The following is a 57,671-nucleotide window of genomic DNA, read 5'->3' as shown; positions in this document are numbered from 1 at the left end:
AAATCCTCTTTCATGATTCCGGTAATCCATAGAAGCAGAGTTTTTCGTTATTATTTTTCGCATTATTCCATTTTGCACATCCTTTAATAACCCCATTTTCTTGCTGAAATTTAAATTGTACTTCCTTATTTTCATCAATTGTTTGTATGAACTCTTTAGGAAGCAGTGTATTTGTATTCCAAATAAATTGCTGTAATTCATCGTGCAGCGCATATGCTAATTTACGACGCTCACTTAATACTTTCTGCTCTGTATGAAGTGTGGAAATAATTGGCGAAAATGTAGCAATGACGGTGAAAACAATACCGGATGCAATTAAAACTTCTATTAATGTAAATCCATTATGGTTTTGCAATATAAAACCTTCCTTTCCCAAACTGAAAGACGATCCGATATTCGCTATATGTTGTTGTTATATGAATCGTTCTTGGGTATAGAAACGTACCTTTCCCATTAAACCGAATATCACTATTAAGTCTGTAATCCACATTCCATCCATCAGGATACACCCGCTCTGTTATTATATTGCTGCCTTGAATGATTTTATAATTATCCTGATAAAAACGAATAAATACATTCTCACCCGTAGTTAAGTAGGTCATATTTTGAACATATAAGACATCGATTTCCAACGTTTCTAAAAACTGTTTGTCCTTTTGCTTTTCAATAATTTCCGATTGGAAAGGCGGGAAAATTACACTGATAATGGAAAAAATAACAAGTACAAAGAGAACTTCCAGCAATGTAAAGCCTTGATTATTATTAAGGTGCCGATACATTTCCATCTGCTGATAAGTTTAAATCCTCTCCATTAGGACAGGTGAGCTGATCTTCAGTTAGATAATCAGAAACTAATGCATCTAAACTGTTCGGATACGAGTTATTTTCCATATAATAAACATCTACTTGACCTTGAACGATGGTTACAAGTGCCTCACAGCCTTTGCTGTGAACCTCATTGCTCCGATCACCCAGGTTGGGAACAATAAGGATGATTAAGACAGATATGATTAACAAAACAATTAGCATTTCAATTAACGTAAAACCACGGTTGTTATTAAACATCGTAATAGCACTCCTTTTAGATTGTTTTAATTAACTGGAACATTGGCCACATTAACGTTATATAGATAAAAATGATGAATCCAGCCAAAACTGCAAAAAATACTGGTTGGATTAATGTGATGACTTTAATAATTTTTCTTTGAATTTCCTCCATTAACAGCTCTCCGTAGATACTTAAGTCTTTTTCCAATGATTGTGCGTCCGCATTCTTACTGAATATATTCGTCAATTGTCCTTCCAGGAAATAAAAAACGGTTAGTAAACTGGAAATATGAACACCTCTTGATAATTCTGAAGTCATTTGCCGTGTGTAGTAAGAGATAATAGGCAATTTATTTTGCTGTGTCATGTGGTCGAGTATTTCTTTAAAAGACATTCCTGTTTTAAGCAGGGAACTGAAGTGCGTAGCAAAGTAAAAGGACGTTTGCAGCCTTAAGAAGCTGCGATAAAGAGGGATTGTCCGGTAAATCTTCAATTGCTTTTCAATTGGAAGGTTATCCTTCGTCAGAAACCATACAAGAAGTAAAATTGTGAATACAATGAATAAAACAGTAGTGATGGTGGTAAGCATTTCAATTAATATAATGGAAAGCTGGACGGTTGATGAAGCGGTCGGGCTTGCTTGGAAAATATCTTGAAAAGAAGGAAGAACACTTTGTTTTATAAAGGATAGGAGCAAAGCGAAGATAAACAATAAAATAAGTGGGTATCTGGCTGCTTGTTTAAACTTATTTGTATTTTTTATTCGATATTCGTACATAGCTGCACACTTTTTGATGCTCCCTTCAAGATCTCCATTTCTTTTTGCAAAATGAAGGTATGACGTAATCATTGGATGAAATTTAGCTTTTTCAAATGCTTCCTCAATAGACAAACCATCTTCAAGAGAATTTAAAATACTGGCCGCGGGCTTTACCAATTCTCTATTCCACTTGATTGTTTCAATCGCTTCCCACAACGGATAACCATTTGTTAATAAACGGTGCAATAGTTGCAGGAATCGAAGCTGCAGAGAACTGTTCAGCATTTTTTTACGAATGATAAACTGTTTCAGATATGAAACCATAAGCGTAAGCCTTCTTTCTTAAATACTCAAATGAATGAAATGTATGAAGCTCAGTTGATTCGTTTCCTTCAATGATATTTTCTAATAATGCCCCTTCGAGTAATTCAAGAATCGCTGCCCTCCTTGTAATATCGTTACCCATCTGCAGTGGAAGTAATTGCAATGCGGCAACCGCTATAAGTGATTGTTTCATATCACTTCTCTTGATACCCATATCGACTAAACGATGAATTGTCCCTATGGCATTTTTTGCATGTAATGTGCTTAAAACAAGGTGTCCTGTCAGGGAAGCTTCAAATGCAAATTCGGCTGTATGCTTGTCACGGATTTCACCTACCATAATAATATCCGGGTCATGCCTTAACGCAGCTTTTAAACCTGTTTGATACGTAATGCCAGCTTTTTCATTTACTTGCACTTGTAAGATATTATCCATGTTTTTTTCAATAGGATCCTCCAATGTAATGGTTTGGTACGACTTTTCCTTTAAGATGGATTCCAGCAAAGCATATAACGCTGTCGTCTTACCACTCCCGGTTGGACCAGTCAGCAGGATAATACCGGCACGATTCGACATCCATTCCTTTATTTTATTTAGTTGGCTTTTAAAAAGAAAAAGTTGATCCAGTGTAAGTTTTGTTTCTTGCGGGAGGATTCTGATTGCCAAACTTTCTGTTTGATGGAGAGGAAGCGTTGATAAACGTAAGGAAAATAAATTCGTTGCAGTTTTATGCTGGATAGTTCCATTTTGAGGTTTTCTTGATTCACCAATATCCATTCCGGCAATGAATTTGTAGTAGGTGAGCAGCTGTTCATATTGTTTTAGCTGAATGAGGTTATGCTTGACTCTTTTTCCTTGGATACGGAAGTAAATATTCGTATTATTGTTAAATGGATAAAAGTGAATGTCTGAAGCGTTCTCTTTAATTGCAGCATTGAGCAGATTATTCGAAAAAGTTGCAGTGGGATTCAATTCAGTTCACCTCCTTTTACTTCGCAACAAATTACTATATTCGACGCAATTTGATAAAACCCTTCTTTTTTTTAAAAAAATATTGTATATATTTTTTTGATCTGCAAAAAATAAGTGTAAGACCTAGAATAGAGGTGGTTGGTAGCAATGTCAGGAAATGATTATCTGAAATTTATGACTGAACAAGTCGTTTCGTATTTAGACTTACCATCCGAGGAAAGAAGGAAAAGAAAAGAAGCACATAAACAGCAGCATTCCTTTTACACGACAAGATGGTTTGGTATGCTTCCATTTACTTTAAAAATAATGTTCCATAAGGAGAATAGCAGATAACTTAACCTGCTATTCTTTATTTTATAGCGCTTGCTGTTGCAAATACACGATGCCTCCATTAATTATGTTCATTGTTATTTTCGGCTGATAACGTTTCATTAATTCATCCTGTTCCTTTTTCATTTGCTCATTGTCTGTGTTGTCTTGATAAAAATGTTTTAGTGTTTGAATTTCTTCTTGCAACCGTTCTGCTGATTTCTCAGCCCACGTATGTTCCTGTTCTTCAATATAGTTTGACAAAACTGCCTCTAAACGCAGATAACCACTTTTAATTTTGATTATGGGAGAGAGGGTAAAGCAATAATCGGAAATCGTTGTTTGCAGTGAAAACTTCGACAACAGATTCATCATATCTAACTTCATCATCCCGTTAACCAAATGCAAACCAATTGAAATGATTTCATCCTTTTTATGCTGGCCTTGATAGCTGATTTTAAAATTAACGACTAACCACGGATGTAAAGGTGTTTTTTCTGTCACATCCATAGATTGAAAAAGCTTCGTAAATTTTTCTTTTTCCTTTAAATGATTCATAATTTGCTGCAGCCGAGGACTGCCAAAGTGAATCCATTCTCCTTGTGTATCACGTTTTTTCGGATTAGTTATCAACGTAAGCTGCATAGGATCTCCAGTACGGCCTATTTTTTTAATATAGTGCCAGTAAAATGGACGATTCATTAGCTCGCGATCCATTTGTTCATTTAACTGGACTTGTAATACGCCATCTTGATTTGAGATAATGTCGCAATCTTTTGCGGAAAAGTAATCTGTTAAAAATTCATTTAAATTAGTAATTGCCATAAAGTCTCTCCTCCGTTTCTGCTGTTGATTTTGATCCCTGAATAACGGACGAAAGGTTATTCAATTTTATTCGTACCTCACCGGCTGAGGTGGACTCATTATAGATGGATTCCACTTCTGATTCGATACTTGAGATGTTCAGTTCAGCTAAAATATCATCCAGATTTCCGATTACTTTTTCAAATAGGTTAATTTTCTCGTATAATAATGTCAGAATGTGTTCTTCAATCGTGTTTCGAATAACAAGATTATAGATATGCACATCCTTTTCTTGTCCAAAACGGTGTATTCGTCCAATTCGTTGTTCAAGTCGCATTGGATTCCATGGAAGATCGTAATTAATCAGATGGCTGCAAAACTGAAGGTTAATACCTTCTCCACCTGCCTCAGTAGCTATCAAAACCTGGGCATGGTCCTTAAATAGTTGTTTCATCCAGTCTTTTTTTCCGCGTTTAAATCCGCCGCGGAAAGGTACGGAAGAAATGCCATGCTGCTGTAAATACCATTGTAAATAAAATTGAGTTGCTCGATATTCGGTAAAAATAATGACTTTTTCATCACCTATTGATTTAATTAGCTCTACAACTTTTTCGGCTTTTACGTGGTGTGGAAGCTCCTCGATTTTGTTAAGCAGTGGTTTTAAGATGGCAGCATTATTTTCCTTTTCACTAATTTTTGATAATGACATATAACATGCTTCTCTTGATGAGCATATTTCACGCAAGTACGTAATTTTCGAAAACGTTGAAAATGCAATTGGTGTATTGACAAGATCATCATAAAGTTCACGAGCTTTTTCTGGAAAGTCAATCCATAATGTTTCAATCTTACGTTTTGATTCGGTAAGCTTCGTTGCTTTTCTCGTATTTCGAATCATTACTTTTTGGATCAACTGCTTTAAATAAGGATCCTGTTCTAACTTGCTTCGATCTTTACCATATCTTTCGATGAAGGAATCATAATTTCCTAGATGACCAGGACGAAGAATGGTAATAAGATTAAAAATCTCAATTAACCGATTCTGTACTGGCGTAGCTGTTAAAAGCAGGCAATATTTCTTCTTGATTGCTCGTACAAATTGATAGTTTTTCGTTTTATGATTTTTAAGCTTATGAGCCTCATCAACAAGAATAAAGTCATACTCCGTATTAATTATCTCTTCCTGGTTTGCAGAACGCTTTGCTGTATCAAGTGAGGAAATAATTATCGGATTGTCTTTCCAACTATAATTCTTCCGATGGGCAACAGCTGGAATATAAAATTTTTCATTCAATTCCCTGACCCATTGGTTAACGAGAGATGCGGGAACAAGAATAAGTGCATTTTTTACCAAGCCTCGAATCATATATTCTTTTAAAATGAGTCCAGCCTCAATGGTTTTTCCTAAACCAACTTCATCTGCTAAGATTGCTCGACCATGCATCTCTTCTACCGCTTGTTCAGCAACAGCGATTTGATGATCTAAAAAGTCAACATGCGGAAGATATTCAAGCGCACGTAACCCGCTGAAGGAAGGGGAGCTTGTTGTTAACTCAGCTTGAAATGCCATCGAAAAGAGTTCCCAACTAGAGAATGGGCCATCCTTATTGATTATTGTTTCTAAATCATTAATAAAGGCTGAATCTTTTTGTAGTTCAATAGAATCCATATGTTAATCACACATCCTGTTATTAAAATTTGGATTTCACTATAATTTTGCTTTTTGATATGTTATAATTCAAAGTGAAATAGAATTCCTTGCAGTGCAACCTCTTAGATACTGATACATAGTATAACCAAATATAAATTTTTCATTAGCGGATGATTACAAGGGGAGAGCTTACAGTATGTAACGCCGAAGGAGCAAGTTAAGAGCGAATCTCTCAGGCAAAAAGACTCTTGTAGGACGCAACTCTGGAGAGTGTTTACTGAGCTTAGTAAACCACCCACGAAGCAAATATTTATACAACCTTTTAAGTGTTTGTATAAGTATGCAACTTTCTGGTTTAAGGACAGAGATTTCTTCGGTTAGGAAGGAATCTCTATTTTTGTGCACTTTTTCAACAACTATTAGGAGGAGTGGATGGTATGAGCGAGTTGAAAAGAACACCTGTTTTTTCAGAATATGAAAAATACGGGGCGAAAACAATTGATTTTGGAGGCTGGGATTTACCAGTCCAATTTACCGGTATTAAACAGGAACATGAAGCAACTAGAACAAAAGCAGGTTTATTTGATGTGTCTCATATGGGGGAAATAGCTGTAAAAGGCCCAAAGAGCTTGGAATTTCTGCAATATGTTATGACAAATGATGTATCCAAACTAGTTCCAAACCGGGCGCAATATACGATTATGTGTTATGAAAACGGTGGAACAGTCGATGATTTAATTATTTATATGCTAGCAGAAAACGACTATTTATTGGTAGTGAATGCGGCGAATACAGAAAAAGATTACGAATGGCTGATTGAGCATAATACATATTCTGATGAGGAGTTAACGATTAATAATACCTCTGATGAATATGTGCAGTTTGCATTACAGGGCCCGTATTCAGAGGAAATATTACAACAGCTTACAGATACGAATCTATCGGAAATTAAATTTTTCAGATTTAATGCGAATGTATCGCTTGAAAGTTCAGAACATACTGCAATTGTTTCGCGTACAGGCTATACTGGTGAAGATGGATTTGAAATCTATATCCATAAATCTGAAGGTCCTGCTCTGTGGAATCGACTGCTTGAGTCAGGTAAAGACAAAGGGATTGAGCCAATTGGACTTGGCGCCCGTGACACACTTCGTTTTGAAGCTGGACTTCCATTATATGGACAGGAATTATCAAAGGATATCAGCCCAATTGAAGCAGGGCTTTCATTTGCTGTAAAAGTAGGTAAAGAAGCAGATTTTATAGGGAAGCCTGTACTGAAAGAGCAAGCAGAAAATGGAACGACAAGAAAGTTAGTAGGAATTGAAATGGTCGATAAAGGCATTCCGCGCCATGGATATACGATATTGAAGGATGAAGAAGCTGTTGGGTTTGTAACATCTGGTACACAATCCCCAACATTAAACAAAAATATCGGTATGGCACTTATCGATTCCAAACTTGCAATTGAAGGTACAGAGTTAGAAATCCAAGTTCGAAAGCGCAAACTAAAAGCAATTATTGTAAAGACACCATTTTATAAACGAGAAAAATAGGGGGCAGCATAATGGAATTTCGTTATTTACCTATGACCGAAACCGATAAAAAAGAAATGTTAGATAAAATCGGTGTATCATCCACAGAAGAACTATTTTCTGATATTCCGAAAGAAGTTAGATTGGACAAGGAATTAAACCTTAAAAAGCCAGTAAGTGAATATGAGTTGAAAAAAGAGCTAACAGAAATGGCAAGCAAAAATGCAAATTTAACAGAATATCGTTCATTTTTAGGAGCTGGCGTTTATGATCACTTTATTCCATCGGTAGTTGATCATGTCATTTCCAGACAAGAATTTTATACAGCCTACACTCCTTATCAACCGGAAATCTCCCAAGGTGAATTACAAGCTATTTTTGAATTCCAGTCCATGGTTTCTGAATTAACTGGAATGCCTGTAGTAAATTCTTCTTTATATGATGGTGCAACTGCAGTGGTAGAATCTGTAAACTTAAGTGTAGAACATACAAAGAAGAAGAAGGTTCTTATTTCAGCTGCTGTTCATCCGGAGTACCGTCAACTTGTTGAGACGGCTGCAAACGGGAAAAAACTTGAAATCGTTGAGATACATTATAAAAATGGTCTTACTGATTTAGATCAATTAGAAAAAGAGCTTGATGAAGATACTGCTGCGGTTCTTGTTCAATATCCTAACTTTTTTGGTCAAATCGAGCCTCTTGAAAAAATTAATGAGCTAATTAAACAACAAAAGAAAACAATGTTTATTGTTTCAAGTAACCCACTTTCACTTGGATTTTTGACTCCTCCAGGGGAATTCGGGGCAGATATTGTTGTCGGAGATACACAAGTCTTTGGAATCCCTGCACAATTTGGTGGACCGCACTGTGGTTACTTTGCAACTACGAAGAAATTAATGCGTAAAGTACCTGGACGTTTAGTTGGTGAAACAACAGACAAAGATGGTAAACGCGGTTACGTTCTAACGCTGCAAACGAGAGAACAGCATATTAGACGTGAAAAAGCGACATCAAACATCACTTCAAACCAAGCATTAAACGCAGTAGCAAGCTCGGTTGCGATGAGTTCTCTTGGTAAACACGGTGTTAAAGAGATGGCTAAATTAAATATGCAAAAGGCAAGATATACAAAGCAAAAGTTAGAAGAGGCTAACCTGCCAGCCGTATTTAATGGGTCATTTTTCAATGAGTTTGTAATTAAACTTTCCAAACCAGTATCTGATGTAAATGATGATTTATTTGAAAAAGGATTTATCGGCGGGTTTGATCTTGGCAAAGCATATCCAGAGTTAGAAAATCACATGCTGATTGCAACAACTGAAATCCGCACAAAAGAAGAAATTGATGCTTTTGTAAAAGAAATGGGGGATATCAATGGCTAATGAAAACTTTCCTTTAATTTTTGAACGCAGTAAAGAAGGCAGATCAAGCTATAACCTGCCAGCACTTGATGTTCCGGAAGTTAAACTAGAAGAAGAGTTAGATGATATATATATTCGTAAGACGGATGCAGAACTTCCTGAAGTGGACGAATTAGAACTAATGCGTCATTATAACGGTTTATCTGAACGTAACTTCGGTGTTCAAACTGGGTTTTATCCATTAGGGTCCTGTACAATGAAATATAACCCAGTAATTAACGAAGATGTTATCAGACTTCCCGGATTTAGTCATATCCACCCATACCAAGATACGAAAACAGTTCAAGGTGCATTGGAATTGATGTTTGATTTACAGGTTCATCTGGAAGAAATCACAGGAATGCATGAAATTACATTGCAGCCTGCTGCTGGTTCCCAAGGTGAATGGACTGCTATCATGATGATTAAAGCATTCCACGAAGCAAATGGTGATTATCACCGCGATGAGATAATTGTCCCTGACTCAGCACATGGCACAAATCCTGCATCTGCGGCAGTAGCAGGATTTAAAACGGTTGAAGTTAAATCAAACGAAAAAGGATTAGTAGATGTTGAGGACTTAAAACGGCTTGTTAATGAAAACACTGCGGCTCTTATGTTAACAAACCCAAATACATTAGGATTATTTGAGACAGAAATTCTTGAAATGTCAGAAATAGTTCACAGCGTGGGTGGAAAAATGTACTATGACGGTGCAAACTTGAACGCTATTATGGGTTACACTCGACCAGGAGATATGGGCTTTGACGCGGTTCACTTGAACCTGCATAAAACATTTACTGGCCCACACGGTGGTGGAGGCCCAGGATCAGGTCCAATTGGAGTATCAGAGGAACTTGCTCCATACTTACCAAAACCCGTTGTTCGCAAAAACGATGGTGTATATGAACTTGACTATGATCGTCCACAATCCATTGGTATGGTGAAAGGTTACTATGGGAACTTTGGAATTAACGTGCGTGCATACACGTATATACGTACAATGGGTGCAGAAGGATTGAAGAAAGTTAGTGAATATGCAGTCCTTAATGCAAACTACATGATGCGCAGTCTTGAAAAAGAATATGAACTCCCATTTACACAACATTGCAAACATGAATTTGTGTTATCTGGAAGCAAACAGAAGAAACTTGGCGTGAGAACAATGGACATTGCAAAGCGTCTATTAGACTTAAAGTTCCATCCGCCAACTGTTTACTTCCCATTAATTGTGGAAGAAGCATTGATGATCGAGCCAACGGAAACAGAATCTAAAGAAACATTAGACACATTTATCGATGCAATGCTTCAAATTGCTGATGAAGCGAAAACTAATCCAGAAATTGTTCAGGAAGCACCGCATAATACAGCAGTAAACCGTTTAGACGAAGCTGGAGCAGCTCGTAAGCCAATATTACGTTATCAAAAAGAAGGCTAATTGAACGAATTTAAATTAGAATAATAAAAATAAAGAGTGATAATCTTACCAAACAGCTGGTAGATTCCACTTTTTATTTTCTGGAAAGACATATTATTTAGCGAGTATATGTAATTTATCTAAGTGTCGTATGCTAGGATGCATTTATGTTAATCAATTAAAAAATCGTTCCCATCATCAGGATAGATGCTTGGGAACGATTTTGCTTTGTTCGTCTTGATAACTTAATTTTTCATTTTAATTTTACCGGTCCATTTCTTGAAACCGCCTTTTAAATGATAAATATCCTGATAACCTTTTTTGTGAAGTAATTGAGCTGCTCTTGCAGAACGAGTACCACTTTGACAATAAAGATATACTGGTTTATCTTTACGCATCTCGACTAAACGTTGACGCATTTGACTTACAGGAATATTTCTTGCTCCAAGAATATGACCTCTCTCAAATTCTTGAGGCTCTCGCACATCTATTAATTGAGCTTTCCGATAACCTTCCCGGAATTGATCCTCTGTCAATACCTTCAAGTAATTACGTTGTCTATAATAGCGGAATATGCCAACTGCAAGCAAGACAACTACGGCAATAATTAAAAACTCCATTTTACTTCCCCCGTCTGTCCAAAAAATGTTCACTATCTATTTTATTATATGGGTAGACGCGGTATATTTCAAAGTTTTTCTCTTTCCTATAAGAAAAGTTCACAATTTGCTGTTTTCACGATTAAATAGTTCTTAAAAATGTCATAAATTGCATATAGCGAGGATTATTGCCGGATTTCCATTTTAAACTATTAAATTCCTGCTTGACAAAATGAGCTGAATATGTCTAAAACTCCATATATAGTATATATATTAATTTATTAACACTATATATCGTTTAATTTATACCTGTTTTGTGGTATTGTAGTAATGTTGGATTTTGTAAAGATAGGTTTAAAGGAGAGATTAAATGTCGATTAAGGCAAAGGAAACAAATGGGATTGATGTGGAAACACTAAACAAAGATATAGATCTTTTTCCTCCCGTACACCCGATTACATCAGAAATGAAATTGACCCATAAGGGTGTTTCTCGATTGGTTATGCTTGATCGGTATGCGTTTAAGGATACAGAAAAGAAAACATTGAAAACCGGAGATTTTGTCGTTTTAACAGTGAAAGCTGATCCGAAATTTCCGGCAAGGGGTCTTGGATTTGTTAAAGCAATTAATTGGCAGGAGAATAAAGCGAGTGTTCAAGTAGATGCAGAATTTATCTCTGTGCTTGATGACAAAGAAGAAGCAGCTACAGGTATTATTGAACGATCTCTTGATGTAATCGAAAAACCACTAGAAGTATATTACGAACAAATTGCAAAACGGAATGCAACTGGATTAGCGAATGTAGAAAAAACTGAAGAAGAGCAGCAGTATTGGTTTGAAACATTCAATCAAGAGCTGGCAGATTTAAATTTTATTCCTGCAGGACGTGTTTTATACGGAGCAGGGGCAGATACGGATGTAACTTACTTCAATTGTTATGTGATGCCATATGTAAAAGACTCACGTGAAGGAATTTCCGATCATAGAAAACAGGTAATGGAAATTATGTCTCGCGGGGGTGGAGTGGGAACGAACGGTTCAACCTTACGTCCAAGAAACGCATTAGCAAGAGGTGTAAATGGGAAATCTTCTGGCTCTGTATCGTGGCTTGATGATATTGCAAAGTTAACACATCTTGTGGAACAAGGTGGATCTCGCAGAGGCGCTCAAATGATCATGTTAGTTGATTCTCACCCGGATATTATCGAATTTATTATTTCAAAGATGCAAAATCCGAGGATACTTCGCTACCTGATTGAAAATACCGACGATGAACAAATCAAACGGCTGGCAGAAGAAAAACTGAAATTTACACCTTTAACAGAAACAGAATTTGATCTTTATCAGAGTGTCGTAAATTATAAGACAATGCCTGGTCTTGGTGGCTTCACTGAGGCTGCATTACGTGAAGCAGATGATAAACTCAGAATAGGCGGAACATACTCGGTACACAACCCTGAATTTCTGACAGGTGCAAATATCTCCGTATGTATTACAAAAGAATTTATGGAAGCCGTTGAAAATGACGATATATATGATCTGCGCTTTCCTGATGTAGAAAATTATACGAAAGAGGAAATGGCCTTTTATAATGAAAAGTGGCATGAAGTTGGCGATGTACGAAAATGGGAAGAGATGGGGTTTGGTGTACGTACCTATCGCAAGATAAAAGCAAAAGAATTATGGAACTTGATCAATGTGTGTGCAACATATTCCGCAGAACCCGGAATATTTTTCATCGATAATGCAAATGACATGACCAATGCCAAAGCATATGGTGATCAAGTAGTAGCAACGAACCCGTGTGGCGAGCAGCCTCTTGCACCTTATAGTGTGTGTAACCTGGCAGCCGTTAACCTCGCTGAAATGGTAAATAAAGAGACTAAAACAGTTGACTACGAAAAATTAAAGCAAACAGTAAGAACTGGAGTAAGAATCCAGGACAATGTTATTGATGCGACTCCGTACTTCTTGGAAGAAAATAAAAAGCAGGCACTCGGTGAACGTCGTGTAGGTCTTGGTGTAATGGGAATGCATGATTTATTAATTTATTGTGAAACAGCCTACGGTTCAGATGAAGGTAATGAGTTAGTAGATAAAGTGTTCGAAACAATTGCAACGACCGCATACCGTACCTCGATTGAAATTGCAAAAGAAAAGGGAAGTTTTCCATTTTTAGTTGGGGAAACAGATGAAGAAACGATGGAGCTAAGAAAAGCATTTATAAACACAGGTTATATGAAAAAAATGCCTGCATCAATTCGAGAGGATATCCTAACATATGGTATTAGGAATTCGCACTTATTAACAGTTGCTCCTACTGGAAGCACCGGAACGATGGTTGGGGTTTCTACAGGATTAGAGCCATACTTCTCCTTCTCTTATTTCAGAAGCGGAAGACTCGGAAAGTTTATAGAAGTAAAAGCAGATATCGTACAAGAGTATTTAGACAGTAATCCAAATGCAGATCCAGATAATCTGCCACAATGGTTTGTGACTGCAATGGATCTTTCACCAGAGGCGCATGCAGATACACAGTGTGTCATACAGCGTTGGGTGGATAGCTCGATATCAAAAACAGTAAATGCACCAAAAGGGTACACGGTTGATCAAGTAGAAAGTGTCTATCAAAGACTATATAATGGTGGAGCAAAAGGTGGAACGGTATATGTTGACGGAAGCCGTGATTCTCAAGTTCTTACATTGAAAGCAGAAGAAAACACGGTTGGTGAGCAAACAGAGCTGTTCACAGATACTGAAAAGCCTAAAGTTGTGTTAATGGATACAATCCAAGAGCTAGAACGAACGAATGTTACGATTGGTTCCGAAATTGGGGATACCTGTCCAGTTTGTCGAAAGGGTAGTGTAGAAGAAATAGGCGGTTGTAACACTTGTACAAGCTGTGGAGCACAATTAAAATGTGGTCTGTAACTTTTAGGAGAAGAGCCAATATTGGCTTTTCTCCTTTATTTTTCCTTCTAAAATAATATAACTTGTGTTAATTTGTCTTTTCCTGTATCCTCATAATAGAGAAACAGTTTTGCCCTAACTAAAAAATATTCTTGAAACGAGGAGATCTAACATGCCTACTCCAAGTATGGAAGATTATATCGAGCAAATATATAACTTAATTGAAACGAAAGGGTATGCCCGTGTATCTGATATTGCAGAAGCATTGGAGGTCCATCCTTCTTCCGTTACTAAAATGGTACAAAAATTGGATAAAGATGAATATTTAAACTATGAAAAATATCGAGGATTCGTTCTGACGGCAAAAGGAAAAAAAATCGGCGAGCGTTTAGTGTTTAGACATGAGCTTCTGGAAGAGTTTTTGGAAATCATTGGTGTGGAGAAAGATAATATTTACAATGATGTGGAAGGGATTGAACACCATCTAAGCTGGAATTCCATCGATCGAATTGGAGATCTTGTTCATTACTTTAAACATGACTCCACAAGACAGGAAGAATTAAAAAAAGTGCAAGCGGATAGTGTAAAAGAATAAACATCTAACCATACAGTTCATTTATTTAACTGTATGGTTTTTTATTAAAGCAAAAAAGTTTGCTAAATGTTATTCTCATAGGCCGATTTTAATTTACATCACTCCTGCTCATGACATTGTTCTAATCTTGACGTTTTCGCTTATATATATAAGGAGTTTACCCTTTCGTTTCAGCTTAGTGAAAATGACTTCATGAAAAAATAAACGTGGGGAGAGAGCGGATGAAGATTGATGCAGTGTTTTCTGGTGGCGGAGTAAAAGCGTTTGCATATGTCGGAGTGCTGGAAAGTCTTAAAGAGCATCAACTCCAATTAGTGCGAGTAGCGGGAACTTCTGCAGGGGCAATTGTCGGTTCATTGGTAGCTGCTGGATATGAAATAAACGAAATTGAAAAGCTTATACATGAACTTGATTTGACTGAATTTATTGATCCACCACTTTTAACAAGATTGCTGCCATTTACGAAGTGGTTTTTTATGTACAGTCAGCTCGGAATTAATAAAGGGAATAAGCTGGAAAGCTGGCTTGAAGAACTTTTGGCAAGGAAAAATATACGTACCTTTCATGATATAAAAGAAGGATACTTCAAAGTTGTTGTCAGCGACCTTTCTTTAGGAAGGCTTATTGTCATACCTGATGATTTAGAAAGTGTGTATGGAATTGAAGCTAATTATTTCCCAGTTGCAAAGGCTGTTCGAATGAGTGCAGGATTTCCTTTTTTCTTTATGCCCAAAAAAATGCCAGGATTGTATAAAAAGAAAAGCGTGATTGTTGATGGTGGACTTTTAAGCAACTTTCCATTATGGATATTTGACAATGGAGATAAAACCAAGAAAAGGCCAATTTTAGGTATTAAATTGACAGACGCAACTGAAAAGGGGATAGGTCCAAGAGATATTAAAAATGCTTTGGATATGTATCAAGCATTATTCTCTACGATGAAGCAAGCCCATGATGCCAGATATATTTCAAAAAATGAAAAGAGGAATATTCTATTTGTTCCTGTTGCGAATACTGGAGCAGTTAATTTTCATATTTCACAAGAAGTAAAAAAAGAATTAATTCGAAGCGGGAAAGAAAATGCCGATGATTTTTTAAAACGATGGTCTACATAACGAGAACCATACAATTCTCAAAAATTCTTTACTATGTTTAAAATGTAAATGCTCAAATAAAAAAGACCGGCTATAGAGAAGCTCGGTCTTTTCGTTTTGCTTTATTGCCTTCAATTACTTTAAGATGACTAGGTCGTTTAGTTCGTTTTTTCTTTTGTGCCGCAACTGGTTTTGTCTGTTTAGGGGCGGCATAGGACGAAGGCTGCTTGTATTTTGATTTTGATTGCTTTACTGCCTTCTTGTATTTTTTCATATCATCGGAGTTAGAAGGGGTTCTTTTGTTTAATACAAAGTAATAGAGCAGAGCAAATACAGCCACCCCAATACCAAGCATGATTAAAATGTTTGTTAAAAAGTTAATTGTATTTCCAAAAAGCTGTGAAATTAAACCGATAACCGCTAACCCAATAATCAGGTAAACAACAATTGAAAATTTACTACGGCTCATTAAAATTCCTCCTTCCACAGTCTTGTAATATAATAATAGTCTTTTACTATTGTATATACCACTAAAGTGCAAGTTTATATCCTTTTTTTACAAATTAAATGAATATACGTTTCCTGTTAGAAATTGTTTCCTAATTCGCACAAAAATATTCAATACATAATTTGTTTGCTTTAATTCTATTTTACTTGAAAAAACGGTTTACCACTAGCCCAATATTTCAAATGGTACCCATTTGCTGTGATTTGTTTACAGGTGATTGGTAATAATAGAATTTGGAGGTGTAAAACAATGAAGTCAGGGAAAGAATCACAGACAACTAATTCAGAAGAGCAGTTTTCACTATTGTCTAAGTCCCTTTTTACCGGATTTGTAGGAGGTATCGCTTTAGGGTGTGCGTGGTGCATCTTATATTACTTTAATTTTAGTGAAATATCACCTAAATCTTATATATTAAAATCATGGACGAATGCCAATTGGACGGAAACATGGCTTGGGACACTTCTTACGATTCTTGCAGTTGGCATACTGTCTATTGTAACGGCTTGGATTTATTACGCTGTATTTAAAAAAATTTATTCCATGTGGATGGGTGTTGTATACGGAATAATTTTATGGGGGATTATTTTTATCCTTATACAGCCGATTTTTACAAATGTACCGAGTATAACCGATGTTACTCTGAATACCATCATATCGACGGTAAGTTTATTTATTCTATACGGAACATTTGTTGGTTACTCCATTTCGTATGAATATTTTGATATGAAAGTGCAACTAAGCAAAAGGTCAAAAGAGTAGCTGTGTTCAAATAGAAGTAACAATACTCAAATGAAACGATTTATGTTAGACTTAATTGTACAAAAATAATAAAATGTAACCGTTAAATGATTGAGAGGGAGAAACTGATGGAAAAACTGAATAAGCTGCGAGAAGCATTAGAAAAAAATAAGCTTGATGCCATTCTAATTACGAGTCCAATCAACAGAAGGTATGTGACCGGATTTACTGGTACAGCAGGCATTGCATTGGTATCTCTTGATGATGCCCGATTGATAACGGATTTTCGTTATACGGAACAGGCAAATGAACAGGCAAACGGTTTTAACGTAATTGAGCATAAACAATTAATTGAAGGTGAAATTACAGATCAGTTAAAACATATGCAAGTAAAACGTCTTGGTTTTGAAAAAGATTATGTTACATTTACACAATATGAAAACTACAAAAAGAGCTTTAATGTGGAACTGGTTCCTGTTAGCGGGATAGTTGAAGAGCTACGATTAATTAAAACAAATGATGAGCTAAACACGATGAAAAAGGCAGCTAAAATTGCAGACGATGCGTTTGTTCATATCCAAAAGTTTATTAAACCTGGTGTAAAAGAAATCGATATTTCAAATGAACTCGAATTTTATATGCGCAAACAAGGTGCGGCTTCATCAAGCTTTGATACAATTGTTGCGTCTGGGTATCGTTCAGCGCTGCCACATGGTGTTGCATCTAATAAAGAAATACAATCAGGTGAATTAGTTACATTAGATTATGGTGCATTATATGAAGGTTATTGCTCGGATATCACGAGAACTGTTGCCGTTGGAAAAATTTCAAGCGAATTACGGGAAATATATGATATAGTATTAGAGGCGAATCTTCGTGGAGTAAATGGGATTAAACCGGGTATAACAGGTAAGGAAGCGGATGCCTTAACACGGAGCTTTATTACAGACAGAGGCTATGGTGACAATTTTGGACACTCTACAGGGCATGGCTTAGGTCTGGAAGTTCATGAGGGTCCAGGATTATCATATCGATCGGATAAAGTTTTGAAAAAAGGCATGGTAGTTACAGTTGAACCTGGAATTTATGTGGCTGGTATTGGAGGCTGCAGAATTGAAGACGATATTGTACTAACAGAATCCGGAAACGAGAGACTAACCTTTGCTTCAAAAGAATTGATACAACTGTAGAGATACATAAAGGAGGAAATGACTTGATTTCAGTAAATGATTTTAAAACAGGTTTGACAATTGAAGTAGACAACGGTATTTGGCAGGTATTAGAATTTCAACACGTTAAGCCAGGTAAGGGTGCTGCATTTGTGCGTTCAAAACTGCGCAATTTAAGAAACGGCAATATCCAGGAAAAAACATTCCGTGGTGGAGAAAAAGTTGGCAAGGCGCATATCGAAAATAAAAAAATGCAATATTTATATGCATCTGGTGATTCTCATGCATTTATGGATACGAACACATATGAACAAATTGAACTTCAGACAAGTCAAATTGAAGATCAACTAAAATTTATGAAAGAAAACATGGAAGTAAACGTAATCAGCTATGAAGGCGAAGTTCTTGGTGTCGATCTTCCAAACAACGTAGAACTGGAAGTTGTTGAAACAGAACCAGGAATTAAAGGAGATACTGCAAGCGGTGGCTCAAAACCAGCTAAGCTGGAAACAGGTCATTCGGTTCAAGTACCATTCTTTGTAAACCAGGGTGATGTTCTAGTCATCAATACATCTGATGGAAAATATGTATCAAGAGCTTAGTTATATCGTTGTATGAGAAAAAAAGCTGTCTTACGGAGGATATCAATCCTCTGTAAGACAGCTTTTTTTGTTGTGTTGGGAACTATTAAACTTGAAAGCTGTGGATAACGTAAGTACCTATACAGACATGTCCATAAAGCTTCAATCGGCTGATGAGACTCCCCTTATCTTATGTCATGCCGTCTGTCCAGAATTTCTCCAGCGTAAGAATGTTTGGTAAAACGGACACTCAAAAGTTCGGGGCACTGTCCGTAAGTGCAAAGACGCACAGTATGTGCAAGACAGGGGGGCAATCATCTATCTTCCGGAGGAGCGAGTAATCACATACCCGAGCATTGTGTTTTTGCTTTTATTCTTGTTGTCTCATTTTTTATTTGAACATAGCAGCAAGGTCATAAATTATCTAATCCGACATACATTTACTATAAAGCAGCTTCAAAACAAAGTGGGGAATTATAATGGACGAGATTATGCGTTTATTTCCAAATGATATGAGACAAGCTATTCAACTTGTAGTAAATAACAAATGGCATATGCTGCAGGAAATTCGGGTTCGTTTAAATCGCCCAATTGAGTTAATTTTTGATGACACGACAGAATGGGTTAAACCCATTATCCCTCAAGTGAAAGAGGCTACATTTTTAATTAATCAGCTTAGCCAATTTTCGTTATACCGCTTGGAGGACGAGCTCAGAGAGGGCTATATCACAATTGAAGGTGGACACCGGGTAGGCATCGCCGGGAAAGTAACGACGTCAGGAAGTAATGTAAAAGCAATACAAAATATTACTTTCTTTAATATTCGTATTGCTAAAGAGAAACCTGGTGTAGCTTCACCAATTATCCCCTATATATATAACGGGGACTATTTAAATACATTAATCATCGGACCACCGCAGACAGGAAAAACGACCTTGATTCGAGATGTAACCCGGTTGATTTCCAATGGCTCAAAAAAGATAAAATCTAAAAAAGTAGGAGTTGTTGACGAGCGATCGGAAATTGGTGCATCAATTAAAGGAGTTCCGCAGCATAATTTAGGATTACGAACAGATGTAATGGATGCATGTCCTAAAGCTGAAGGAATGATGATGCTCGTTCGTTCAATGTCACCAGATGTGATGGTAGTGGATGAAATCGGCAATAAACAAGATGTCGATGCGCTGATGGAAGCAGTTAACACAGGTGTTACTGTAATCTGCACCATACATGGTAAAAGTATCGATGAGTTGAAAAGACGTCCCTCCTTAAAACCGATTTTCAATCAACATATCTTTGAACGCTATATTGTATTAAAAAATGATACAAGTCCTGGTCGAATTAGCCACGTGCTAGATCATCACGAAAATAATTTGCTGCAAAAAACAAGGGGTGTGACAAATGAAGTGGATTGGAGCCCTGCTTTTAATCGGAACAGCCACCTTGGCAGGATTTGAATGGAGCAATAGGCTGACGAAGCGACCTAAGCATATTCGCCAATTAAAAAGTGCATTACAAATTCTTGAGGCAGAAATTATATATAGCCAAGCAGCATTGTTCGATGCATTCCTATCCGTTTCTAAAAAAATACCGAATCCATTACGGGGTTTTTTCGCTTCTTTGGGAAAGGAAATGCAAGGAGAAACAGTTGATTTTTTTACAGTTTGGGAGGCACAGGTAGAAACATTATTAAAAAAATCAAGTATGCATGAAACGGAAAAAGAAATATTAAAGCAATTCGGCAGAACTCTTGGTCAGCATGATATCACCCAACAGCAAAAACATATACAGTTAACCATTGTTAACTTGGACAGAGTGCTGGAAGAAGCGATTGATCATGACCGTAAATACGGAAAATTAGCAAAAAGTTTAGGCGTTTTAAGTGGGGTATTTGTTGTGTTGCTACTCATTTGACATTTTAGGAAGGAGCATTTTTATGTTTACAGATGCATCCATTCTTTTCCAGATAGCTGGGATAGGGATAATCGTAGCATTAATTCATACGATTTTAAAGCAAATGGGTAAAGAAGAAATTGCTCAATTTGCCACACTGCTTGGATTTATTATTGTACTTGTCATTGTAATCAATGGACTTTCTGATTTGTTTCAGCAAATTAAATCTGTATTTTTGTTTTAGGAGCTAAATGATATGGATATCCTGCAGATTGCTATATTAGGCGTTGTGGCTAGTATTTTATATATCATTTTAAAAGATCTGAATAAGTCCTTTGCCTTTTTCCTTATTTTGATTACAGGAATTATTATTTTTCTTGCAATCATACATCAAATCAGTGTTATTTTCCAGACCATTCAGACACTCGGTGAGAAGGCAAGTGTTGAGGGCCTTTACTTGGAAACAATTTTAAAAATTATTGGCATTGCGTATATTGCAGAGCTGGGTGCTAACTTAACAAAGGACGCGGGCCTTGGTTCTGTAGCGCACTATATAGAGCTTTCAGGGAAAATATTTATCTTGTTACTTGCAGTACCAATCATAACAGCAGTTATTGAAGCGATTATTAGCTTTTTACCGTCTGTATAATTATTCAGTACTGGTTGAAGGGAGCAAACGGGGTGGGTGAATGAAATTATATAAAAAAATAATCCTATTTCTGCTTGGAAGTGCCTGTTTCTTGTGTGGACAGGTTACTGTTTCTGCCGCTGCAGATAATGACATTCATTTTGACGAAAGCATCCTGCAAGAAATCTCCCTTGATGGTGTAGGCAGCTATTGGGATCAACTGGTCGAGGAGTATGGAGGCTATTTGCCTGAGATTGAAAAGACGAGCATCTATGAATTCGTTAAAAACCAGGATTCTTTCTCACTAAAAAATACAATCATTGCATTTTTCGAGTACTTGTTCCATGAACTTATTGCCAATGGCAAGTTATTAGGAACTTTATTAATGCTCACGCTGTTCTCTGTAATTTTACAAACGATGCACAGTGCATTCGAGCGAAACGCAGTCAGTAAAATTGCTTATTTTGTCATCTATCTGGTTCTCATTTTTATTGCCCTGAACAGTTTCTATGTCGCTGTATCTTACACACAAGATGCAATTGAAATGATGAAAGGATTCATGATTGCCTTACTCCCTCTTGTGCTAGGAATGATGGCCAGTTTTGGAAATGTGATAGCCGTTTCATTCTTTCACCCGATCATCATTTTTCTGATTAATTTCAGTGGAATTTTAGTTTCAGCGTTTATCCTACCGTTACTGTTTCTTTCAGCCATGCTTTTAATAGTCAGCAGTTTAAGTGAAAATTACAAAGTGACCCATCTGGCAAACTTATTTAAAACTGTTGGACTTGGTGCACTAGGCATATTCTTGACTATATTTTTAGGAGTCATATCTGTTCAAGGTACAGCATCTGCAATTCAGGATGGCTTAGCAATGAAAACAGCTAAATTTGTTACTGGCAACTTTATTCCTGTTGTAGGCAGAACATTTACAGATGCAGCAGATACCATATTAAGTGCATCTTTGGTATTGAAAAACGCTGTCGGTATGGCTGGGCTGCTGATCATTTTATTAATTGTCCTCTTTCCAGCATTAAAAATAGCAGCGGTTGCTTTGATTTATAAAATAGCTGCTGCAGCACTGCAGCCAATTGGAGGCGGCCCGGTTATTACAGCTTTAAATACAATTAGCAATTACATTTTATACATTCTTGCCTGCTTACTAGCGGTATCCTTAATGTTCTTATTGGCGATTGTTATTATCGTTTCCGCTAGTAATATTACTATTCTGCTGAGATAAGGTGATGTTCGATGGAGGTAATCATACAATGGGTAACCCAAATAATATTATTTATCATTCTTGCCGCAATTATTGATTTGCTGATTCCAGTAGATTCGATGAAAAAATATGTCAAGCTGGCAGTCGGACTTATCTTAATTCTTATCCTCTTAAAGCCTGTATTTTATCTGTTTAATACAGATATTGAACAAGCTGTAGAAACGTCTATTAATGAGCTGGATCAAGCCTATAGTCAGGATGGAAATATAGAAAATCAAATAGAATTTCAAAAAAAAGAGATACAAAACAGTCAACATGCATATATTTTAGAACAAATGACTGTCCAACTGAAAAATATAGCTGAGGACCCCTTGAAGGAAGAATTCCAAATGGAGATTACGAGCATCGACTTTACATTTGAAGAAACGGAAAACCTTTCCTTTGAGGATTTAGCAGAAGTCATTGTTTATATAAAGGGATTAGAGAACGAGGAGGGAGCGGTGGATACAGTTGAAGAAATAGTCATTGATTCTCAGCATAAGGATGAAGGAAGCGTCGAGGGAAATGAAGAAACTGAAGCAGAAATCGCAGCATTGCTAATGGAGGTATGGGAGTTAACAGATAAGAAAGTATCTATTTATTGGGAGGGAGGGACATCATGAAAAATTTCTTTCGACCAAAGAAATCGGAGGGGGACAGCCCTCCATCAAAGAAAATCGGCTACCTTATAATCTTAGGACTGACTGGGGTATTTCTAATTATTGTTAGCAATATTTTTTCATCAGAGGACGAGCCTGAACTTGACATGCAGCCTCAAGGAGAAACTCAAAATACAACCAAAGCTGATGATGCAGCAGAAATGTCTTCTTCAGATATGAGTCATGTAGAAGAACGTTTAGGACAAGATTTAGCTGCAATGCTTAATAAAATCCAAAGTGTAACAGATGCGGAGGTTATGGTTAATTTGAATGCAACTAGTGAACATATTTATGAAAAGAACACCACCAAAGGTCAGCAGATAACCGATGAATCTGATCGTAATGGTGGTACAAGAAAGATTGAAGATAATACAGAAGATAGCCAAGTGGTAACAATACGAAAAGGCGATCAGGAAATGCCATTATTGGTTCAAACAAAGCAACCAGAGGTCAGGGGGGTGTTTGTAGTAGCAAAAGGAGCTGATCAGCCCTCGGTAAAAAATCAAATTGTAGAAGCAGTATCACGTGTTCTTGATGTTCCATCTCATAAAATTTCTGTGATGCCAAAAAATTAGGAGGTAATAGTATGTTAAAAAAACAAACGGTATGGCTATTGACTATGTTAAGTTTAATGATTGTGCTTAGTGTGTATTATATGCTTTCTCCAAATGGTGATGATTTAGCGTATATCAATGATGGACAACCAGATAGCGAAAAAGCTGCAACAACAGCAGCAACAGAAGTTGGGGATGTTGAGAATACCGAAGATGCAGAGGTTGATGAGATTACAAACCTTGGTCAGGATGAGTTATTTGCAACAATTCGCATGGAAATACAGGACGATCGCAGCAAGGAAATCAGCCGTCTTACAGACGTAGTTGCATCCGCTAACGCAAATGCAGAAGAAAAAGAGGAAGCACTTAATGAAATCGATGTATTAGAAAATTTAGATGCTAAAGAAGCAATACTTGAAGAACAAATTGTTGGCGCAACAGGCTATGAGGATGTTCTTGTCCGCTCAGATGCAGAAAAGGTGCATGTTCATGTAAAGGTTGAGGAATTAACAGAGACAGAAGTTGTAAACATCATGCAAATGGTACGTGATGAATTTGGTGACGGAGTTAAAACAGAAGTAAATTTTCAACCAACAGGTAAATAAATATAACGATCACTTTATAGAGTTAGGTAATTCAATCAATATTTCATAGCTTGTAAATCCAGACGTTATTCTAAGTCTGGATTTCTTATTTAGTTTGGACACTTTATAGTGGTAAGTATTTATCAAGTTACTATAAAGATTTGACGACTGTAAGGCTTATCCATAAATATATCTTTCAATTCGCATTGCACCAGCAATACTGCTATAATTAAACGCAGAGGTATTTTTAAAATGGACTTAAATATATCCAAGGCTTGATGTTTTACAATGTTTTATCGTAAAATGTTAGGAGGAATTATTAGTACCTAATATTAAAAGCTTGATATTGTACAAATAATTAATAAACGATCTTGAAAATAAGAGGAGTGCAAGACATGTTAAAAGTACAAGAATTACGTGAGATTATAGAACTAATCGATCAATCTTCCATTACGGAATTTACTTATGAGGCAGAAGGTGCGACTGTATCATTGAAAAAAGCAGGCAATGAAAACATAGCTGTTGTTTCAGAGGCCACTGTTCAGGCTAAACCTGTGCAAGCAAAACCTCAGGTTCAGGTAGCAGAAGAACAGCCTGTGAGTCCTGAAGTACAACCAGCTGCTGCAAAAACTGCAGATTATGATCATGAAATTGTATCTCCAATGGTTGGAACATTTTACGCTGCTTCTTCACCAGAAAGTGACCCATTTGTTTCAAAAGGAAGTTCTGTAGAAGCAAATACGGTCGTATGTATTGTTGAAGCAATGAAATTATTTAATGAGATTGAAGCGGAAGTCTCTGGTGAAATCGTAGAAGTACTTGTTGAAAATGGTGAACTAGTTGAGTACGGTCAACCATTATTCAGAGTTAAGAAGTAAGGAGATGTCGCAATTGATTAAAAAGGTTTTAATTGCTAACAGAGGAGAGATTGCAGTTCGTATTATTCGAGCTTGTAAAGAACTTGATATTGAAACGGTTGCGATATACTCTGAAGCAGATAAAGAATCATTACATGTTCAACTAGCTGACGAGGCATATTGTGTTGGTCCCAAACTAAGTAAAGACAGCTATTTGAATTTCACAAATATTATTAGCGTTGCAACCATGACGAATGTAGATGCGATTCACCCTGGCTATGGATTTTTAGCTGAGAATGCTGATTTTGCTGAAATTTGCAGGGAATGCAATATTACTTTTGTTGGACCTTCACCAGAAGCGATTCAGAAAATGGGGATAAAAGATGTTGCAAGAGAAACAATGAAACAAGCCGATGTGCCAATCGTTCCAGGTTCTGACGGAATTGTTGAAGATGAAGCACAAGCAAAAGAAGTTGCTGCAGAAATCGGATATCCAGTTATTATTAAGGCTACTGCAGGCGGAGGCGGTAAAGGAATCCGTGTTGCACGTTCAGAAGAAGAACTTGTCAAAGGTATTCAAGTAACACAGAAGGAAGCAGAAACAGCTTTCGGTAATCCTGGTGTATATATTGAGAAATTTATTGAAGATTTCCGTCACGTTGAAATTCAAGTTTTAGCAGACACATATGGCAACACAGTTCATCTAGGTGAAAGAGATTGTTCAATCCAAAGAAGGCTCCAGAAACTGGTTGAAGAGACTCCATCTCCTGCATTAACTCCAGAAATCCGTAAGCAAATGGGAGAAGCTTCTGTAAATGCAGCTAAAGCTGTTAATTATGTTGGTGCTGGTACGATTGAATTTATTTTTGATCGCAAGAGTCAGCAATTTTACTTTATGGAAATGAATACCCGTATCCAGGTAGAGCATCCCGTTACAGAGATGGTAACTGGTATTGATTTAATTAAAGAGCAAATTCGAATTGCGAACGGGGAGAAGCTATCCTTCGAGCAAGCAGATATCGAGTTTGATGGCTGGTCGATTGAATGTCGTATAAATGCAGAAAACCCATTTAAAAATTTCATGCCTTCAGCAGGTGAGATTGATATGTATTTACCTCCAGGCGGGCTCGGGGTTCGAATTGACTCTGCAGCTTATTCCGGTTATAAAATACCACCATACTATGATTCCATGATTGCTAAGCTGATCACATATGCGCCTACGAGAGAGGAAGCAATTAAGCGAATGAAACGTGCATTGGATGAGTTTGTTATCGAAGGTGTGCATACAACAATTCCATTCCATCGTTTAATTATGAGTAATGATGTATTTATTAATGGTGATTTCAATACGAACTTCCTGGAAGAACATCCAATACTTGAAGACAAAGCGTAATTATTTCCAAATAATAGGAGTGATAGCATGAGTGAACAACCATTGTTAAATGTAAGTGACAATACTGCTTTAGGGAAAGTAGAGATTGCTCCTGAGGTTATAGAAGTGATTGCAGGAATTGCTGCCACCGAAGTAGAAGGTGTCCATGCAATGCGAGGCAATTTTGCAACTGGAGTGGCCGAACGTTTTGGCAAAAAAGCGCATAATAAAGGTATTAAAGTAGAGCTTCTAGATGATGGGGTTTCCATTGACGTGTATGTTATATTAAACTTTGGAGTTTCTATTCCACAAGTAGCCCAGAAACTTCAAACAAATATTAGACAAACATTAACAAATATGACTGCACTAGAGTTAAAAGAAATTAATGTTCATGTAGTCGGTGTACAAATGAGTGGCAGAGAAGACGCAGAAGCACAGGAATAAATATTAGCATGCACAGGCCGAGGCTACCGAGGCCTGTGCTTTATTTATTCTCCATACATTCTAGCATTGACTAATCAATCATGTTATTATTTGAAGGAGATACAATAAATTGCGGCTGCATATAAAGGAGCTATAAATAATGAAACGACATACCGCCAGAGAAAAAGCATTTCAAATACTGTTTCAATTAGATATAAATGATAATGAACCTCAAGAGTTAATCCGTGATTTTTTAGAAAACGAAGAGCCTGATGCTTTTTTAAAAGGGTTAGTAGAAGGGGTTACCGCACATAAATTTGACATTGACTCAATTATTTCTGAAAACCTTGAAAATTGGACATTAAATCGTGTTGCTTCAGTTGAGCGTACGATCTTACGTATCGCTACATATGAATTACGTTATATGGAAGATATACCTAATAATGTATCAATTAATGAAGCTGTAGAATTAGGTAATACATATGGTGACGATAAATCAGGTAAGTTTATTAATGGTGTTTTATCCAAAATTGTAGACTAAGAAAGGGTAGGGGAGTATGACAGCAGAAATTATCAACGGGAAAGAATTATCTACAGAATTAAAGCTAGAAATGAAAGAGGAAGTGGAAAAGCTTAAAGAGCTTGGGCTTACACCGCATTTAACAGTAGTTCTTGTAGGAGAGAATCCTGCCTCTAAATCGTATGTAAAGGGAAAAGAAAAGGCTGCTGCAGAAACAGGGATTTCATCATCATTAATCGAATTGTCTGCATCGACTTCAGAAGCAGAATTACTGCAATTGATACAGGAGCTGAATGAAGATAAGACTGTCCATGGTATACTTGTACAACTTCCGCTTCCAGAGCAAATCAGAGAAGAGAAAGTAATTGAAACAATACATCCAAATAAAGATGTTGATGGATTTCATCCGATTAGCATTGGAAAAATGATGACTGGAGAAGATACGTTCCTTCCGTGCACTCCATATGGCATTATTACGATGTTAAAATCAAAGGATATTGAAATTGAAGGTAAGCACGCGGTAATTATTGGCCGAAGTAACATTGTAGGTAAGCCGATTGGACAATTATTGCTCAATGAAAATGCAACAGTTACTTACTGTCATTCTCGAACAAAAAACCTTCAAGAGATCGCGTCAAATGCAGACATATTAATCGCTGCTATTGGAAGAGCACATGCAATCACTGCTGAGTATGTAAAAGAAGGAGCGGTTGTAATTGATGTTGGAATCAATCGATTAGAGAATGGTTCATTAACTGGGGATGTAGATTTTGAAAATGCAAAAGAGAAAGCATCGTATATTACGCCAGTACCAAGAGGCGTTGGACCAATGACAATTACGATGTTGCTGAAAAACACAATCAAGGCTGCAAAGGGATTGTCCAAAATTGAAGGATAAATATTTGACAGTCACCGCACTGACAAAATATATGAAGCGTAAAATAGATATGGATCCACATCTCCATAATATATGGCTCAGGGGTGAAATTTCCAATTTTAAGCACCATACCCGTGGCCATATGTACATGACCATTAAGGATGATCAAACAAGAATCCAAGCCGTAATGTTTGCCGGAAATAATCGAAACATGAAGTTCCAGCCAGAAAATGGGATGAATGTACTGATTAAAGGGGAAATCAGTGTATATGAGGCTTACGGACAATATCAGCTTTATATCACACAAATGGAACCTGATGGTATTGGAGCGCTGTATTTAGCTTTTGAACAATTGAAGGATAAACTACATAAAGAAGGTCTTTTTGACCCAATTCATAAAAAAGACATACCAGCCTTTCCAGAACATATTGGCGTTATCACATCGCCAACTGGGGCTGCCATAAGAGATATTATAACGACAATTAAACGACGTTACCCAAGTTGTGCAATTACTGTGCTTCCAGTACTCGTCCAAGGTGCAAACGCGGCAGCTTCCATAAAAAATGCGATTGATACAGCAAATGAAAGAGGACATTTCGATACATTGATTGTTGGTCGGGGTGGTGGCTCAATTGAGGAGTTATGGAGCTTCAATGAAGAAATCGTAGCCCGTGCAATTTTTGCATCGAGAATTCCAGTTATTTCAGCTGTAGGTCATGAAACAGATACAACAATAATTGATTTTGTTTCAGACTTACGTGCTCCAACACCAACAGGTGCAGCAGAGCTTGCAGTCCCATCAAAAGTCGAATTAGCTGATAGGATAGGGACACTTCGGAAAATTTTAATCAGAAACATGGAGCGAGAGATTATTAATCATAAACAGTATCTTGCAAGAATTATGCAGTCTTATGCATTTCGTTATCCAGAACAACTGATTAAACAAAAGGAACAGGAATTGGATAAACAGATTGAGCAATTACAACGCAGTATGCAAAAGAAAACTAACGAACAGGAACAAGCTTTTAGTTATCTGATTAAACGTCTTCAAGCACAGCATCCTAATAAACAGATAGAACAGGCACAATCAAATTTAAATAAAGCGTTAAGGCAGCAGCATTATTATATGACACAAATTATGAACCAGCATGAAATAAAATTAGCCAATGCTATAGACAAATTGTCTTTGGTTAATCCCCTGGAGATTATGAAACGCGGATTTGCTTTACCATATTCAACTCATGGAGAAATGATTAAATCTGTTTCGCGCGTAGATAAAAATGATAATATAACGGTTCGCCTGCACGATGGCCAGTTAAGTTGTAAAGTATTAAAGGTAGAGGAGGGAACTGCAAATGAAAAATGAAGATATATCATTTGAAGAAGCGATGAATAAGCTTGAAGAAATCGTCTCTAAGCTGGAAGAGGGAGATGTCCCATTAGAAAAGGCGATTAATTATTATCAGGATGGAATGAATTTATCGAAAATATGCGGGGATAAACTTAAGCATGTACAAGAAAAAATGACTCAAATTATGAATGAACAAGGTGAAGTAGTGCCATTCGATATACAGGAGGAAGAATAAAAGGTGAATGCAAATCTTTCAGAATATATAACGAAGTATAAAGCTAAAATCGAGAATGAATTTGATCACTATCTGCGTAATCTAAACATGCATTCGCGATTAAAAGAATCCATGCTTTATTCCTTGGAAGCTGGTGGAAAAAGATTACGGCCAATTCTTATGATTGCCAGCTACGAAGCGTATGGTCAGCAAGTAGAGAAGGTTCTTTCCTCTGCTATTGCCTTGGAAATGATTCATACGTACTCATTAATACATGATGACCTTCCAGCAATGGATAATGATGATCTTAGACGAGGAAAACCGACTAATCATAAAATGTTTGACGAAGCAACAGCAATTTTGGCTGGAGATGCATTATTAACATATAGCTTTGAAATTATTGCGAATGATCCATTGCTTACGGCTGAAGAAAAAGTTAATCTTATTAAAATGTTAGCATCAAGCAGTGGGCCATCTGGTATGGTTGGTGGACAATTTCTTGATATGGAAGCAGAAAATAGACCAATATCCTTAGAAGAGATGGAACGAATCCATGCATTGAAAACTGGGGAGCTTGTTCGGACAGCAATTTTGTCTGGTGCTATGTTAGGAAAGGCTACAAAAGAGCAGCTGGAGCATCTGACAACATTCGCCTATTATCTTGGACTTATTTTTCAAGTTCAGGACGATATTCTGGATGTTACTGGAGATGAGGAAAAACTTGGAAAACCAGTCGGCAGTGATGAAGACAATCAAAAAAGCACGTACCCTAAATTGCTTGGTATCGACGGTGCAATTAAGCAAAAAGAAACTTATGCTGAAAAAGCAAAAGAAGCATTGCAAAAAGCTGGAGCAGCAAGTTCTGCTTTGATGGATTTAACGGATTATTTCAGTAATCGAGATCATTAAGCCTAATATAGTAGGACGACACGAATTTTTTTCGGCGTCCTCTATTTAATGGGGTAATATTAAACTGTATATAAAATAGTTACTAGTAAAGGAATTTAGAAATGGCTAAAATAAGACTGGATGAATTATTAGTCGAAAAAGAACTGATCGAAAACTTGGACAAAGCTAAGCGTGTGATAATGGCTGGTCAGGTTTTTTCAAACCAAGTGCGCTTAGACAAACCAGGGATGAAAATTGATTCCCATATCCCTTTAACGTTAAAAAAGAAAACTTTGCCTTACGTTGGTCGTGGAGGGCTAAAATTAGAAAAGGCATTAAGTTATTTTTCTATAGACGCAAGCGGACGAGTATTTATTGATATTGGTTCTTCTACTGGAGGCTTTACTGATTGTGCGTTGCAACAAGGGGCGAAGTTAAGCTATGCGATTGATGTTGGTTATAATCAGCTTGACTGGAAGCTGAGAAGTGATGAGCGTGTTATTGTTATGGAGCGAACAAACTTTCGACATGTGACAGTAGATATGTTAAAAAATGGAGTACCAGATCTAGCGTCAATTGATGTATCATTTATCTCCTTAAAACTCATTCTTCCTGTACTTAGTGGCTTATTAGCAAAAAATAGTGATGTGATTGCATTAATAAAACCACAGTTTGAAGCTAGGAAAGAGCAAGTCGGGAACAAAGGAATCGTTCGAGATCCTTTGGTGCACCAGGAAGTTTTGAAAAAAACTATCGATTTTGCCGAAAATGAAGGGTATCAAACACTAAACCTGACCTATTCCCCAATTACAGGAGGGGAAGGAAATATCGAATTTCTTGTACATTTTGGATGGAAAAAAGAGAATCCACTAATGGATAACGAACCAATCTTGATTGCTAAAACAGTGGAAAATGCGCACCAAATTCTGTACCCCAGCAACTGACAAAATGATGAAAGAAAGATTAAAAAATATACTGAAAACTAAAAAGGCTGATAAAGGAGGTGTTGTACGATGAGTAAAGTTCAACGTCATATTAAAATTCGGGAGCTGATTACGGAAAATGAAATTGAAACACAGGATGAACTAGTAGCTCAATTAAAAGCAGCAGGTTATAATGTGACACAAGCAACCGTATCGAGAGATATTAAAGAGCTTCACCTTGTAAAAGTTCCAACATCAAGCAATCGATACAAATATAGTTTACCTGCAGATCAGCGGTTTAACCCATTAGATAAACTAAAGCGTTTAATTATAGATGCCTTTGTAAAAATAGAGCATGCAAGTCATTTTATTGTACTCCGTACATTACCAGGGAATGCACATGCAGTTGGTGTTCTTATTGATAATTTAGATTGGAAAGAAATAATGGGAACGATTTGTGGTGATGATACATGCTTAATTATTTGTAGAACACCGGAACAGGCAGAAGAGATAAAAGACCGATTTATTGATATGCTTTAACCGTGTTCTCTTTTTAGATGATTTATAAAAAGAGGATATTTTTATATTGGGGAGGACAATGAACCATGCTTACAGAGCTGTCTATTCGGGATTTTGCAATCATCGAACAAATTTCCATAACGTTTAATGAAGGTCTTACCGTTTTGACTGGTGAAACTGGTGCTGGAAAATCGATAATAATTGATGCTATACAGTTACTAGCTGGAGGAAGAGGATCTGTAGAATATGTCAGGCATCAAGCGAAAAAAGCTGAAATAGAAGGTTTATTTATAATTGAAAATAAAAACCATCCAATATATTCTGTTGGTAATCAATATGGAATTGAAATATCGGATAATCAAGTGGTATTACAACGTATTATCACTGGGTCCGGAAAAAGTATATGTCGTGTGAATAGCAAGCTAGTCACACTTGCAATATTACGTGAATTTGGAAAGACGCTAATCGATATCCATAGCCAGCATGAAACACAATCATTGATGGATGCGGACAATCATTTGGAATTTCTTGACCTCTATGAGCCGAAATTGATTGCAAAAGCGAAAGAAGCATATTTGGAGCATTATGATAAGTTAGTTCGCTTAAAAAGCAGATATAAAAAGTTAAATGATAATGAACAGGAGATGGCTCACCGTTTAGACCTATTAGAATTTCAGATAAAAGAGCTTGAACAAGCAAATCTCAGTCCTGATGAAGATATACAGCTCGAAGAAGAAAGAAAAGCACTTGCGAATTATGAGCGAATCCATACTGCTTTACATGACGCATACCATGCTCTATACGGTGAACAAAGAGGTTTAGACTGGTTAAATCAGGCACAGCTTAGTCTGCAGGAAAACAGTAAATTTAATGATTATATAGCAGAGAAATCAGAGGATTTTTCTAACCATTATTATGCATTGGAAGAGCTGACATATGAGCTGCGCAATCATATCGATACACTTCAATTCGATCCAGAGCGCTTGAATGAAATCGAGTCGAGACTGGATGAAATTAACAGGCTGAAACGAAAATATGGCGATACGGTAAATGAAATTATCGGATACATGGCAACAATAGAAGAAGAGATTGAGCAGATAACGAATAAGGATTCGCACTTAAACGCTTTGCTTGAACAGATTGAGGAAACTGAAAAGGATGCTATGCTTGAGGCGCAGCATCTCCATGAACTCAGAAAAAATGCTGCAGATTGTCTGACCGAAGATATACATGCTGAAATGAAGGAGCTTTATTTAGAAAAGGCTACTTTTGCAATTGCATTTGATGAGAAATATAATACGAAAGCTCATCTGCATAAAAATGGATTTGACCGTGTTCGTTTTCTCATTTCAACCAATCGCGGCGAACCGCTGAAGGATTTAACGAAGGTAGCTTCTGGTGGAGAGCTTTCACGTATTATGCTTGCATTAAAAAATATATTTTCCAAGCATCAAGGCATTACAAGTGTTATATTTGATGAAGTTGACACTGGTGTCAGCGGACGGGTGGCACAAGCAATTGCTGAAAAGATTTATCAAATCTCAAATGATTCTCAAGTATTATGCATAACCCACTTACCACAGGTGGCTGCTATGGCAGATACCCATAAATTTATTGAGAAAAATGAAAAGGATAATCGAACTGCAACAAGTGTAAAGGAACTTTCTGAAACAGAACAAATGGAAGAATTAAGCCGAATGATTACAGGAACAAAATTAACAGAAACCGCGAAAGAGCATGCAAAAGAAATGCTTGAGCTTGCAAATGCATTTAAATCAAATTTATAAGGATAAAATTCTTGAAAAACCGGAAAATAAAAGAAACCGGTTTTTTTGCTTGCCTTTATTAACAATAATAACAAGCTATATTTTGAATATCCCCTTTACATATACACTTATACATGATTCCCGTGTTTAGTTATAGGTAATGATACACATTTCTCTTATGTTTCACCAGTTTAAAAAGTACACTTACAGCTCAAATTATGATTACAAACCAAGATTTGATGTGGGTTGGGAGGAGGAGAGTGGCACGATTGAAAAATCATCAAAGTAACTTTTGGCTATTCGGTATACTTTTGATTGTCTTTACGATATTTACTAGCATTGTTCCAAGTCAAAAGAATGCGGAAGAGCAAAACACAATTGCAGCATTTACACAACAAGCACCAATCGGACTTTCTAAAACAGAAAAAAACTCCCTTACGTCTGGTTTTCCAAATCAGTCAGAGCTGTTTCAAACAGCAGCATTATCAACAAAGCAGGTAAGCAATTCTGCTCTTGAAAATATTCAAGTATATCCTGGAGGGCAATCGATTGGAGTAAAGCTCCAAACTCGCGGCGTACTTGTTGTTGGTCACCATCTTGTAAAAGGAAGCGATAGTAACGCCTCTCCAGGTGAGGACGCTAAGATAAATGTTGGAGATGTTATATTGAAAATTAACGGTGAGCCAGTTAAGGAAATGAATGACATTAAATCATATGTTGAAAATGCAGGTAAAAGCAAAAAAAGTCTTGAAATAACCCTTAAGCGTGGAAAAGATACAATTGATACTTCTTTACAGCCTGTTTTAGATAAGCAAGATAATGAATATAAAATTGGCCTGTACATTCGAGATTCAGCTGCAGGGATTGGAACGATGTCATTTTATGATCCGAATTCAAAAAAATATGGCGCACTAGGACATATTATATCGGATATGGATACAAAAAAACCGATTGAAATCGATAATGGTACGATTGTTAACTCTTCTGTTACTTCCATAGAGAAAGGAAATAACGGTATACCAGGAGAAAAACAAGCTAAATTCTCGGCTGAACACGATCGAATCGGAACAATTACGAAAAATTCTCCGTACGGTATTTTTGGGGTATTAGATGAATTGATAAAGCACGAAAAATATAACAAACCATTACCTGTAGCATCTTCAAATGAAGTTAAAGAAGGGCCAGCTAAAATCCTTACCGTTGTGAAAGATGAAAAAATAGAGGAATTTGATATCGAGATTGTAAGTAGTGTTCCTCAGAAGTTTCCAGCAACGAAAGGAATGGTTATTCAAATTACGGATCCTAAACTTTTAAAAAGTACCGGTGGAATTGTCCAAGGTATGAGCGGCAGCCCAATTATTCAAGATGATAAAATTATCGGAGCTGTAACGCACGTATTTGTAAATGATCCAACATCGGGATATGGTGTTCATATCGAATGGATGTTACAGGATGCAGGAATTATTGAGCAAAAATCAAGAGGGAAAGCAGCATGAAAAAAGCTTGTAATGGTAATTCCATTACAAGCTTTTTTATATTATACTAAAGTTAATATTTTTCGACAAATTAGCGATTAAAATGTCAGTTAAAATCGAAAATTATCGTAAACGTTAGTAAATCGAAGAAAAATATAGTTAATTCAAAAAAAATTAAAGTTTTTCAAATAAAAAGAGGATAATTCACCTTTTTGTAGAATATGTAAAAGAGGATAACAGAAATAAGGAGGAACATTACTTTGGATAAAATTTCAGTATGTTTAGTTGATGACAATAGAGAGCTCATTCAGTTGATGGAGGATTATTTTGACGAACAAGATGATATTGAAGTTATTGGAACCGCATATAATGGCAGAGACTGTATCGCTATGATGGATAATCTGGAACCTGATGTATTAATTTTAGATATAATTATGCCGCATATCGACGGATTAGCGGTACTGAATACATTACGAACAATGGAGCTTGTAAATAGACCAAATGTTATTATGCTTACAGCGTTTGGGCAGGAAGAAGTCATGAAAAAAGCAGTTGATTTAGGAGCATCTTATTTTATTTTAAAGCCTTTTGATATGGATAATTTAGCAGATCAAATTCGGCAAGTTCAAGGAAATTCTCCACTTAGTCTTGCAACGAACAAACCGACAAAAAAGGATCGAAAAAAGCAGGATTTAGAAGCAAGCATTACAAACATCATTCATGAAATAGGAGTTCCGGCACATATTAAAGGCTATATGTATTTAAGAGAAGCAATTACAATGGTATATAATGATATTGAATTATTAGGATCCATTACGAAAGTTTTATATCCGGACATTGCAAAGAAATTTAATACGACAGCATCACGAGTAGAGCGTGCGATTCGCCATGCGATCGAAGTAGCATGGAGCAGAGGGAATATTGATTCTATTTCAGCGCTATTCGGATATACGATTAATATTTCAAAAGCAAAACCAACTAATAGTGAATTCATTGCGATGGTTGCTGACCGTTTACGGTTGGAGAATAAAGTGAGTTAACTGAGTATGGTATAGCACTGGCCGCTGGTTCTATAATACATATATTTATTGTAACCAGCGATTGCCTGGTTGTCCCATCCAATTTTATTTCAAGAAACTTCTATACAAAACGAAAGAATAGTACTTAGATGCAGTACTATTCTTTCGTTTATTTTATTCAAAAAAGGTTTGGTAGAGTGAACGAATGGCAGCATCAATATCCGTATCATTGACGCCGAACATCATGGATACCTCTGATGAGCCTTGGTTTATCATTTCAATATTTACATTAGCTTTAGCAAATGCAGAAGCAGCTTTACCAGCAACACCTATTGTGTTTACAAGTCCTTCACCAACGACCATAATTACTGCTAAATCTCTATGTATACTAACAGTATCCACTTTTAATTCATCTTTGATTCGATCAATGACAATTTTTTCTTTATCCTTTGTAAATTTATTGACCCGAAATATTACAGACATGTCATCGATTCCAGAAGGTGCATGCTCAAAAGAGATTCCTTCGTCTTCAAAGATATTAAGTAGTCTACGACCAAATCCTACTTCCCGGTTCATTAAATACTTACTAACATATAAACTGCAGAAGCCTGTATCACTTGCAATACCAACAACACATTTTTCACTAGCTTCTTTTTCAGCTACGATAAATGTTCCAGGTGCTTCTGGGTTATTTGTATTTTTAATACAAACTGGAATTTTTTCTCGGAATGCGGGAATTAATGCCTCATCGTGAAATACAGAAAAACCAGCGTAAGATAATTCGCGCATTTCTTTATAAGTTAATGTCGTTATTTCCTTCGGATTGTCAACGATATTCGGATTAACAGTATAGACAGAGTCAACATCTGTAAAGTTTTCATAAAGCTCTGCTTTTACTCCTGCAGCAACAATGGAACCAGTAATATCTGAACCGCCTCGAGAGAAGGTTACTAATTTTCCCGTTTTTGAATAGCCGAAGAAACCAGGAATAACTAATATTTCGTCTTTTTCTCGGAGCTTATATAGAAGCTCGAAGCTTTCTGGCAGGATTTGTGCATTTCCTGGTTCATCACTAACAAATATTCCTGCATCTTTTGGATTCATATATTGAGCTGAGATATTCGTTCGATTTAAATAGGCACTTAATATTTTTGCAGAACTGTCTTCACCAAGTGCTTTAATTGCATCCATTTTACATTCGAGCGTTCCTTCTGTTCTTAGCGCTTCTCTTATATTATTTTCGATTTCATTAACTAAGAATGAATCAATACTTAAATCATCAATTATTTCTTTAAATCGCTTTAATACAGCTACAAGAATATCTTCATAACTTTGATGATTATGGTAGGCATTCCCAAGTTCAATTAACATATCTGTCACTTTTGTATCATTTTTAAACCTTTTTCCCGGTGCTGAGACAATTATAAACTTTCGCTTGGGATCGCTTTTAATAATATTCCCAACTTTTCGTAATTGCTCGGCATTTGCAACGGAGCTGCCCCCGAATTTTGCTACTTTCATGATCGGATCCCCCTAAACAGAAACTTAATTTTCTTACTAATATACCATATTTATTCGTTAAAATCGTGTAAATATATAAAAAAAGACGGAATTTCTCCATCTTTTTTTCTAAAGCGCTTTATTTGTATCTTTCTGTTTAATCTTTTGTCTCTTTCTATCGCGATAGATAATAAATCCTCCTAAAAAAAGCAACCCTAAAATAAAGAGGAGAAGTCCAATTGTAAATTGGATGCCAGGATAGAAGAAGTATGCATAGAATTCATCGAAAATAGTATCCCGCATTAATTTAATTCCAATCGCTGCAATTACACCAGGTATAAACAATAACAATATTGCTAAAAAACGACCCATTTATGTACCCCTTCAATTTTGTAATTAATACTATTTTAAGTATATCAAAAGCAAACAAAAATAGAAATCATTCTAGATTTGCCAAAACCTGCAGGCTGTTTTATGATAAACATATGCAAAAAAATGCAAGGTGGGATGATATGAAACGTGTGTTAATTGTGGGAGCTGGTAAAGGTGGAAGCGCACTATTTAACCTCTTGCAAGCAACAGAGTCGATGGAAATAGTCGCGGTTGTTGATGTTAACAATGATGCGAACGGATTAAAATTAGCTCGTCAAGCAAATATTCCCATCAGTAACAACTGGAAGTCGTGGATACATAACGATATCGATATTGTTATTGAAGCAACTGGAAATGAACAGGTTCTTGAACAAATAATCGACAATAAACCGCGAAGAACCGTGGTAATTCCAGGATCTGTGGCTTATATCATATCAGAACTGCTTTATGAAAAAGAAGCTTTAGTGGATAAGGTGAAATATCAATCAAAAAACCAAGAGCTCATCTTGAATCATATTCATGATGGTATGATCGTTATCAATAAGCAAGAAATTATCCAGTTTATCAATAAAAGTGCCGAAAAGATAATTGGTAAATCAAGAAAACATTATATTGGAGTTCATATCAAAGATCTTATAGCAGATTCAAGACTCCCTCATGCTTTGCAAACGCAGCGTAAAGAAGTAAATCAAAAGCTAACATTATCAAATGGAAAAAAGATTATTACAACACGGATCCCAATTATAAATGATTCAGGTGAATTAATCGGTGCATTTGCAGTATTTAAAGATATTACAGAAGTAATGAAACTAGCCGAGGAAAATACGGACTTAAACGAAATAAAAACGATGCTGGAAGCAATTATAAAATCATCTGATGAGGCAATCAGTGTTGTTGACGAGAATGGTAATGGCCTTATTATTAATCCTGCATATAAAAGGATTACGGGGCTGGAAGAAAAAGATGTGATTGGAAAGCCAGCAACTGTTGATATCTCCGAGGGTGAAAGCATGCATATGAAAGTACTTCAAACACGCAGAGCTGTCAGAGGTGTACGCATGAAAGTAGGACCTAGTAAAAAAGATGTCCTGGTTAATGTTGCGCCGATTATCGTGAATGGAGTAATTAAGGGCAGTGTAGGTGTTCTGCATGATGTAACGGAAATACAAGCATTGACAAAGGAATTAAAGCATGCAAGACAGATCATTCGAAATTTAGAAGCAAGATATACATTTGATGATATTATTGGAAGTTCATCAGAAATGAAGCTCGCTCTGGAGCAAGCGAAGGTCGGAGCGAAAACACCTGCAATTGTACTGTTAAGAGGTGATTCAGGTACTGGTAAAGAATTATTTGCACATGCGATTCATAATGAGAGTGATAGAAAACATAATAAGTTTATCCGAGTAAATTGTGCAGCTATCGCTGAGTCTTTATTGGAAAGTGAATTATTCGGATATGAAGAAGGAGCCTTTACAGGTGCAAAGCAAGGAGGGAAAAAAGGTTTCTTTGAAGAAGCAAACCATGGAAGTATTTTTCTTGATGAAATTGGAGAATTATCCCTGTCAATGCAGGCTAAGCTTTTACGAGTCTTACAAGAGAATGAAATTGTTCGAGTTGGCGGTACAAAACCGATCTCTATTAATGTAAGAGTAATCGCAGCAACAAATGTCAATCTAGAAAAAGCGATTATGAATAAAACTTTTCGAGAAGATCTTTATTATCGCCTAAATCGACTGCCAATTTTTATTCCTGCTGTTAAAGAGAGACTAAGTGACCTGCCGGAACTTATCCAGCATATTATTCAAAAAATCAATAAAGACTATGGTCGTAATGTGCAAGCTATCTCATCAGATGCACTAAGTAAATTGAAACAATATCAATGGCCAGGCAATGTACGCGAATTAGAAAATGTAATTGGACGTGCCATGATATTTATGGATATGAATGAAGACGTAATTGAGAAGAAGTATATACCTGAATTACAGGCTTCTATTATACCTGCACATTCATCTATTGAGAGAATCACAGAAGAATGCACATTACAGGATGCGATTAATCAGTTTGAAAAAGCGTATATTACCAGAATCTACGAACAGAATGATTTTAACAAAACAAAAACAGCAAAGGTATTAAATGTATCCATTCGAAATTTATATTATAAGATGAAAAAATATAACCTTGAATAATTAAGCATGCAATATTTTGCATGACTGCAAAATTTGTACAGTTAAAATAAAGGATTTGAAAGCATTTTCAATATGTAACTGTTGGCATGAAGTTTGCTGAATACTATTGGGAAGAATATAAACCATGAAGAAGTTAATTAGTTAATATAGGAGGAATTCTAATGGAGATATTTACTTATTTAGAAGAATTTGATTATGAGCAACTGGTATTTTGCCAAGATAAAAATTCAGGTTTGAAAGCCATCATTGCTATTCACGACACAACTTTGGGCCCTGCCTTAGGTGGAACGCGAATGTGGAAATACAATACAGAAGAAGAAGCGATTGAAGATGCACTTCGTTTAGCTAGAGGAATGACTTATAAAAATGCTGCTGCTGGGCTGGATTTAGGCGGTGGAAAAACGGTTATTATCGGTGATTCCAAAACAGATAAAAATCCTGAAATGTTTCGGGCTTTTGGCCGGTATATACAAGGTATGAATGGCCGATATATTACTGCTGAAGATGTAGGTACAACTGTACAAGATATGGATCTCATTCATTTGGAAACCGATTTTGTAACTGGAACTTCCTCCTATTCAGGTGCATCTGGAAACCCATCACCTGTCACTGCTTACGGTGTCTATAAAGGAATTAAAGCATCGGCAAAAGAAGCGTTCGGACACGAATCATTAGAAGGTAAAACAATTGCTGTACAGGGGATTGGGAATGTCGCTTATGCGCTTTGTGAATACTTGCATAAAGATGGTGCCCAGCTTGTTGTAACTGATATTAATAAAGACGCAGTAAATCGAGCAGTAGAAGCATTCGGAGCTAAATCTGTAGATCCAAATGATATTTATGATGTAGAATGTGACATTTACACACCATGTGCATTAGGAGCGACTATTAATGACGATACGATTTCTAGAATTAAGGCAAAAGTAATTGCTGGGTCTGCGAATAATCAGCTCAAATCGACAGAACATGGCGATCTTATTCATGAAAAAGGCATTGTATACGCACCAGATTATGTCATCAATGCTGGAGGAGTAATAAATGTTGCTGATGAGCTCATGGGCTATAATGCAGAACGTGCAATGAAAAAAGTAGAAACAATTTATGATAACCTGGAGCGTGTTTTTGAAATTTCAAAACGTGATAATATTCCTACTTATTTAGCTGCTGATCGTATGGCAGAAGAACGAATTGAATCTTTCAGAAATTCCAGAAGTCAATTTTTAATGAATGGACACCATACATTAAGCAGAAGGTAATTATTTTCACTTTCCATTTAACCAGAAAGTGAAACCTTAAAAATGCAATACATTTAGGAAAAGAATTATAAGTTATTTTAATGGGGTGACTGGTTTTGCAAGAGAGATATCGAATATTAGTTGTAAACCCTGGAACCACATCAACTAAAATAGGGATTTATGATAATGAAATATGCATATTTGAAAATAACATTGTCCATGAGCCGATGGAGTTAGCAGAACACTATCGTGTGATGGATCAATCAAAGCTTCGTACACAGGATATTCTTGAACAGCTGAACTACGTAGGAATAAATATTTCCAGGATTCATGCAGTTTGCGGACGTGGTGGCCTGCTAAGACCGATCGAGGGTGGCACATATCAGGTCAATGCAGCCATGCTCTATGATTTAAAAACCGGTTATAATGGCGAGCATCCATCGAACCTTGGCGGAATAATTGCATATGAGATTGCATCCGGGCTAAATATAAATGCCTACATTGTCGATCCTGTTGTTGTCGATGAGCTTGATAATATCGCTAGGTACTCAGGAATTCCCGAAATTTCAAGAAAGAGTATTTTCCATGCATTGAACCATAAAGCAGCAGCAAGAAAAGCTGCTGCAAGCTTAGATGTGAAATATGAGGATATCAATATAATTGTTGTTCACATCGGAGAAGGTATTACAATCGGAGCACATCGAAAGGGGAGGGTGATCGATGTGAACAACGGTCTCGATGGAGAAGGCCCTTTCTCTTGGAATCGGGCAGGCAGTACGCCTGCGGGAGACTTAGTTGAGCTCTGTTTTTCAGGGACATATAACTATGATGAAATGAAGGGAAAAATAGTTGGTCAAGGCGGCCTAATGGCTTATCTTGAAACTAATGACAGTAGGGAAGTAGAACAAAGTATTGAACAGGGTGAAAAAAGAGCAAGTGAAGTCTTCGATGCGATGGCTTATCAGATTTCCAAGGAAATTGGAGCAATGAGTACAGTTCTGGGCGGAGAGATTCAAGCCATTATTTTCACAGGAAAGCATGCATATCGGGAAAACTTTATTAATTCAATAACAAAGCGAGTTGATTGGATTGCAGATACCATAATCATTCCCGGGGAAAATGAACTGCAGGCGTTAAATGAAGGAGTATTGCGTGTACTTAGAAATGAAGAACAGCTTAAGATTTACACGAAGCTTGAGTAAAGGAGTGATTTCACGATGACAAAAGAATATGATTTAGTTGTTTTAGGTGGCGGAACAGGAGGCTATGTTGCAGCAATAAGGGCTTCGCAGCTAGGAATGCAAGTTGCAATCGTTGAAAAAGGTAAACTTGGCGGAACATGTCTCCACCAAGGCTGTATACCATCCAAAGCATTATTGCGAAGTGCTGAAGTATATAAACAAACACAAGAGGCAAGTCTGTTTGGTGTAGAAGCAGAGCACATCTCTCTAAATTTCAGCAAAATACAAGAAAGAAAGCAGACAATTATTGATACGTTGCATCAGGGTGTACAAGGATTAATGAAAAAAGGGAAAATTGATGTTATTAATGGGTTTGGACGGATACTCGGGCCGAGTATTTTTTCACCTATGCCAGGTACAATTTCAGTTGAACATGAAAATGGCGAAGAAAATACTATGATCGTTCCGAAAAATGTGCTGATCGCAACAGGATCGAAACCAAAGACATTACCAGGACTTGCAATAGATGGTCACTTTGTCATGAGCTCAGATGATGCACTGCAAATGGAAAAATTACCAGAATCAATCCTTATTGTGGGAGCTGGAGTTATTGGAATTGAATGGGCCTCTATGTTATCTGATTTTGGTGTCAGTGTTACGGTTATTGAATATTTAAATCAAATATTGCCGACAGAGGACGAGGCAATTGCGAAAGAGGCTGAACGACTTCTTAAGAAAAAAGGGGTTACGTTTTTTAAAGGAGCAAACATACTAGCAGAGACTCTACATACCGATCAATGCGTTTCTATTGATGTCGAAATAGACAATGAAAAACAGTCCCTCCAAGCTGAAAAGATGCTTGTCTCAGTTGGCAGGGAAGCCAATACAGCAAATATAGGAATTGAAAACACCGATATCAGCCTTGTTAATGGCTATATTGAAACGAATGATTACTTTCAAACTAAAGAATCCCATATTTATGCTATCGGGGATGTAATTGGAGGAATGCAGCTTGCGCATGTCGCTTCTCGTGAAGGTATTGTTGCAGTGGAGCATATAGCAGGAAAACAAACATATCCAATCCATTACGAGAATGTTCCAACGTGTATCTATTCCAATCCGGAAATTGCAAGTGTTGGATTAACTGAAAAAGCCGCAAAAGAAAATGGATACGATATTAAAGTTGGCAAATTTCCTTTTAAAGCAATCGGAAAGGCATTAGTATTTGGAGAATCAGAAGGCTTTGTCAAAATTATTGCTGATCAAAAATCAAATGATATTTTAGGAATTCATATGATTGGTCCTCATGTTACAGATTTAATTTCTGAAGCTGGTCTTGCTAAAGTGCTTGATGCAACGCCATGGGAATTATCTCAGGCAATTCATCCTCACCCAGCATTATCAGAGATTATTGGGGAAGCAGCACTCGCGGTTGAAGGCGAACAAATTCATGGATAGATGATATGGATATACAAAAGATTAGGGAGGGATAAGTATGACAATAAATCGACATCAGGAAATAGGTTTAACGAATGAACAAGTTTTAGAAATGTATGAAACGATGCTCTTAGCAAGAAAACTGGATGAACGTATGTGGTTACTAAACCGCTCTGGTAAAATACCATTCGTTATTTCTTGCCAAGGACAAGAAGCGGCTCAGGTTGGTGCAGCTTTCGCTTTAAATCGAAAGGAAGACTATGTTGCACCATATTATCGAGACATGGGTGTTGTCCTGGCCTTTGGGATGACTGTTAAGGATTTAATGTTATCAGCATTTGCTAAAGCAGATGATCCGAACTCTGGCGGTAGACAAATGCCAGGGCATTTCGGTCAAAAGAAAAATCGTATTTTATCAGGTTCTTCACCTGTTACAACGCAGGTTCCACATGCGGTTGGTGTAGCACTTGCAGCTAAAATGGAAAAGAAGGATTTTGTCACCTTTGTCACGCTAGGGGAAGGTTCCTCTAACCAAGGAGATTTTCATGAAGGATTAAACTTTGCAGGAGTGCATAAATTGCCAGTTATTACAATGGTTGAAAATAACAAGTATGCAATTTCTGTGCCATACGAGCGTCAGGTAGCAAGTAAAAATGTTGCAGATCGTGCATTGGGCTATGGCATGCCAGGTGTAACTGTGGATGGCAATGACCCACTGGCTGTGTATCAAGCAGTAAAGGAAGCTCGGGACCGTGCGATTCGCGGAGATGGTCCATCTCTAATTGAATCTGTATCTTATCGTCTAACAGCACATTCAAGTGATGATGATGACCGCACGTATCGTGAAAAAGATGAAGTGGAAGAAGCAAAGAAAAAGGATTCTATTTTTACATTTGCCACATATTTAAAAGAAAATCAAATATTAACTGAAGCTGTTGAACAAAACTTGAATGAAACGATCACTAAGCTTGTTAATGAAGCAACCGATTTTGCCGAAAATGCGGCTTACGCAAAACCGGAAGATACGCTTAAATATGTTTACGAAGAAACGAAGTAGGGAGGGGAACCAAATATGCCAGTAATGTCTTATATTCAGGCAGTAACAACCGCATTAAGAGAGGAAATGCAACGAGACGAGAAAGTATTTATTCTTGGAGAAGATGTCGGTAAAAAAGGTGGAGTCTTTCGAGCGACAGATGGTTTGTACGAAGCCTTCGGTGAAGCTCGTGTTTTAGATACTCCTTTAGCAGAATCAGCTATTGCAGGTGTAGGAATCGGAGCGGCCATGTACGGAATGCGGCCAGTTGCAGAAATGCAATTTGCTGATTTCATTATGCCGGCAGTGAACCAAATAATTTCCGAGGCAGCAAAGATGCGTTATCGTTCCAATAATGACTGGAACGTACCATTAACAATTCGCGCTCCATATGGTGGAGGTGTCCACGGTGCGCTATATCACTCGCAATCAGTTGAAGCTATGTTTGCGAATCAGCCTGGACTTAAAATTGTTATGCCTTCCACTCCTTATGATGTTAAGGGTCTATTAAAAGCAGCAATTCGCGACAATGATCCGGTTCTATTCTTTGAGCATAAACGGGCTTATCGGTTGCTAAAGGGGGAAGTTCCTGAGGATGACTATGTGCTTCCAATTGGAAAAGCAGACGTCAAACGCGAAGGTGTAGATATCACTGTCATTACGTACGGCTTATGCGTACATTTTGCTTTACAGGCAGCAGAAAAGCTGGCTGAGGATGGAATTAATGCGCATATTCTGGATTTACGAACAGTTTATCCATTAGACCAAGAGGCAATTATTGAAGCTGCTAAGAAAACTGGAAAAGTTTTACTTATAACAGAGGATAATAAAGAAGGTAGTATCATTGGTGAGGTTGCGGCAATAATTGCTGAACATTGCCTATTTGATTTAGATGCACCAATCAAGAGGCTAGCAGGACCAGACGTCCCGGCAATGCCATACGCACCAACCATGGAAAAATATTTTATGATGAACCCGGATAAAGTAGAAAAAGCAATGCGCGATTTAGCAGAATATTAATTTATGAAGGAGGGAGAAGCACATGACTGCTGAAAAAATTACAATGCCCCAGCTCGGTGAAAGTGTAACAGAGGGAACAATTAGTACATGGCTCGTTAAAGCCGGCGATCAAGTAAATAAGTATGACCCCATCGCTGAAGTAATGACAGATAAAGTAAATGCAGAGGTTCCATCCTCCTTTACAGGTGTAATAAAGGAGCTTACTGTAAACGAGGGAGATACTGTTGCTGTTGGTGAGCTGATTTGCTATATCGATACAAAAGAAACGAGTGTGCAGGGCGAAACTGTGGAAACTAAGCAGACTGAATCAAAGGAAACCCCATCAACAAAAGCAGATGATTCGATGAAAAAGCGTTATTCTCCTGCAGTGCTTCGATTAGCTCAGGACAATAATATTGATTTAGAACAAGTAACTGGTTCGGGACGAGGCGGAAGAATTACCAGAAAGGATATCGAAAAAATAATTGCTTCTGGTGATATTCAAAAGGCTCCGTCAACAGTTAAAAAAACGGAAACAACTCAGCGGGCGTCTGCACAGAGCACTGGGATAACAAATAATACATCAGTTGAGATCCATAATGGAGATATTGAAATTCCGGTTAAAGGAGTCCGGAAAGTGATTGCTGAAAATATGGTCAAATCCAAACAGGAGATTCCGCATGCTTGGATGACGGTTGAGGTTGATGTAACTGATCTTGTGACATATCGGAATCAAGTTAAAGATGCTTTCAAAAAAGATGAAGGCTTTGGATTGACTTATTTTGCATTTTTCGTGAAAGCAGTCTCGCAAGCACTGAAGGAATATCCTCCATTAAACAGCATGTGGGCAGGCGATAAAATTATTCAGAAAAAAGATATTCATCTTTCGATTGCTGTTGCAAAAGAGAACGAGCTTTTTGTGCCAGTTATTAAGCATGCGGACGAAAAAACGATTAAAGCCATTGCGCGAGATATACATGAACTAGCAATGAGGGCACGAAACGGCAAATTAACTGCAGAAGATATGCAAGGGGGGACCTTTACAGTTAATAATACTGGTTCTTTTGGATCAATATCCTCGATGGGAGTTATTAACCATCCACAGGCCGCTATTTTACAAGTAGAATCAATTGTGAAGCGTCCCGTTATTATTAATAACATGTTTGCAGCACGTGATATGGTAAATCTCTCTCTATCATTAGATCACCGTATTTTAGATGGCCTCGTATGCGGCAGATTTTTATCGAGAGTTAAAGGAATACTTGAAAATATGAATGAGCATACGATTAACTTGTATTAAGTCTCAAAACTTTTCATGTGTAAAGTTTTTATCACTTCAGTTTTTTAAATTGAAAATTAGGCTTAGACTTGATAAGCTTATGAAGAATACTTATACAAATTTACCTTAAGGGATGGAGATGTGAAATGGATTTTAATTTATTCATGCAGGATGTCGTTGATGCTGCGCGTAAAGATATAACTGAAGCAGGATATAAAGAACTAAAAACTCCAGAGGAAGTTGACACTGCACTTAGTGAAAAGGGAACAACGCTTGTTATGGTCAATTCAACATGCGGTTGTGCTGGCGGGGTCGCTCGTCCGGCAGCAGCTCACTCAGTTCATTTTGATAAACGACCGGATAAACTTGTAACGGTTTTCGCTGGTCAAGACCGGGAAGCAACTGAAAAAGCACGAGAATACTTTGAAGGATATCCGCCTTCATCACCTTCATTTGCATTGCTTAAAGATGGCAAAATTGTTTCAATGATTGAACGCCATGATATTGAAGGTCATAGTCCTATGGAAGTAACTACGAAGTTACAAGCAATCTTTGATGAGCATTGTCCTGAAGTTTAATTGGTTTGTATAATATGGAAAGAGACTGTCATGTACGTCAGTCTCTTTTTTATAGCTTGGCAATCAAGCTGGGCATATTAATTTGTCGAGGTGAATTAAAAATGAAAATTGGCTATCGGACAATTAAAACGGCTATTGGCACGCCTTTATCAATATCGATAGCACAGCTGTTAGGCTTAACGAACTTTGTATCAGCTGGAATTCTAACTATCTTGTGTATTCAGCCCTCTAGAAAAAGATCCTTCTATAGCGCCTTGCACAGGTTTATAGCTTGCATTATTGCTACAGTATATGCTTATATATTTTTTGAATGGATTGGTTATCATCCGCTTGTTCTTTGTATAATGTTACTTGTTTTCATACCTACAACTGTATTCTTAAAAGTAACTCCTGGTATTGCAACGAGTTCGGTTGTTACATTAAATTTATACAGTGCTTCCTCCATAACATTAACATCTCTATTTGATCAATTTTTATTAATTATTGTTGGGATTGGTGTCGGTCTCTTGTTAAATTTATATATGCCAAGTCTGGATAAACCATTAAAAGAAAAACAACAAAAATTGGAAGATAATTTTACAGCTATTTTATATGAATACTCCCAATATATTCGTTATAAGCATACAACATGGAAAGGAAATGAACTTGCTGAATCTGAGGATATTTTAATGGAAGCAAATATGCTTGTGGAACGTGATCGAGAAAATCATTTGCTGCGCAATAAACATCCATACCGAGACTATTTTCGAATGCGAACAAGACAGTTCGAGTTATTGAAGCAAATGCTTCCGCTAGTTTCAAGATTACCAGATGCAGATCCAATTGCTGAAAGAATTGCTGATTTTTTTGAAAGTCTTTCCAAAAATGTCCACCCCGGAAATACAGCAATTATTTATCTCGATCAATTAAGAGAATTGCGATTATTGATTAATGAGGAAGAACTACCTAAGACTAGAGAAGCGTTTGAAGCTAGATCAAACTTGTTTCAATTATTGCATGAAATTGAAAATTATCTGATCATCAAGCTGAAATATAAAGAAAGTGATGTAAAAATATTTAAACGCTTAAGGAATCAAAAAAAGCAGCAAAATTAAGTATTGTAAAATAAAAAGGAGTATCTGTTTTACAGTCTGTACGGAAAAAAGTTTTCTGATATACATTGTTTTACAGAAAAGACAGAAAGATTCGTCTTACGTCCTGAGCATGAAACGAACCAACAGATCAACCTCAGTATAGTGGAAAGAATAACTCCTTATTGCTCATCTTATGTGGGCTATTTATGTTTTTCAATATAACCGTTTGTCCTGACTAAGGGCTTCTTGGTATGTAATTATAAAAAATTAGCGGAGTTGATTAAATGAAACAAAACATATACGATAATCCAATCTTTTTCAGCAAGTACATAGCCTTGCGTGATAGCGGTATTACATATAATGATTTTGTTGAGCAGCCGGCGATTAAATCGTTAATGCCGGATTTAACTGACAAACGTGTACTGGATCTTGGATGCGGAACTGGTCATTTTGCAGCCTATTGTGTTGAGAACGGAGCGGCCAGTGTTCTAGGTATCGACATATCAAGAAATATGATTGAAGAAGCAAAAAAGCGAAATATTCACCAGAAGATTGAATATATATGCTCGCCGATTGAAGATGTGGATTTACCAAATAAAACATTTGACATTGTGATAAGTTCGCTCGCTGTTCACTATATTGAAAACTACAGCAAGTTAATCCAAAAAATAAATCGTGTTTTAAATGAAAACGGTCAATTTGTTTTTTCAACAGAGCACCCATTTATAACAGCTCGAAAGGAGATGAATAACTGGGTATTAAATGAAAATGGCGAAAAACTGCATTGGGCACTGGATAATTACCAGGAAGAAGGAAGACGGGACCATACATGGTATGTTGATGGGGTAGTTGTTTACCACCGCACAATTTCAACCTTAATTAATACACTTATCAGCAATGGATTTGTAGTGGAACGGTTAATAGAGCCCCAAGCCATGTCAGAAGGGTTAGAGAAGATGCCAAAACTGATAAATGAAAAGCGAAGATCCTCATTTATTTTATTAAGGAGCAAAAAAGTTAGCACTATTTCTGGATAACGTTTCATTGTACGATATTATCGTGCAATGAAACGTTATTTTTTTCGTAATAGGCATTAAACCATTCTTATTTGTTAATGATAACAAATAAGGAGGTGGCTCTTATGGCAAAAGATGTGCTTTGTGAAGTAAATAGTTGTACGTACTGGGGACCTGGCAACAGATGCCATGCAAATGCGATTTATATTGTCAATCGTAAAGGGAAGGAAGCTTCAAATAGTGAAGAAACAGATTGCAAAACGTTTGTACCAAAAGTTTAAATATTAAGGGTAACTATTAGGTTGCCCTTTACTTAACAATACATGAAGCTCCAAATCTTAAGTTACAGGTATCTTCATTGCATAAAAGTGAATACTAGTCATCAAAGGAGTGAACAATTATGCTTAAACTGCAAACTCAAATTGAAGGAATGGAAGCATATTTTGGTGATGTACATAAAGTAATTAGAGCAAATGGATTTACCTTCTGCAGCAATTTTGAATATGATCATGGAAAGTTTGATATGGTCCTTTGCCGAGAAGGAGGAGAAACAATTTACATCAGAATTCCATTTAATGTTCTGAAAGGAGAATTAGACCATCCTAATGCTTATATTCAATTTGGACAACCATATGTTATCAAGCATGTAGTTAATACGGGTCTGGATTGGGATGAGAATTCATTATTAACGACAATAGGATTCAATCAGTTTCAGGATCCGGTTGATAAGGACGGTAATATAATAGATAAAAGCAGATGGGAGGAAGCCGGCGAGCAACAAGTTCAACGCATTTATCGTTCCATTAACGACTTCCAAATATCCTAACTAAAAAAATCGGCTTCTATTTGAAGAAGGCCGATTTTTAATGGGATTATTGCTGCAACAGATCATTTAACTGATTTATATGGGCTCTGTCTTCATCTAAATTTTGTTTAACAATATCAAGACTTTTTGAATCCAATTCTCCACGAATAATCTCTTCTACCTGGTGAATTCCCATTTCTTGCCCTTGAAGGACGCCTTTAATTATCTCTGTCTTTTGATCAGGGTAATTTTTAAAACTCATCATCAATTCCTGCATAGATGACTTTATCCCATTATCCTCTGCGGCCTTACCGCCTAAATTTTGAATTTGTTCGGCAATTTTTGCAGCATGTTGTTTATGTTCTTGTTGTATACGCTGCAATTCGCTTTTCAGTTTTGGGTCATTTGTGTGTTTAATATAGTGTTCATATGCGTGAATTCCCATATATTCTCCTTTTAAATATGCATTTAATTCCTTAACGATATCTTTTTCATTCATTTTGATTAATTCTCTCCTTTAGTGTTACTACAATATGTGGTCAATTTTGTTCAAAAGGCGTGTTATTCTCTTACGAGCGGTAAGACTTTATTCAGAGACTGTGTTGTTGCCGTATCAAAGTAATTCCTGAATGGACAACCGTTATTTTTGACCCGCTCTATCACATTTTGAATTGTAAAATGGGTAGGATGCAGATTCTCATTAACTTCCTTCCAAAATAGAGGAGTTGCCACGGTTCCTTCTTTTGTCATACGTGGAGAGTAAGGAGCTATTAATGTTTTATCCTTACCATGCTGAACATAATCAATGTACAATCGCCCATTTCTTTTTTTCTTCATCCGCTCCGTTGTAAAATATTCTGGATACGTATTTTCAATTGTTACGGCGATTGCTTTCGTAAAGGTCGCAGTTTCTTCGTATGTCATGCTGCCTGGTCGCAATGGAATATAAATCTGTAAACCCTTATTTCCTGATGTTTTAACAAATGAGATCAAGTTAAGATCATCAAGTAAAGATTTTATAAGCTGTGCTGCACGAATAGCCAGATGAAAATGCTCCCTGTCAGGTGGATCAAGATCAAAAGCGATTTCTGATGGTACAGTGCTTCTGGCATGCTGAAATGGGATGTGGTACTCCACAGCACCATGATTTGCAAACCAAATCAATGTATCCAGACGATCGCAAACAAATGTTCGTCCCTCGCCTGAAGGTATAGAAGTAATGAAATCAGGAGCATAGTCCGGTAAATGTTTCTGAAAAAAATGCTCCTTATTAATACCATCTGGACACCGAATAATGGTTAGTTCCCGTTTCTGCAGAAAAGGGAGCATATAGGGAGAAATTTCTCGCATATATGAAAGAAGTTCTCCTTTTGAAATATAAACATCTGGCCATAGCAATTTTTCTGTATTCGTTAAATCAATTGTTTTAGGGAGCATTGCCAAATCCAGCTGTAAACGTTCAAACGTGCATTCTTCTGGTTTACCATGCGGCAAGAGGCCAGCAAATTCAGGTTCCCGCAATTCTTGTTTGTATAAATCAAGGGTGTGGATAGAAGCACATAATGCTGGCGGCAAAAGATGGCGTTTTCCTTGTTTCTTTCCATTTATCATAAATAATTGTTTTACTGTTTGAAACGAATCTTTATCTAGTCCGTGTTTGCATTTACCAATCACATAAATTTGATTTTGATGGAAAATACCAATATCAAAATAGTCATTTCCCGTATCATAGGCTATGAGGAATCCATGGATTACTCGCCAATTTTTAATTTTGTACCAATCATGATGCTGCTTTCCAGTTTGGTACGTACTCGTTCGTCGTTTCGCGACCATCCCTTCAGCCTTTTGCTCAAAAACAATTTTATTAATGATATCGTCACTGCGAAATGACTCTATCAGCCAAATGCGTTCTCCATGAAGTTTATGAAACAGAGCTTCAAGCGCTTTTTTTCTAACGTAAAGTTTTTGGGATTTATAGGATTTTCCTTTTAAAACTAACAAATCAAATAGGATTAATGTAGCTGGTCGAACACTTGCAGCTTCTTGGATTGATTCTTGATTCTTTAATCTGCCTCTTTTTTGGAGCAGAGAAAAATTGGATTGGTGATCAGTATTCGCAATGACAAGTTCGCCATCTAATGTTAAAGGCAAAGAAGATTTAACCAGTGGATAAGCTTCCAGGCAATACGACGTAATTTCAGGAAAGTTTATTGTTAAATCTGTATTATTTTTACTTAGTAATTTAATTGTGCCATCTGTATCCCACGTAAGCACACATCTGAATCCATCATATTTAACCTCATAGATCCAATCATCACCGAGTGGAATTTCAGAAGATATTCTGGGCTTCATAATATCCATTGGAAGCACCTCCATATTCATAAAGTGGCATAATTTACGGAATTTAATCCATTGAATAGAATTTAAAAGTAACAGCAAACTAAAGGGAAAGGAGGTTGAGCTAATGCATACAATGTGGAAGGGAACCATTAGCTTTGGTTTAGTCAATATTCCGGTGAAAATGCATGCAGCTACTGAAAACAAGGATATTAAATTAAGACAGCTGCATAAGGAATGCAAATCCCCGGTAAAATATGAAAAGGTTTGTCCTGTTTGTGAAAAAGAAGTTAAAAATGAAGATATTGTCAAAGCCTATGAATATGCAAAAAATAAATTTGTTATTTTAGATGAGGAAGAATTAGAATCCTTAAGGAAAGAACAAGAGGATAAAGCTGTTGAAATCCTTGATTTTGTTCAATTAGAAGATATTGATCCAATTTATTTTGAGAAGAGCTATTATTTATCTCCCAATGATGGAGGGGGTAAGGCTTATGGGCTGTTGCGCAGTGCATTAAGCGATACCGGAAAAATCGGGATTGCCAAAATAATTATTCGAGCAAAGGAACAGCTTGCGGTTATACGGGTTTATGAAAACGTGCTTGTAGTCGAGACCATTCATTATCCGGATGAGGTAAGAAGTATACAGGATGTCCCAAACATCCCAGAAGAAGTTGAAATTGTAAAAAAAGAGTTAGATACTGCTAAAATGTTGATTGAACAGTTAACGAACGACTTTGAACCAGAGAAATATACCGATGATTATCGAACAGCACTAATGGAATTAATTGAAGAGAAGAAAAACAATGAACAGACTGCAACAGGTAAGGAGAAAGCTGCACCTGATAATGTTACGAACTTAATGGATGCACTTCAAGCATCATTGGACCGCGCCAAAAAAGACAAACCAAAGCCAAAACAAGCAAAACGAAAAACAACAACGAAGAAAAAGATTGCCACATAAGATATCTCCACTTGCTGGAGGTATCTTATGTGAAATCTTACTGGATATTCTCTTGATTGACCTTTTCCTGTTTATGCAAAGTGTGCTTTACTCCCCATTCATGCATGGCTTCTAAAATCGGCTCTAAGCTTTTTCCATATTCTGTAATGGAATACTCTACTTTTGGGGGTACTTGCGGATATACTTTACGCATCACAATGTCCTCTGCCTCTAATTCCCGCAGCTGATTGGTTAACATTTTCTGCGTAATCCCCGGCATACTTCGTTTTAGTTCACTAAACCGTTTCGTTCCTTCCTGCAAAAGATTTAACAAAATAATCGGTTTCCATTTGCCGACTAATATGCCCAAAGCATCTTCAACCTGACAAAGTTCTGGTTTCTTTTCCATGCAGATCCTCCTAAGTATCTTTTTATATACTATGTATATTTAAAGTGCGTACTTACAAATTATTGTTATATAAGACATAATAACATTATAAAGAAAGTGATGAAAGAGGAATATTAACTGCATCTAGAAAGCATAAGAATTGAAAGGTTGAAATATTTATGGAAAATTACCGCATTGATCCAAGCAAAGGATTAGAATTTGGACTATACACGTTAGGCGATCATATTTCAGACCCACATACAGGAAAGCGAATTACAGCTGAACAGCGAATTCATGAAATTATTGAATTAGCAAGACTTGCAGAGCAGGCAGGTATTGATTTTTTTAGTGTAGGTGAAAGCCACCAGGAGTATTTTACAACACAGGCACATTCTGTTGTATTAGCTGCCATTGCCCAAGCAACGAGTAAGATTAAAATTGCTAGTTCCTCTACAATAATTAGCACGTTGGATCCAGTCCGTGTTTATGAAGACTTTGCTACAATTGATTTAATTTCAAAAGGCAGAGCAGAAATTATAGCAGGGCGAGCTTCAAGAGTAGGACTCTTTGATTTATTAGGCTACAACCTTCGTGATTATGAGGAATTGTATGAAGAAAAGTTTGAATTGTTGCTTGAAATCAATAAAAAAGAGTCTGTTAATTGGAGCGGACAATTCCGTGCTCCCCTGAATAATGCAAAAGTAATTCCACGTCCGAAAGAAGGCTCCCTGCCAATTTGGCGTGCAGTAGGCGGTGCGCCTGCCAGTGCCATTAAAGCAGGCTATGCTGGGGTCCCAATGTTTCTTGCCATGCTGGGTGGACCAGCGACAAGCTTCAAACGATCGATTGATGCATTTCGTGAAGCAGCGAGTCAAAGCGGGTATGATCCAGCAGAGCTTCCGATATCAACAGCAGGATTTTTCTATGCTGGCGAAACAACGCAGCAGGCACAGAAAGAATATTATCCTTATATAAATGAAGGAATGAAGCTAACGAATGGGCGAGGCTATCCGAAGCAGCATTTTGCTCAAGGTGCAGATCCTAGAGATGTTATGAATATTGGAAGTCCACAGCAAATCATAGAAAAAATTTTATACCAGCATGAAGTGTTTGGCCACCAGCGTTATATCGGACAAATGGATTTCGGTGGCGTGCCTTTTGATAAATTAAAGAAAAACATCGAACTAATTGGCACAGAAATTTTGCCTGCAATTAAAAAGCATACAGCAAAGAAATAAAGGGGGGAGATTAAGTGAAGATTGTTGTATTATCCGGCTCAAAAGTTGGTTCAAAAACCAAAACGGCGATGAATTACACTGTAAAGTCGTTAAACGAAACACATCCAGAGGCGGATGTAACACTTATTGATTTAGCTGATTATGATATGCAGTTCAGTGATGGACGCAATTTTTTAGAATATGAAGGGGACACAAAGTTTGTAGCACAAACAATTATGGAAGCCGATATTATCATGATTGGAACTCCAATCTTCCAAGCTTCTATTCCAGGTCCATTAAAAAATATTTTTGACTTACTTCCAATAAACGCATTTCAAGATAAAGTTGTAAGTATAGTCGTTACGGCTGGTTCATCCAAACACTATCTAATTGCAGAACAGCAATTAAAACCGATACTCGCATATATGCAAGCTCAAATTGTCCAAAAGTACGTATTTATGGAAGAGAAGGATTTTTACCGTAATGAAATAACGAGTGATGATGTGTTATTTCGAATTGATCGATTAGTTGAAGATACGATGTTATTAGCAGAAACATATCGAAAAATTCGTGAAGTGAAAGAAGCAGCTTATGGATTTTAATTGAAAATGTTTTATTGATTAAAAGTCGTCTAAACAGGCGACTTCCTTTTTGTATAAGTTTTTCTTATTGAAAAATATAACTTTTTTGTATTTTTCTTATTATCCTATCTTTGATAAGATAAAACTAAATTTGAATGTGGTCCTATTTAGTAAAGTATCCATTCCGACTATGATAAATTTAGAATGAGGTTGTAAATGTTAATTTTTATTATATTAGATGTGATATTGCCAATATTGATATTGATGATAGTAGGCGCATTCATACAAAGAAAGTTTCAATTTAACCTAAAGCAGCTATCAACACTTCTTACTTTTTGCTTTATGCCAGCGGCTGTATTTGTGAACATACATAATATTAGTATAGAAATAGATTTAGTGCTCCAGATAATATACTACTTAATGCTCTATAGTTTTAGTCTGATGATAGTGAGTCATTTCATTTCAAAAATATTAAAGTTAGAAAAGGGAGAAAGTGCAGCTCTAAAAAATAGTATTTCGTTAATGAATTCCGGTAATTATGGATTACCAGTAAGCCAATTAATTTTCAGTCACAATCCCGTGGGGGTTTCCATTCAGATTTTCATTCTAATTTTCCAGAATCTATTAACTTATTCCTATGGAATTTATAACTTACTATCCGCAACAAAAACAATCAGAGGTATTATTCAATCATTTCTAAGGCTGCCTGTATTCCATGCGCTCCTATTAGGGGTTCTATTTCAATCTTTTACAATTCAAATACCTAACCCTATTTTGATACCTCTTAATCAGCTTGCGAATGGTTTTGTTGCAATAGCACTCCTATTACTAGGAGCACAACTTTCCAGCATTAAGCTTCGTTTTTTCCATCGAGTCATAACATGGTCTTTACTTGGAAGGTTACTAATGGGTCCATTATTAGCATTAATCATGATATACCTATTAAACATTGATGGAATTGTTGCACAATCATTATTTATTGCAAGTTCTTTTCCTACTTCAAGAAATACATCAACTATTGCTATGGAGTATCAAATAGAGCCTGAACTACATGCACAAATCGTTTTATTTTCGACACTTTTTAGCATTATTACAGTAACTGTCGTTATATATTTTTCATCCATTTTGTTTTAAACTATTTGTATTTAGTCCCCCTTTAGATATAGTTTAGAGGGGGTTTATTACTGTTTACAAATACTTTGAAGGGAACTAAGAGATCAAATAAATCTTATTTAAAGTTTTATCCTAATGTTCTGCAACTGGAATTACTGGTGAGTATTACAATTCAACAAATCATATATTGCGCATAGTCT

At 36.7% G+C, this 57,671-nt stretch carries 62 protein-coding genes and 1 riboswitch (1 of these 63 only partly in view); of the genes, 47 read left to right on the top strand and 15 right to left on the bottom strand.

Annotated features, from left to right (window positions below; all coding sequences use genetic code 11):
- The 6 genes in view from comGF to comGA are tightly spaced (at most 16 nt apart) and all read right to left on the bottom strand, a layout consistent with a single transcriptional unit that may run on beyond the window.
- Positions 1–78, bottom strand: the start of a protein-coding gene (gene comGF, locus NSQ77_RS21335; RefSeq protein WP_339228116.1) for a competence type IV pilus minor pilin ComGF. The gene continues 390 nt to the left of window position 1, outside the view; the window shows 78 of its 468 coding nt (coding positions 1–78); it begins with the start codon at positions 76–78; its stop codon lies off the left edge, out of view.
- The gene (locus NSQ77_RS21330; RefSeq protein WP_339228114.1) at positions 11–355 is read right to left on the bottom strand and encodes a type II secretion system protein; all 345 of its coding nucleotides are present in this window, start codon (positions 353–355) and stop codon (positions 11–13) included. The genes comGF and NSQ77_RS21330 overlap by 68 nt, the downstream gene beginning before the upstream one ends.
- Positions 342–779 carry a competence type IV pilus minor pilin ComGD gene (comGD, locus tag NSQ77_RS21325; protein ID WP_339228113.1) on the bottom strand — a complete coding sequence of 146 codons (438 nt, stop codon included), beginning with the start codon at positions 777–779 and terminating at the stop codon, positions 342–344. The genes NSQ77_RS21330 and comGD overlap by 14 nt, the downstream gene beginning before the upstream one ends.
- The gene (gene comGC / locus NSQ77_RS21320) at positions 763–1,065 is read right to left on the bottom strand and encodes a competence type IV pilus major pilin ComGC (protein WP_339228112.1); all 303 of its coding nucleotides are present in this window, start codon (positions 1,063–1,065) and stop codon (positions 763–765) included. Before comGC ends, comGD begins: the two co-directional genes overlap by 17 nt.
- Positions 1,066–1,081: 16 nt before the next feature.
- Positions 1,082–2,131, bottom strand: coding sequence for a competence type IV pilus assembly protein ComGB (comGB, locus tag NSQ77_RS21315; protein WP_339228111.1), 1,050 nt, complete (start codon positions 2,129–2,131; stop codon positions 1,082–1,084).
- Positions 2,097–3,104 carry a competence type IV pilus ATPase ComGA gene (comGA, locus tag NSQ77_RS21310; RefSeq protein ID WP_339228110.1) on the bottom strand — a complete coding sequence of 336 codons (1,008 nt, stop codon included), beginning with the start codon at positions 3,102–3,104 and terminating at the stop codon, positions 2,097–2,099. The genes comGB and comGA overlap by 35 nt, the downstream gene beginning before the upstream one ends.
- Positions 3,105–3,251: 147 nt before the next feature.
- On the opposite strand from comGA, the gene NSQ77_RS21305 reads away from it, so the two are divergent.
- Positions 3,252–3,437, top strand: coding sequence for a YqzE family protein (locus NSQ77_RS21305; protein WP_339228109.1), 186 nt, complete (start codon positions 3,252–3,254; stop codon positions 3,435–3,437).
- A gap of 21 nt (positions 3,438–3,458) precedes the next feature.
- Here the strand turns inward: NSQ77_RS21305 and NSQ77_RS21300 are convergent, their stop codons facing one another.
- Complete coding sequence (locus NSQ77_RS21300; protein ID WP_339228108.1) at positions 3,459–4,238, bottom strand: YqhG family protein; 780 nt, start codon at positions 4,236–4,238, stop codon at positions 3,459–3,461.
- Positions 4,225–5,886, bottom strand: coding sequence for an SNF2-related protein (locus NSQ77_RS21295; protein WP_339228107.1), 1,662 nt, complete (start codon positions 5,884–5,886; stop codon positions 4,225–4,227). Before NSQ77_RS21295 ends, NSQ77_RS21300 begins: the two co-directional genes overlap by 14 nt.
- A 152-nt stretch (positions 5,887–6,038) precedes the next feature.
- Positions 6,039–6,126: riboswitch (glycine riboswitch) on the top strand.
- A gap of 179 nt (positions 6,127–6,305) precedes the next feature.
- Here NSQ77_RS21295 and gcvT point away from each other — a divergent pair.
- From gcvT to gcvPB, 3 genes are read left to right on the top strand one after another with little or no spacing between them, the layout of a single operon-like run.
- Positions 6,306–7,421 carry a glycine cleavage system aminomethyltransferase GcvT gene (gene gcvT, locus NSQ77_RS21290; protein WP_339228106.1) on the top strand — a complete coding sequence of 372 codons (1,116 nt, stop codon included), beginning with the start codon at positions 6,306–6,308 and terminating at the stop codon, positions 7,419–7,421.
- Between the two features lie 11 nt (positions 7,422–7,432).
- Entirely contained in the window at positions 7,433–8,782 is a 1,350-nt protein-coding gene (gcvPA, locus tag NSQ77_RS21285) for an aminomethyl-transferring glycine dehydrogenase subunit GcvPA (protein WP_339228105.1), read from the top strand.
- Positions 8,775–10,238, top strand: a complete 1,464-nt coding sequence (gene gcvPB / locus NSQ77_RS21280) for an aminomethyl-transferring glycine dehydrogenase subunit GcvPB (protein WP_339228104.1) — start codon at positions 8,775–8,777, stop codon at positions 10,236–10,238. Before gcvPA ends, gcvPB begins: the two co-directional genes overlap by 8 nt.
- 224 nt (positions 10,239–10,462) lie before the next feature.
- Here the strand turns inward: gcvPB and NSQ77_RS21275 are convergent, their stop codons facing one another.
- Positions 10,463–10,837, bottom strand: coding sequence for a rhodanese-like domain-containing protein (locus NSQ77_RS21275; protein ID WP_339228103.1), 375 nt, complete (start codon positions 10,835–10,837; stop codon positions 10,463–10,465).
- Between the two features lie 349 nt (positions 10,838–11,186).
- On the opposite strand from NSQ77_RS21275, the gene NSQ77_RS21270 reads away from it, so the two are divergent.
- The 3 genes from NSQ77_RS21270 (at position 11,187) to NSQ77_RS21260 (ending at position 15,437) form a co-directional block, all read left to right on the top strand.
- The gene (locus tag NSQ77_RS21270; protein ID WP_339228102.1) at positions 11,187–13,748 is read left to right on the top strand and encodes a vitamin B12-dependent ribonucleotide reductase; all 2,562 of its coding nucleotides are present in this window, start codon (positions 11,187–11,189) and stop codon (positions 13,746–13,748) included.
- A 151-nt stretch (positions 13,749–13,899) separates the two neighbouring features.
- Positions 13,900–14,322, top strand: a complete 423-nt coding sequence (mntR, locus tag NSQ77_RS21265; protein WP_339228101.1) for a transcriptional regulator MntR — start codon at positions 13,900–13,902, stop codon at positions 14,320–14,322.
- Between the two features lie 221 nt (positions 14,323–14,543).
- On the top strand, positions 14,544–15,437 hold the full coding sequence (locus NSQ77_RS21260; RefSeq protein WP_339228100.1) for a patatin-like phospholipase family protein: 894 nt from the start codon (positions 14,544–14,546) through the stop codon (positions 15,435–15,437).
- A 70-nt stretch (positions 15,438–15,507) separates the two neighbouring features.
- Here NSQ77_RS21260 and NSQ77_RS21255 read toward each other — a convergent pair whose 3' ends face one another.
- Positions 15,508–15,885 (bottom strand): SA1362 family protein, encoded by a 378-nt coding sequence (locus tag NSQ77_RS21255; RefSeq protein ID WP_339228099.1) that lies wholly within the window; start codon positions 15,883–15,885, stop codon positions 15,508–15,510.
- 288 nt (positions 15,886–16,173) lie between these two features.
- Between NSQ77_RS21255 and NSQ77_RS21250 the strand changes: the two genes are divergently transcribed.
- The 24 genes from NSQ77_RS21250 (at position 16,174) to spo0A (ending at position 36,213) form a co-directional block, all read left to right on the top strand.
- Entirely contained in the window at positions 16,174–16,683 is a 510-nt protein-coding gene (locus tag NSQ77_RS21250; RefSeq protein ID WP_339228098.1) for a YqhR family membrane protein, read from the top strand.
- Positions 16,684–16,790: 107 nt separating this feature from the next.
- Complete coding sequence (locus NSQ77_RS21245; RefSeq protein ID WP_339228097.1) at positions 16,791–17,852, top strand: Xaa-Pro peptidase family protein; 1,062 nt, start codon at positions 16,791–16,793, stop codon at positions 17,850–17,852.
- Between the two features lie 23 nt (positions 17,853–17,875).
- Positions 17,876–18,433: an elongation factor P gene (gene efp / locus NSQ77_RS21240; RefSeq protein WP_339228096.1), complete on the top strand. Its 558-nt coding sequence runs from the start codon at positions 17,876–17,878 to the stop codon at positions 18,431–18,433.
- Between the two features lie 458 nt (positions 18,434–18,891).
- Positions 18,892–19,869: a stage III sporulation protein AA gene (spoIIIAA, locus tag NSQ77_RS21235; RefSeq protein WP_339228095.1), complete on the top strand. Its 978-nt coding sequence runs from the start codon at positions 18,892–18,894 to the stop codon at positions 19,867–19,869.
- Complete coding sequence (spoIIIAB, locus tag NSQ77_RS21230; RefSeq protein ID WP_339228094.1) at positions 19,814–20,326, top strand: stage III sporulation protein SpoIIIAB; 513 nt, start codon at positions 19,814–19,816, stop codon at positions 20,324–20,326. The genes spoIIIAA and spoIIIAB overlap by 56 nt, the downstream gene beginning before the upstream one ends.
- Positions 20,327–20,348: 22 nt before the next feature.
- Positions 20,349–20,549, top strand: coding sequence for a stage III sporulation protein AC (gene spoIIIAC, locus NSQ77_RS21225; RefSeq protein WP_095306968.1), 201 nt, complete (start codon positions 20,349–20,351; stop codon positions 20,547–20,549).
- A 12-nt stretch (positions 20,550–20,561) separates the two neighbouring features.
- Complete coding sequence (spoIIIAD, locus tag NSQ77_RS21220) at positions 20,562–20,954, top strand: stage III sporulation protein AD (RefSeq protein WP_339228093.1); 393 nt, start codon at positions 20,562–20,564, stop codon at positions 20,952–20,954.
- A gap of 40 nt (positions 20,955–20,994) precedes the next feature.
- Positions 20,995–22,173, top strand: coding sequence for a stage III sporulation protein AE (gene spoIIIAE, locus NSQ77_RS21215; protein WP_339228091.1), 1,179 nt, complete (start codon positions 20,995–20,997; stop codon positions 22,171–22,173).
- Between the two features lie 11 nt (positions 22,174–22,184).
- Positions 22,185–22,814 (top strand): stage III sporulation protein AF, encoded by a 630-nt coding sequence (gene spoIIIAF / locus NSQ77_RS21210; protein ID WP_339228090.1) that lies wholly within the window; start codon positions 22,185–22,187, stop codon positions 22,812–22,814.
- A complete protein-coding gene (gene spoIIIAG / locus NSQ77_RS21205) occupies positions 22,811–23,425 on the top strand; it encodes a stage III sporulation protein AG (protein ID WP_339228089.1) in 615 nt (204 codons plus the stop codon). Before spoIIIAF ends, spoIIIAG begins: the two co-directional genes overlap by 4 nt.
- 11 nt (positions 23,426–23,436) lie before the next feature.
- The gene (locus NSQ77_RS21200; protein ID WP_339228088.1) at positions 23,437–24,009 is read left to right on the top strand and encodes a SpoIIIAH-like family protein; all 573 of its coding nucleotides are present in this window, start codon (positions 23,437–23,439) and stop codon (positions 24,007–24,009) included.
- 374 nt (positions 24,010–24,383) lie between these two features.
- Positions 24,384–24,866 carry an acetyl-CoA carboxylase biotin carboxyl carrier protein gene (gene accB, locus NSQ77_RS21195; RefSeq protein ID WP_339228086.1) on the top strand — a complete coding sequence of 161 codons (483 nt, stop codon included), beginning with the start codon at positions 24,384–24,386 and terminating at the stop codon, positions 24,864–24,866.
- Between the two features lie 13 nt (positions 24,867–24,879).
- Positions 24,880–26,238 carry an acetyl-CoA carboxylase biotin carboxylase subunit gene (accC, locus tag NSQ77_RS21190; protein ID WP_339228085.1) on the top strand — a complete coding sequence of 453 codons (1,359 nt, stop codon included), beginning with the start codon at positions 24,880–24,882 and terminating at the stop codon, positions 26,236–26,238.
- Between the two features lie 27 nt (positions 26,239–26,265).
- Positions 26,266–26,661 (top strand): Asp23/Gls24 family envelope stress response protein, encoded by a 396-nt coding sequence (locus NSQ77_RS21185; RefSeq protein WP_339228084.1) that lies wholly within the window; start codon positions 26,266–26,268, stop codon positions 26,659–26,661.
- 139 nt (positions 26,662–26,800) lie between these two features.
- Positions 26,801–27,181 (top strand): transcription antitermination factor NusB, encoded by a 381-nt coding sequence (nusB, locus tag NSQ77_RS21180; protein ID WP_339228083.1) that lies wholly within the window; start codon positions 26,801–26,803, stop codon positions 27,179–27,181.
- Positions 27,182–27,197: 16 nt separating this feature from the next.
- Positions 27,198–28,058 carry a bifunctional methylenetetrahydrofolate dehydrogenase/methenyltetrahydrofolate cyclohydrolase FolD gene (gene folD / locus NSQ77_RS21175; protein ID WP_339228082.1) on the top strand — a complete coding sequence of 287 codons (861 nt, stop codon included), beginning with the start codon at positions 27,198–27,200 and terminating at the stop codon, positions 28,056–28,058.
- Positions 28,048–29,403, top strand: a complete 1,356-nt coding sequence (gene xseA, locus NSQ77_RS21170; protein ID WP_339228081.1) for an exodeoxyribonuclease VII large subunit — start codon at positions 28,048–28,050, stop codon at positions 29,401–29,403. Before folD ends, xseA begins: the two co-directional genes overlap by 11 nt.
- The gene (locus NSQ77_RS21165) at positions 29,393–29,623 is read left to right on the top strand and encodes an exodeoxyribonuclease VII small subunit (RefSeq protein ID WP_339228080.1); all 231 of its coding nucleotides are present in this window, start codon (positions 29,393–29,395) and stop codon (positions 29,621–29,623) included. Before xseA ends, NSQ77_RS21165 begins: the two co-directional genes overlap by 11 nt.
- Before the next feature lie 3 nt (positions 29,624–29,626).
- Positions 29,627–30,511 carry a polyprenyl synthetase family protein gene (locus NSQ77_RS21160; RefSeq protein WP_339228079.1) on the top strand — a complete coding sequence of 295 codons (885 nt, stop codon included), beginning with the start codon at positions 29,627–29,629 and terminating at the stop codon, positions 30,509–30,511.
- 101 nt (positions 30,512–30,612) lie between these two features.
- Positions 30,613–31,434: a TlyA family RNA methyltransferase gene (locus NSQ77_RS21155; RefSeq protein WP_339228077.1), complete on the top strand. Its 822-nt coding sequence runs from the start codon at positions 30,613–30,615 to the stop codon at positions 31,432–31,434.
- Between the two features lie 69 nt (positions 31,435–31,503).
- Positions 31,504–31,953, top strand: a complete 450-nt coding sequence (gene argR, locus NSQ77_RS21150) for a transcriptional regulator ArgR (RefSeq protein WP_339228076.1) — start codon at positions 31,504–31,506, stop codon at positions 31,951–31,953.
- A 65-nt stretch (positions 31,954–32,018) separates the two neighbouring features.
- Positions 32,019–33,719 carry a DNA repair protein RecN gene (gene recN / locus NSQ77_RS21145; RefSeq protein ID WP_339228075.1) on the top strand — a complete coding sequence of 567 codons (1,701 nt, stop codon included), beginning with the start codon at positions 32,019–32,021 and terminating at the stop codon, positions 33,717–33,719.
- Positions 33,720–33,937: 218 nt separating this feature from the next.
- Positions 33,938–35,194: a SpoIVB peptidase gene (gene spoIVB, locus NSQ77_RS21140; protein ID WP_339231119.1), complete on the top strand. Its 1,257-nt coding sequence runs from the start codon at positions 33,938–33,940 to the stop codon at positions 35,192–35,194.
- Positions 35,195–35,433: 239 nt separating this feature from the next.
- Entirely contained in the window at positions 35,434–36,213 is a 780-nt protein-coding gene (gene spo0A, locus NSQ77_RS21135) for a sporulation transcription factor Spo0A (RefSeq protein WP_339228074.1), read from the top strand.
- A gap of 153 nt (positions 36,214–36,366) precedes the next feature.
- On the opposite strand, the gene NSQ77_RS21130 is transcribed toward spo0A, so the two are convergent.
- The gene (locus NSQ77_RS21130) at positions 36,367–37,713 is read right to left on the bottom strand and encodes an aspartate kinase (protein ID WP_339228073.1); all 1,347 of its coding nucleotides are present in this window, start codon (positions 37,711–37,713) and stop codon (positions 36,367–36,369) included.
- A 108-nt stretch (positions 37,714–37,821) separates the two neighbouring features.
- On the bottom strand, positions 37,822–38,064 hold the full coding sequence (locus NSQ77_RS21125; protein ID WP_339228072.1) for a DUF2627 family protein: 243 nt from the start codon (positions 38,062–38,064) through the stop codon (positions 37,822–37,824).
- Between the two features lie 140 nt (positions 38,065–38,204).
- Between NSQ77_RS21125 and NSQ77_RS21120 the strand changes: the two genes are divergently transcribed.
- The 12 genes from NSQ77_RS21120 (at position 38,205) to NSQ77_RS21065 (ending at position 50,913) form a co-directional block, all read left to right on the top strand.
- Positions 38,205–40,253, top strand: coding sequence for a sigma 54-interacting transcriptional regulator (locus tag NSQ77_RS21120; protein ID WP_339228071.1), 2,049 nt, complete (start codon positions 38,205–38,207; stop codon positions 40,251–40,253).
- A 161-nt stretch (positions 40,254–40,414) separates the two neighbouring features.
- The gene (locus NSQ77_RS21115; RefSeq protein ID WP_339228070.1) at positions 40,415–41,509 is read left to right on the top strand and encodes a Glu/Leu/Phe/Val dehydrogenase; all 1,095 of its coding nucleotides are present in this window, start codon (positions 40,415–40,417) and stop codon (positions 41,507–41,509) included.
- Between the two features lie 95 nt (positions 41,510–41,604).
- Complete coding sequence (buk, locus tag NSQ77_RS21110) at positions 41,605–42,690, top strand: butyrate kinase (protein ID WP_339228069.1); 1,086 nt, start codon at positions 41,605–41,607, stop codon at positions 42,688–42,690.
- Positions 42,691–42,705: 15 nt separating this feature from the next.
- Positions 42,706–44,127, top strand: a complete 1,422-nt coding sequence (gene lpdA, locus NSQ77_RS21105; RefSeq protein ID WP_339228068.1) for a dihydrolipoyl dehydrogenase — start codon at positions 42,706–42,708, stop codon at positions 44,125–44,127.
- Between the two features lie 37 nt (positions 44,128–44,164).
- Positions 44,165–45,163, top strand: a complete 999-nt coding sequence (locus NSQ77_RS21100; protein WP_339228067.1) for a thiamine pyrophosphate-dependent dehydrogenase E1 component subunit alpha — start codon at positions 44,165–44,167, stop codon at positions 45,161–45,163.
- 15 nt (positions 45,164–45,178) lie between these two features.
- Positions 45,179–46,162, top strand: coding sequence for an alpha-ketoacid dehydrogenase subunit beta (locus NSQ77_RS21095; protein WP_339228065.1), 984 nt, complete (start codon positions 45,179–45,181; stop codon positions 46,160–46,162).
- 22 nt (positions 46,163–46,184) lie between these two features.
- Positions 46,185–47,441 carry a dihydrolipoamide acetyltransferase family protein gene (locus NSQ77_RS21090; protein ID WP_339228064.1) on the top strand — a complete coding sequence of 419 codons (1,257 nt, stop codon included), beginning with the start codon at positions 46,185–46,187 and terminating at the stop codon, positions 47,439–47,441.
- Between the two features lie 125 nt (positions 47,442–47,566).
- Positions 47,567–47,998 (top strand): BrxA/BrxB family bacilliredoxin, encoded by a 432-nt coding sequence (locus tag NSQ77_RS21085; protein WP_339228063.1) that lies wholly within the window; start codon positions 47,567–47,569, stop codon positions 47,996–47,998.
- A gap of 101 nt (positions 47,999–48,099) precedes the next feature.
- A complete protein-coding gene (locus NSQ77_RS21080) occupies positions 48,100–49,092 on the top strand; it encodes an aromatic acid exporter family protein (protein WP_339228062.1) in 993 nt (330 codons plus the stop codon).
- A 263-nt stretch (positions 49,093–49,355) separates the two neighbouring features.
- Entirely contained in the window at positions 49,356–50,108 is a 753-nt protein-coding gene (locus tag NSQ77_RS21075) for a methyltransferase domain-containing protein (RefSeq protein WP_339228061.1), read from the top strand.
- Between the two features lie 104 nt (positions 50,109–50,212).
- On the top strand, positions 50,213–50,368 hold the full coding sequence (locus tag NSQ77_RS21070; RefSeq protein WP_095306931.1) for a DUF1540 domain-containing protein: 156 nt from the start codon (positions 50,213–50,215) through the stop codon (positions 50,366–50,368).
- 119 nt (positions 50,369–50,487) lie between these two features.
- Positions 50,488–50,913 carry a YugN family protein gene (locus NSQ77_RS21065; RefSeq protein ID WP_339228060.1) on the top strand — a complete coding sequence of 142 codons (426 nt, stop codon included), beginning with the start codon at positions 50,488–50,490 and terminating at the stop codon, positions 50,911–50,913.
- A 46-nt stretch (positions 50,914–50,959) separates the two neighbouring features.
- Here the strand turns inward: NSQ77_RS21065 and NSQ77_RS21060 are convergent, their stop codons facing one another.
- Complete coding sequence (locus NSQ77_RS21060; protein ID WP_339228059.1) at positions 50,960–51,391, bottom strand: DUF2383 domain-containing protein; 432 nt, start codon at positions 51,389–51,391, stop codon at positions 50,960–50,962.
- A 62-nt stretch (positions 51,392–51,453) separates the two neighbouring features.
- Positions 51,454–53,253: a DNA ligase D gene (locus NSQ77_RS21055; protein WP_339228057.1), complete on the bottom strand. Its 1,800-nt coding sequence runs from the start codon at positions 53,251–53,253 to the stop codon at positions 51,454–51,456.
- A 103-nt stretch (positions 53,254–53,356) separates the two neighbouring features.
- On the opposite strand from NSQ77_RS21055, the gene NSQ77_RS21050 reads away from it, so the two are divergent.
- Positions 53,357–54,193, top strand: a complete 837-nt coding sequence (locus tag NSQ77_RS21050) for a Ku protein (RefSeq protein ID WP_339228056.1) — start codon at positions 53,357–53,359, stop codon at positions 54,191–54,193.
- Between the two features lie 37 nt (positions 54,194–54,230).
- Here the strand turns inward: NSQ77_RS21050 and NSQ77_RS21045 are convergent, their stop codons facing one another.
- Complete coding sequence (locus tag NSQ77_RS21045) at positions 54,231–54,581, bottom strand: helix-turn-helix domain-containing protein (protein ID WP_339228055.1); 351 nt, start codon at positions 54,579–54,581, stop codon at positions 54,231–54,233.
- A 158-nt stretch (positions 54,582–54,739) separates the two neighbouring features.
- Here NSQ77_RS21045 and NSQ77_RS21040 point away from each other — a divergent pair, with 158 nt between their 5' ends.
- The 3 genes from NSQ77_RS21040 (at position 54,740) to NSQ77_RS21030 (ending at position 57,492) form a co-directional block, all read left to right on the top strand.
- Positions 54,740–55,798, top strand: coding sequence for an LLM class flavin-dependent oxidoreductase (locus NSQ77_RS21040; protein ID WP_339228054.1), 1,059 nt, complete (start codon positions 54,740–54,742; stop codon positions 55,796–55,798).
- Positions 55,799–55,812: 14 nt separating this feature from the next.
- Positions 55,813–56,379 carry an NADPH-dependent FMN reductase gene (locus NSQ77_RS21035; RefSeq protein ID WP_339228053.1) on the top strand — a complete coding sequence of 189 codons (567 nt, stop codon included), beginning with the start codon at positions 55,813–55,815 and terminating at the stop codon, positions 56,377–56,379.
- 195 nt (positions 56,380–56,574) lie between these two features.
- Positions 56,575–57,492, top strand: a complete 918-nt coding sequence (locus tag NSQ77_RS21030; RefSeq protein ID WP_339228052.1) for an AEC family transporter — start codon at positions 56,575–56,577, stop codon at positions 57,490–57,492.
- The last annotated feature ends 179 nt before the right edge of the window (positions 57,493–57,671 follow it).

The organism is Oceanobacillus sp. FSL K6-2867, from assembly GCF_037963145.1.
Taxonomy (GTDB): Bacteria; Bacillota; Bacilli; order Bacillales; family Amphibacillaceae; genus Oceanobacillus.
Note: the sequence above shows the minus strand (reverse complement) of the source record. Positions and strands in the feature narration are given on the sequence as shown.

Excerpts from the sequence above, each read along its gene's own strand:
- comGD (WP_339228113.1), bottom strand. The coding sequence starts at position 779 with ATGTATCGGCACCTTAATAATAATCAAGGCTTTACATTGCTGGAAGTT.
- comGC (WP_339228112.1), bottom strand. The coding sequence starts at position 1,065 with ATGTTTAATAACAACCGTGGTTTTACGTTAATTGAAATGCTAATTGTT.
- comGB (WP_339228111.1), bottom strand. The coding sequence starts at position 2,131 with ATGGTTTCATATCTGAAACAGTTTATCATTCGTAAAAAAATGCTGAAC.
- NSQ77_RS21305 (WP_339228109.1), top strand. The coding sequence starts at position 3,252 with ATGTCAGGAAATGATTATCTGAAATTTATGACTGAACAAGTCGTTTCG.
- NSQ77_RS21300 (WP_339228108.1), bottom strand. The coding sequence starts at position 4,238 with ATGGCAATTACTAATTTAAATGAATTTTTAACAGATTACTTTTCCGCA.
- NSQ77_RS21295 (WP_339228107.1), bottom strand. The coding sequence starts at position 5,886 with ATGGATTCTATTGAACTACAAAAAGATTCAGCCTTTATTAATGATTTA.
- gcvT (WP_339228106.1), top strand. The coding sequence starts at position 6,306 with ATGAGCGAGTTGAAAAGAACACCTGTTTTTTCAGAATATGAAAAATAC.
- gcvPA (WP_339228105.1), top strand. The coding sequence starts at position 7,433 with ATGGAATTTCGTTATTTACCTATGACCGAAACCGATAAAAAAGAAATG.
- gcvPB (WP_339228104.1), top strand. The coding sequence starts at position 8,775 with ATGGCTAATGAAAACTTTCCTTTAATTTTTGAACGCAGTAAAGAAGGC.
- NSQ77_RS21275 (WP_339228103.1), bottom strand. The coding sequence starts at position 10,837 with ATGGAGTTTTTAATTATTGCCGTAGTTGTCTTGCTTGCAGTTGGCATA.
- NSQ77_RS21270 (WP_339228102.1), top strand. The coding sequence starts at position 11,187 with ATGTCGATTAAGGCAAAGGAAACAAATGGGATTGATGTGGAAACACTA.
- mntR (WP_339228101.1), top strand. The coding sequence starts at position 13,900 with ATGCCTACTCCAAGTATGGAAGATTATATCGAGCAAATATATAACTTA.
- NSQ77_RS21260 (WP_339228100.1), top strand. The coding sequence starts at position 14,544 with ATGAAGATTGATGCAGTGTTTTCTGGTGGCGGAGTAAAAGCGTTTGCA.
- NSQ77_RS21255 (WP_339228099.1), bottom strand. The coding sequence starts at position 15,885 with ATGAGCCGTAGTAAATTTTCAATTGTTGTTTACCTGATTATTGGGTTA.
- NSQ77_RS21250 (WP_339228098.1), top strand. The coding sequence starts at position 16,174 with ATGAAGTCAGGGAAAGAATCACAGACAACTAATTCAGAAGAGCAGTTT.
- NSQ77_RS21245 (WP_339228097.1), top strand. The coding sequence starts at position 16,791 with ATGGAAAAACTGAATAAGCTGCGAGAAGCATTAGAAAAAAATAAGCTT.
- spoIIIAA (WP_339228095.1), top strand. The coding sequence starts at position 18,892 with ATGGACGAGATTATGCGTTTATTTCCAAATGATATGAGACAAGCTATT.
- spoIIIAB (WP_339228094.1), top strand. The coding sequence starts at position 19,814 with ATGAAGTGGATTGGAGCCCTGCTTTTAATCGGAACAGCCACCTTGGCA.
- spoIIIAC (WP_095306968.1), top strand. The coding sequence starts at position 20,349 with ATGTTTACAGATGCATCCATTCTTTTCCAGATAGCTGGGATAGGGATA.
- spoIIIAD (WP_339228093.1), top strand. The coding sequence starts at position 20,562 with ATGGATATCCTGCAGATTGCTATATTAGGCGTTGTGGCTAGTATTTTA.
- spoIIIAE (WP_339228091.1), top strand. The coding sequence starts at position 20,995 with ATGAAATTATATAAAAAAATAATCCTATTTCTGCTTGGAAGTGCCTGT.
- spoIIIAF (WP_339228090.1), top strand. The coding sequence starts at position 22,185 with ATGGAGGTAATCATACAATGGGTAACCCAAATAATATTATTTATCATT.
- spoIIIAG (WP_339228089.1), top strand. The coding sequence starts at position 22,811 with ATGAAAAATTTCTTTCGACCAAAGAAATCGGAGGGGGACAGCCCTCCA.
- NSQ77_RS21200 (WP_339228088.1), top strand. The coding sequence starts at position 23,437 with ATGTTAAAAAAACAAACGGTATGGCTATTGACTATGTTAAGTTTAATG.
- accB (WP_339228086.1), top strand. The coding sequence starts at position 24,384 with ATGTTAAAAGTACAAGAATTACGTGAGATTATAGAACTAATCGATCAA.
- NSQ77_RS21185 (WP_339228084.1), top strand. The coding sequence starts at position 26,266 with ATGAGTGAACAACCATTGTTAAATGTAAGTGACAATACTGCTTTAGGG.
- nusB (WP_339228083.1), top strand. The coding sequence starts at position 26,801 with ATGAAACGACATACCGCCAGAGAAAAAGCATTTCAAATACTGTTTCAA.
- folD (WP_339228082.1), top strand. The coding sequence starts at position 27,198 with ATGACAGCAGAAATTATCAACGGGAAAGAATTATCTACAGAATTAAAG.
- NSQ77_RS21165 (WP_339228080.1), top strand. The coding sequence starts at position 29,393 with ATGAAAAATGAAGATATATCATTTGAAGAAGCGATGAATAAGCTTGAA.
- NSQ77_RS21155 (WP_339228077.1), top strand. The coding sequence starts at position 30,613 with ATGGCTAAAATAAGACTGGATGAATTATTAGTCGAAAAAGAACTGATC.
- argR (WP_339228076.1), top strand. The coding sequence starts at position 31,504 with ATGAGTAAAGTTCAACGTCATATTAAAATTCGGGAGCTGATTACGGAA.
- recN (WP_339228075.1), top strand. The coding sequence starts at position 32,019 with ATGCTTACAGAGCTGTCTATTCGGGATTTTGCAATCATCGAACAAATT.
- spoIVB (WP_339231119.1), top strand. The coding sequence starts at position 33,938 with ATGTGGGTTGGGAGGAGGAGAGTGGCACGATTGAAAAATCATCAAAGT.
- NSQ77_RS21130 (WP_339228073.1), bottom strand. The coding sequence starts at position 37,713 with ATGAAAGTAGCAAAATTCGGGGGCAGCTCCGTTGCAAATGCCGAGCAA.
- NSQ77_RS21125 (WP_339228072.1), bottom strand. The coding sequence starts at position 38,064 with ATGGGTCGTTTTTTAGCAATATTGTTATTGTTTATACCTGGTGTAATT.
- NSQ77_RS21120 (WP_339228071.1), top strand. The coding sequence starts at position 38,205 with ATGAAACGTGTGTTAATTGTGGGAGCTGGTAAAGGTGGAAGCGCACTA.
- NSQ77_RS21115 (WP_339228070.1), top strand. The coding sequence starts at position 40,415 with ATGGAGATATTTACTTATTTAGAAGAATTTGATTATGAGCAACTGGTA.
- lpdA (WP_339228068.1), top strand. The coding sequence starts at position 42,706 with ATGACAAAAGAATATGATTTAGTTGTTTTAGGTGGCGGAACAGGAGGC.
- NSQ77_RS21100 (WP_339228067.1), top strand. The coding sequence starts at position 44,165 with ATGACAATAAATCGACATCAGGAAATAGGTTTAACGAATGAACAAGTT.
- NSQ77_RS21095 (WP_339228065.1), top strand. The coding sequence starts at position 45,179 with ATGCCAGTAATGTCTTATATTCAGGCAGTAACAACCGCATTAAGAGAG.
- NSQ77_RS21090 (WP_339228064.1), top strand. The coding sequence starts at position 46,185 with ATGACTGCTGAAAAAATTACAATGCCCCAGCTCGGTGAAAGTGTAACA.
- NSQ77_RS21085 (WP_339228063.1), top strand. The coding sequence starts at position 47,567 with ATGGATTTTAATTTATTCATGCAGGATGTCGTTGATGCTGCGCGTAAA.
- NSQ77_RS21080 (WP_339228062.1), top strand. The coding sequence starts at position 48,100 with ATGAAAATTGGCTATCGGACAATTAAAACGGCTATTGGCACGCCTTTA.
- NSQ77_RS21075 (WP_339228061.1), top strand. The coding sequence starts at position 49,356 with ATGAAACAAAACATATACGATAATCCAATCTTTTTCAGCAAGTACATA.
- NSQ77_RS21070 (WP_095306931.1), top strand. The coding sequence starts at position 50,213 with ATGGCAAAAGATGTGCTTTGTGAAGTAAATAGTTGTACGTACTGGGGA.
- NSQ77_RS21065 (WP_339228060.1), top strand. The coding sequence starts at position 50,488 with ATGCTTAAACTGCAAACTCAAATTGAAGGAATGGAAGCATATTTTGGT.
- NSQ77_RS21060 (WP_339228059.1), bottom strand. The coding sequence starts at position 51,391 with ATGAATGAAAAAGATATCGTTAAGGAATTAAATGCATATTTAAAAGGA.
- NSQ77_RS21055 (WP_339228057.1), bottom strand. The coding sequence starts at position 53,253 with ATGGATATTATGAAGCCCAGAATATCTTCTGAAATTCCACTCGGTGAT.
- NSQ77_RS21050 (WP_339228056.1), top strand. The coding sequence starts at position 53,357 with ATGCATACAATGTGGAAGGGAACCATTAGCTTTGGTTTAGTCAATATT.
- NSQ77_RS21045 (WP_339228055.1), bottom strand. The coding sequence starts at position 54,581 with ATGGAAAAGAAACCAGAACTTTGTCAGGTTGAAGATGCTTTGGGCATA.
- NSQ77_RS21040 (WP_339228054.1), top strand. The coding sequence starts at position 54,740 with ATGGAAAATTACCGCATTGATCCAAGCAAAGGATTAGAATTTGGACTA.
- NSQ77_RS21030 (WP_339228052.1), top strand. The coding sequence starts at position 56,575 with ATGTTAATTTTTATTATATTAGATGTGATATTGCCAATATTGATATTG.